Annotated in this window: 54 protein-coding genes and 1 other RNA gene (2 of these 55 only partly in view); 33 read left to right on the plus strand and 22 right to left on the minus strand. The window is 69.9% G+C overall.

Features of this window, described 5'->3' with window-relative positions; all coding sequences use genetic code 11:
- Window positions 1-27, minus strand: partial view of a hypothetical protein gene (locus tag ABJD39_RS08420; protein ID WP_348607051.1) — the start only. 285 nt of this gene lie to the left of the window's left edge; 27 of the gene's 312 nt are visible here — the first part of the coding sequence; it begins with the start codon at window positions 25-27; its stop codon lies off the left edge, out of view.
- A 169-nt stretch (window positions 28-196) separates the two neighbouring features.
- The gene (locus ABJD39_RS08425; protein WP_348607054.1) at window positions 197-1,573 is read right to left on the minus strand and encodes an MFS transporter; all 1,377 of its coding nucleotides are present in this window, start codon (window positions 1,571-1,573) and stop codon (window positions 197-199) included.
- A gap of 94 nt (window positions 1,574-1,667) precedes the next feature.
- Between ABJD39_RS08425 and ABJD39_RS08430 the strand changes: the two genes are divergently transcribed.
- Entirely contained in the window at window positions 1,668-2,420 is a 753-nt protein-coding gene (locus ABJD39_RS08430; protein WP_348607056.1) for a hypothetical protein, read from the plus strand.
- A 43-nt stretch (window positions 2,421-2,463) separates the two neighbouring features.
- Here the strand turns inward: ABJD39_RS08430 and ABJD39_RS08435 are convergent, their stop codons facing one another.
- The gene (locus tag ABJD39_RS08435) at window positions 2,464-3,051 is read right to left on the minus strand and encodes a DUF7474 family protein (protein ID WP_348607059.1); all 588 of its coding nucleotides are present in this window, start codon (window positions 3,049-3,051) and stop codon (window positions 2,464-2,466) included.
- A gap of 83 nt (window positions 3,052-3,134) precedes the next feature.
- On the minus strand, window positions 3,135-5,918 hold the full coding sequence (locus ABJD39_RS08440) for a hybrid sensor histidine kinase/response regulator (RefSeq protein ID WP_348607062.1): 2,784 nt from the start codon (window positions 5,916-5,918) through the stop codon (window positions 3,135-3,137).
- Window positions 5,919-6,167: 249 nt separating this feature from the next.
- On the opposite strand from ABJD39_RS08440, the gene ABJD39_RS08445 reads away from it, so the two are divergent.
- The 3 genes from ABJD39_RS08445 (at window position 6,168) to ABJD39_RS08455 (ending at window position 9,126) form a co-directional block, all read left to right on the plus strand.
- On the plus strand, window positions 6,168-6,632 hold the full coding sequence (locus tag ABJD39_RS08445; protein ID WP_348607064.1) for a universal stress protein: 465 nt from the start codon (window positions 6,168-6,170) through the stop codon (window positions 6,630-6,632).
- 111 nt (window positions 6,633-6,743) lie between these two features.
- Window positions 6,744-7,958, plus strand: coding sequence for a DHH family phosphoesterase (locus ABJD39_RS08450; RefSeq protein WP_348607067.1), 1,215 nt, complete (start codon window positions 6,744-6,746; stop codon window positions 7,956-7,958).
- Between the two features lie 166 nt (window positions 7,959-8,124).
- Window positions 8,125-9,126 (plus strand): alcohol dehydrogenase, encoded by a 1,002-nt coding sequence (locus ABJD39_RS08455; protein WP_348607070.1) that lies wholly within the window; start codon window positions 8,125-8,127, stop codon window positions 9,124-9,126.
- Between the two features lie 202 nt (window positions 9,127-9,328).
- Here the strand turns inward: ABJD39_RS08455 and ABJD39_RS08460 are convergent, their stop codons facing one another.
- On the minus strand, window positions 9,329-9,835 hold the full coding sequence (locus tag ABJD39_RS08460; RefSeq protein ID WP_348607073.1) for a DUF5807 family protein: 507 nt from the start codon (window positions 9,833-9,835) through the stop codon (window positions 9,329-9,331).
- Window positions 9,836-9,983: 148 nt separating this feature from the next.
- On the opposite strand from ABJD39_RS08460, the gene ABJD39_RS08465 reads away from it, so the two are divergent.
- A complete protein-coding gene (locus tag ABJD39_RS08465) occupies window positions 9,984-11,405 on the plus strand; it encodes an ATP-binding response regulator (protein ID WP_348607076.1) in 1,422 nt (473 codons plus the stop codon).
- A 34-nt stretch (window positions 11,406-11,439) separates the two neighbouring features.
- Here the strand turns inward: ABJD39_RS08465 and ABJD39_RS08470 are convergent, their stop codons facing one another.
- The 4 genes from ABJD39_RS08470 to ABJD39_RS08485 form a co-directional block, all read right to left on the minus strand.
- Window positions 11,440-11,883, minus strand: a complete 444-nt coding sequence (locus ABJD39_RS08470) for a DUF7112 family protein (RefSeq protein WP_348607079.1) — start codon at window positions 11,881-11,883, stop codon at window positions 11,440-11,442.
- Between the two features lie 21 nt (window positions 11,884-11,904).
- Window positions 11,905-12,336 (minus strand): 30S ribosomal protein S6e, encoded by a 432-nt coding sequence (locus tag ABJD39_RS08475; protein ID WP_348607082.1) that lies wholly within the window; start codon window positions 12,334-12,336, stop codon window positions 11,905-11,907.
- 299 nt (window positions 12,337-12,635) lie between these two features.
- Window positions 12,636-13,490, minus strand: a complete 855-nt coding sequence (locus ABJD39_RS08480; protein WP_348607085.1) for a hypothetical protein — start codon at window positions 13,488-13,490, stop codon at window positions 12,636-12,638.
- Window positions 13,491-13,561: 71 nt separating this feature from the next.
- On the minus strand, window positions 13,562-14,482 hold the full coding sequence (locus tag ABJD39_RS08485; protein WP_348607088.1) for a hypothetical protein: 921 nt from the start codon (window positions 14,480-14,482) through the stop codon (window positions 13,562-13,564).
- A 208-nt stretch (window positions 14,483-14,690) separates the two neighbouring features.
- Here ABJD39_RS08485 and ABJD39_RS08490 point away from each other — a divergent pair, with 208 nt between their 5' ends.
- The 3 genes from ABJD39_RS08490 (at window position 14,691) to ABJD39_RS08500 (ending at window position 17,281) form a co-directional block, all read left to right on the plus strand.
- A complete protein-coding gene (locus tag ABJD39_RS08490) occupies window positions 14,691-15,338 on the plus strand; it encodes a lipoate--protein ligase family protein (RefSeq protein WP_348613618.1) in 648 nt (215 codons plus the stop codon).
- A gap of 39 nt (window positions 15,339-15,377) precedes the next feature.
- On the plus strand, window positions 15,378-16,676 hold the full coding sequence (locus ABJD39_RS08495) for a dihydroorotase (RefSeq protein ID WP_348607091.1): 1,299 nt from the start codon (window positions 15,378-15,380) through the stop codon (window positions 16,674-16,676).
- 80 nt (window positions 16,677-16,756) lie between these two features.
- Window positions 16,757-17,281, plus strand: coding sequence for a DUF7529 family protein (locus ABJD39_RS08500; RefSeq protein ID WP_348607093.1), 525 nt, complete (start codon window positions 16,757-16,759; stop codon window positions 17,279-17,281).
- Window positions 17,282-17,320: 39 nt separating this feature from the next.
- Here ABJD39_RS08500 and ABJD39_RS08505 read toward each other — a convergent pair whose 3' ends face one another.
- Window positions 17,321-17,908 carry a cysteine hydrolase family protein gene (locus ABJD39_RS08505; RefSeq protein ID WP_348607095.1) on the minus strand — a complete coding sequence of 196 codons (588 nt, stop codon included), beginning with the start codon at window positions 17,906-17,908 and terminating at the stop codon, window positions 17,321-17,323.
- A gap of 198 nt (window positions 17,909-18,106) precedes the next feature.
- Between ABJD39_RS08505 and ABJD39_RS08510 the strand changes: the two genes are divergently transcribed.
- Together ABJD39_RS08510 and ABJD39_RS08515 are read left to right on the plus strand one after the other, a co-directional pair.
- Window positions 18,107-19,822 (plus strand): Hvo_1808 family surface protein, encoded by a 1,716-nt coding sequence (locus tag ABJD39_RS08510; protein ID WP_348607098.1) that lies wholly within the window; start codon window positions 18,107-18,109, stop codon window positions 19,820-19,822.
- A gap of 71 nt (window positions 19,823-19,893) precedes the next feature.
- The gene (locus ABJD39_RS08515) at window positions 19,894-21,057 is read left to right on the plus strand and encodes a nicotinate phosphoribosyltransferase (RefSeq protein ID WP_348607101.1); all 1,164 of its coding nucleotides are present in this window, start codon (window positions 19,894-19,896) and stop codon (window positions 21,055-21,057) included.
- A gap of 82 nt (window positions 21,058-21,139) precedes the next feature.
- Here ABJD39_RS08515 and ABJD39_RS08520 read toward each other — a convergent pair whose 3' ends face one another.
- Window positions 21,140-21,742, minus strand: a complete 603-nt coding sequence (locus ABJD39_RS08520) for a TIGR00296 family protein (protein ID WP_348607104.1) — start codon at window positions 21,740-21,742, stop codon at window positions 21,140-21,142.
- A 161-nt stretch (window positions 21,743-21,903) separates the two neighbouring features.
- Between ABJD39_RS08520 and rnpB the strand changes: the two genes are divergently transcribed.
- The 9 genes from rnpB to ABJD39_RS08565 all read left to right on the plus strand — a co-directional run bounded on the left by rnpB (window position 21,904) and on the right by ABJD39_RS08565 (window position 33,810).
- Window positions 21,904-22,370, plus strand: an RNA gene (gene rnpB / locus ABJD39_RS08525) — RNase P RNA component.
- Window positions 22,371-22,507: 137 nt separating this feature from the next.
- Window positions 22,508-22,801, plus strand: a complete 294-nt coding sequence (locus ABJD39_RS08530; protein WP_348607107.1) for a hypothetical protein — start codon at window positions 22,508-22,510, stop codon at window positions 22,799-22,801.
- A 261-nt stretch (window positions 22,802-23,062) separates the two neighbouring features.
- The gene (locus ABJD39_RS08535; RefSeq protein ID WP_431357839.1) at window positions 23,063-23,995 is read left to right on the plus strand and encodes an MBL fold metallo-hydrolase; all 933 of its coding nucleotides are present in this window, start codon (window positions 23,063-23,065) and stop codon (window positions 23,993-23,995) included.
- 164 nt (window positions 23,996-24,159) lie between these two features.
- Window positions 24,160-26,091 (plus strand): AMP-dependent synthetase/ligase, encoded by a 1,932-nt coding sequence (locus ABJD39_RS08540; RefSeq protein ID WP_348607110.1) that lies wholly within the window; start codon window positions 24,160-24,162, stop codon window positions 26,089-26,091.
- Between the two features lie 150 nt (window positions 26,092-26,241).
- On the plus strand, window positions 26,242-28,107 hold the full coding sequence (locus tag ABJD39_RS08545) for a cation:proton antiporter (RefSeq protein ID WP_348607113.1): 1,866 nt from the start codon (window positions 26,242-26,244) through the stop codon (window positions 28,105-28,107).
- A gap of 53 nt (window positions 28,108-28,160) precedes the next feature.
- Complete coding sequence (gene lpdA / locus ABJD39_RS08550; protein ID WP_348607115.1) at window positions 28,161-29,588, plus strand: dihydrolipoyl dehydrogenase; 1,428 nt, start codon at window positions 28,161-28,163, stop codon at window positions 29,586-29,588.
- 108 nt (window positions 29,589-29,696) lie between these two features.
- Window positions 29,697-30,035 (plus strand): hypothetical protein, encoded by a 339-nt coding sequence (locus ABJD39_RS08555; protein WP_348607118.1) that lies wholly within the window; start codon window positions 29,697-29,699, stop codon window positions 30,033-30,035.
- Between the two features lie 87 nt (window positions 30,036-30,122).
- A complete protein-coding gene (locus tag ABJD39_RS08560; RefSeq protein ID WP_348607120.1) occupies window positions 30,123-32,135 on the plus strand; it encodes an ABC transporter ATP-binding protein in 2,013 nt (670 codons plus the stop codon).
- 322 nt (window positions 32,136-32,457) lie between these two features.
- Complete coding sequence (locus ABJD39_RS08565; RefSeq protein WP_348607123.1) at window positions 32,458-33,810, plus strand: cytochrome P450; 1,353 nt, start codon at window positions 32,458-32,460, stop codon at window positions 33,808-33,810.
- A gap of 30 nt (window positions 33,811-33,840) precedes the next feature.
- On the opposite strand, the gene ABJD39_RS08570 is transcribed toward ABJD39_RS08565, so the two are convergent.
- Together ABJD39_RS08570 and ABJD39_RS08575 are read right to left on the minus strand one after the other, a co-directional pair.
- Complete coding sequence (locus ABJD39_RS08570; RefSeq protein WP_348613620.1) at window positions 33,841-34,443, minus strand: 2'-5' RNA ligase family protein; 603 nt, start codon at window positions 34,441-34,443, stop codon at window positions 33,841-33,843.
- Between the two features lie 5 nt (window positions 34,444-34,448).
- Window positions 34,449-34,631 carry a DUF7554 family protein gene (locus ABJD39_RS08575; RefSeq protein WP_348607126.1) on the minus strand — a complete coding sequence of 61 codons (183 nt, stop codon included), beginning with the start codon at window positions 34,629-34,631 and terminating at the stop codon, window positions 34,449-34,451.
- A gap of 61 nt (window positions 34,632-34,692) precedes the next feature.
- On the opposite strand from ABJD39_RS08575, the gene ABJD39_RS08580 reads away from it, so the two are divergent.
- The 4 genes from ABJD39_RS08580 (at window position 34,693) to ABJD39_RS08595 (ending at window position 39,825) form a co-directional block, all read left to right on the plus strand.
- The gene (locus ABJD39_RS08580; protein ID WP_348607128.1) at window positions 34,693-36,018 is read left to right on the plus strand and encodes a helix-turn-helix transcriptional regulator; all 1,326 of its coding nucleotides are present in this window, start codon (window positions 34,693-34,695) and stop codon (window positions 36,016-36,018) included.
- A gap of 118 nt (window positions 36,019-36,136) precedes the next feature.
- A complete protein-coding gene (locus tag ABJD39_RS08585; RefSeq protein ID WP_348607131.1) occupies window positions 36,137-37,294 on the plus strand; it encodes a hypothetical protein in 1,158 nt (385 codons plus the stop codon).
- A gap of 194 nt (window positions 37,295-37,488) precedes the next feature.
- Window positions 37,489-38,598, plus strand: coding sequence for an SPFH domain-containing protein (locus tag ABJD39_RS08590; protein WP_431357876.1), 1,110 nt, complete (start codon window positions 37,489-37,491; stop codon window positions 38,596-38,598).
- Window positions 38,599-38,694: 96 nt separating this feature from the next.
- Complete coding sequence (locus tag ABJD39_RS08595; protein ID WP_348607134.1) at window positions 38,695-39,825, plus strand: 60S ribosomal export protein NMD3; 1,131 nt, start codon at window positions 38,695-38,697, stop codon at window positions 39,823-39,825.
- Between the two features lie 12 nt (window positions 39,826-39,837).
- Here the strand turns inward: ABJD39_RS08595 and ABJD39_RS08600 are convergent, their stop codons facing one another.
- From ABJD39_RS08600 to ABJD39_RS08610, 3 genes are all read right to left on the minus strand, one after another.
- Window positions 39,838-40,023, minus strand: a complete 186-nt coding sequence (locus ABJD39_RS08600; RefSeq protein WP_348607136.1) for a hypothetical protein — start codon at window positions 40,021-40,023, stop codon at window positions 39,838-39,840.
- A 132-nt stretch (window positions 40,024-40,155) separates the two neighbouring features.
- Window positions 40,156-42,081 carry an ATP-dependent DNA helicase gene (locus tag ABJD39_RS08605; RefSeq protein WP_348607139.1) on the minus strand — a complete coding sequence of 642 codons (1,926 nt, stop codon included), beginning with the start codon at window positions 42,079-42,081 and terminating at the stop codon, window positions 40,156-40,158.
- A 105-nt stretch (window positions 42,082-42,186) separates the two neighbouring features.
- A complete protein-coding gene (locus tag ABJD39_RS08610; RefSeq protein ID WP_348607142.1) occupies window positions 42,187-42,408 on the minus strand; it encodes a DUF7561 family protein in 222 nt (73 codons plus the stop codon).
- Between the two features lie 144 nt (window positions 42,409-42,552).
- Here ABJD39_RS08610 and ABJD39_RS08615 point away from each other — a divergent pair, with 144 nt between their 5' ends.
- Entirely contained in the window at window positions 42,553-43,431 is an 879-nt protein-coding gene (locus ABJD39_RS08615) for a YkgJ family cysteine cluster protein (RefSeq protein WP_348607145.1), read from the plus strand.
- 84 nt (window positions 43,432-43,515) lie between these two features.
- Here ABJD39_RS08615 and ABJD39_RS08620 read toward each other — a convergent pair whose 3' ends face one another.
- The gene (locus ABJD39_RS08620) at window positions 43,516-43,686 is read right to left on the minus strand and encodes a DUF5786 family protein (RefSeq protein ID WP_348607147.1); all 171 of its coding nucleotides are present in this window, start codon (window positions 43,684-43,686) and stop codon (window positions 43,516-43,518) included.
- Between the two features lie 125 nt (window positions 43,687-43,811).
- Between ABJD39_RS08620 and ABJD39_RS08625 the strand changes: the two genes are divergently transcribed.
- Entirely contained in the window at window positions 43,812-44,852 is a 1,041-nt protein-coding gene (locus ABJD39_RS08625; protein ID WP_348607149.1) for a DUF5784 family protein, read from the plus strand.
- Window positions 44,853-44,967: 115 nt separating this feature from the next.
- Here ABJD39_RS08625 and ABJD39_RS08630 read toward each other — a convergent pair whose 3' ends face one another.
- Complete coding sequence (locus ABJD39_RS08630) at window positions 44,968-45,252, minus strand: DUF5789 family protein (RefSeq protein WP_348607152.1); 285 nt, start codon at window positions 45,250-45,252, stop codon at window positions 44,968-44,970.
- A gap of 204 nt (window positions 45,253-45,456) precedes the next feature.
- Between ABJD39_RS08630 and ABJD39_RS08635 the strand changes: the two genes are divergently transcribed.
- Window positions 45,457-46,263 carry a PHP domain-containing protein gene (locus ABJD39_RS08635; RefSeq protein WP_431357840.1) on the plus strand — a complete coding sequence of 269 codons (807 nt, stop codon included), beginning with the start codon at window positions 45,457-45,459 and terminating at the stop codon, window positions 46,261-46,263.
- Window positions 46,264-46,288: 25 nt separating this feature from the next.
- Window positions 46,289-46,462 (plus strand): DUF6757 family protein, encoded by a 174-nt coding sequence (locus tag ABJD39_RS08640; protein ID WP_348607154.1) that lies wholly within the window; start codon window positions 46,289-46,291, stop codon window positions 46,460-46,462.
- A 38-nt stretch (window positions 46,463-46,500) separates the two neighbouring features.
- Here ABJD39_RS08640 and ABJD39_RS08645 read toward each other — a convergent pair whose 3' ends face one another.
- Complete coding sequence (locus ABJD39_RS08645; RefSeq protein ID WP_431357877.1) at window positions 46,501-46,998, minus strand: DedA family protein; 498 nt, start codon at window positions 46,996-46,998, stop codon at window positions 46,501-46,503.
- Between the two features lie 174 nt (window positions 46,999-47,172).
- Between ABJD39_RS08645 and hemB the strand changes: the two genes are divergently transcribed.
- From hemB to ABJD39_RS08660, 3 genes are all read left to right on the plus strand, one after another.
- Window positions 47,173-48,153: a porphobilinogen synthase gene (gene hemB / locus ABJD39_RS08650; RefSeq protein ID WP_348607160.1), complete on the plus strand. Its 981-nt coding sequence runs from the start codon at window positions 47,173-47,175 to the stop codon at window positions 48,151-48,153.
- Window positions 48,154-48,518: 365 nt separating this feature from the next.
- Window positions 48,519-49,580: a hypothetical protein gene (locus ABJD39_RS08655; RefSeq protein ID WP_348607162.1), complete on the plus strand. Its 1,062-nt coding sequence runs from the start codon at window positions 48,519-48,521 to the stop codon at window positions 49,578-49,580.
- Window positions 49,581-49,607: 27 nt separating this feature from the next.
- A complete protein-coding gene (locus tag ABJD39_RS08660; protein ID WP_348607165.1) occupies window positions 49,608-49,973 on the plus strand; it encodes a DUF5518 domain-containing protein in 366 nt (121 codons plus the stop codon).
- Window positions 49,974-49,982: 9 nt separating this feature from the next.
- On the opposite strand, the gene ABJD39_RS08665 is transcribed toward ABJD39_RS08660, so the two are convergent.
- Window positions 49,983-50,483 (minus strand): DUF367 family protein, encoded by a 501-nt coding sequence (locus ABJD39_RS08665; RefSeq protein ID WP_348607167.1) that lies wholly within the window; start codon window positions 50,481-50,483, stop codon window positions 49,983-49,985.
- A 133-nt stretch (window positions 50,484-50,616) separates the two neighbouring features.
- Between ABJD39_RS08665 and ABJD39_RS08670 the strand changes: the two genes are divergently transcribed.
- A complete protein-coding gene (locus tag ABJD39_RS08670) occupies window positions 50,617-51,045 on the plus strand; it encodes a nuclear transport factor 2 family protein (protein ID WP_348607170.1) in 429 nt (142 codons plus the stop codon).
- Window positions 51,046-51,102: 57 nt separating this feature from the next.
- On the opposite strand, the gene serS is transcribed toward ABJD39_RS08670, so the two are convergent.
- Together serS and ABJD39_RS08680 are read right to left on the minus strand one after the other, a co-directional pair.
- The gene (gene serS / locus ABJD39_RS08675; RefSeq protein ID WP_348607172.1) at window positions 51,103-52,482 is read right to left on the minus strand and encodes a serine--tRNA ligase; all 1,380 of its coding nucleotides are present in this window, start codon (window positions 52,480-52,482) and stop codon (window positions 51,103-51,105) included.
- Between the two features lie 397 nt (window positions 52,483-52,879).
- A complete protein-coding gene (locus ABJD39_RS08680; protein ID WP_348607175.1) occupies window positions 52,880-54,013 on the minus strand; it encodes a thiolase family protein in 1,134 nt (377 codons plus the stop codon).
- A 147-nt stretch (window positions 54,014-54,160) separates the two neighbouring features.
- On the opposite strand from ABJD39_RS08680, the gene ABJD39_RS08685 reads away from it, so the two are divergent.
- Together ABJD39_RS08685 and ABJD39_RS08690 are read left to right on the plus strand one after the other, a co-directional pair.
- Complete coding sequence (locus tag ABJD39_RS08685; protein WP_348607178.1) at window positions 54,161-55,540, plus strand: ATP-binding protein; 1,380 nt, start codon at window positions 54,161-54,163, stop codon at window positions 55,538-55,540.
- Window positions 55,541-55,712: 172 nt separating this feature from the next.
- Window positions 55,713-56,489, plus strand: partial view of an MBL fold metallo-hydrolase gene (locus ABJD39_RS08690; protein ID WP_348607181.1) — the 5' portion only. It continues 48 nt past the right edge of the window; the window shows 777 of its 825 coding nt (coding positions 1-777); it begins with the start codon at window positions 55,713-55,715; its stop codon lies beyond the right edge, outside the window.

Below are 56,489 nucleotides of genomic sequence, written 5' to 3' on the forward strand. Positions count from 1 at the left end.
CGCGGCCGCCGTCGCGAGTGTGCTCAACAATCGACTCGCCGCCCGCTGCGGGGTGGAGGGTCGCCCCGGATGCATACCGGACGGTCGCCGCCCGACGGGTAATATCCCCGGGCACGTTCCAGCCCGGCTGTCGAGCGAGCCGGATGGGCCTCGCGCCCGGTCGTTCGCGGTCTCGGCGGGGTCGATCTACGGGCGCTCACCACGCGCCCGCCGACTCGGTCGCCGCGCCGCGACTCAGCACCCACACCACCGGAACCAACAGCACCGCGCCGGCGACGAACGGCGACCAGTACGCGAGCACGTACGCCGCGGCGGCGACGGGCGGGCCGACGGTCCGCCCCAGGCTCCCGGCGCCCTGGGTGACGCCGAACGCCGCCCCCTGGGTCTCGTCGCTGGCGCGTTCGGACACCAGCGTCGACAGCGAGACGTTCAGCGAGCCGTTGCCGAACGACAGCAGCGCGCCCACCGCGAACAGCGCGACGGTCGGTCCGGTGAGGATCGCTCCGTTCAACAGGCCGTCGCCGGTCCCGCCGGGCAGCGGGAGCAGGCCGCCGAGTTCCGGCGTGAACGGGAGCAGCGCGAGCGCCGCCGCCAGCGCGGTGCCGCCGATCACGGCCAGCCGGACCGCGCCGAGGCGACGCTCCAGCGGACCGACGAGCGCGCCCTGGTTGATCGTGCCGAGCACGCCGATGTACGTGAGGAAGACGGCCGCCGCGGTCGCGTCGTAGCCGTAGAAGTCGGCGGCGAACGGAATGAACATCACCTGGATGCCGGCGAACGCGACCGAGGTGACGAAGTAGGAGGCGACCAGCGGCCGGAGCGCGTCGTCCGCGAGCGCCGAGCGGAACTGCCCGATCAGCGACCGTCGGCCGGCGCCGCTCGGGCGCGTACGCTCCGGCTCCCGCAGGACGGCCACGGCGGCGCCGGCCGCGAGAAACGACAGTCCGGCGGCGAGGAAACTCGGGAGCGTGAACCGCGTCGTCGGAACGATCTCCGGGAGCAGCGCGTCGGCGGCGGCGACGACCTGGTCGCTCGCGGCGACGCCCCCCAGCGCGGGGCCGAACACGAACCCCAGCGAGAAGGCGGCGCCGACGAGCCCGAGCGCGCCCGCCCGCTTCTCCCGCGGGGTCACGTCGGCGATGTACGCCTGTGCGGCGGAGATGTTGCCGCCGGCGGCGCCCGCGAGCGTTCGCGAGAGCAGCAGGGTCGCGACGGCGGCCGCGGAACCGGCGACGGCGCCGATCTCCGTCGCGAAGCCGAACACCAGCCACGCGACCCCGGCCATCGCGACCGAGAAGGCGATCACCGGTCGTCGGCCTCGCTCGTCGGAGATCCGGCCGAGGGTCGGCGCCGCGAGGAACTGCGCCAGCGAGTAGGCGGCGGCGATGAGCCCGATGAACACGTCGCTCACGCCGAACGAGCGGACGTAAAAGGGGAGGATCGGGATGACGACGCCGAAGCCGAGCAGGTCGAGGAAGACGACGGCGATCACGACCGCGACCGCGCGACGGGAGCCGCCGGCGCCGATGTCGTCGTCGCCGCCGGCCGAGGATCGATCGGGAGACGCGGGCACACCGGACCGACGGCCGGCGAGGACTTATCGGTCGTGGTGCGTTCTCACGACAAGACACTTACCGGCCCTGTGTCCACTCCCCGGTGTCCCCTCCATGCCCTCCGACCGCACCGCGCTCGTGCTCGTCCTCGTCGGGCTCCTCCTCGTCCCCGGCCCCGCGTACGCGTTCGCGCTCGACGATCTCGGCGGGGAGGAACGCCACCGGAACTCGACGGGCTACTCCGCGGCCGAGATCGATGTCTCGAACGACACGGTGCTTGCGGACCGCTACGTCGACCGCCTCTCCTTCCGGCCGTCGAGTCTCGAGTACCGCCACGTTCGCGAGGAGTTCCGCGCGCCGAACGAGACCCGCGAGGCGCTCGAAACCACGATGATCGACGGGGCCGCGTCGGTTGACTCCGACGCCGTCGCTGCCGACCTCCGACAGCTCCAACGGAACTACACGTATCTGACAGCAGAGTACGACATGTACTACGCGTTCTCGCTCGCGGACGACGAACTCACCACGACCGTCGTGAACGACTCCGAGATCGCGTCCGTCGTCCGCGAGCGGTTGATCGCGAACTACAGTTCGCTTTCGGCCGCCGAGCAGCGGACGTTCCGGAAGATCCGCAACGCGACCGTCTCGGAGGAGGCGTACGACTACCGCCCGTGGAGTGACGAGCCCCTGCCGCATGCCCCGATCGTCGAGCGCGAGGGGACGTACTACGCCGTCGAGGTCACGTCACATACGGACGACTTCAACTTCCCCGACGGGCTGTTGCTCGGGCTCGTCGCCGCGGGGGTCGGCGTCGTCACCGTGCTCGTCGGTATCACCACACTCGGGTACAATCGCTGGCGGTCGTAGCGGTGTCCCGCCGGGCTCTTGGCCCGGAGCGACCAGTCCGAACTCAGCCGTGGCGCTCGATCACGCGCTTTGCCGCCTGCGCCTTCTCCTTCCACCCGTAGCCGGCCTCGTACACGTGGCGCTTGCTGTCGACGAGCTGTTCGGGACTCGATTCCTCGAAGCCGCCGCGCTCCCACGTCCCCGACCGGTGGAGCCACTCGATGACGTTCCCCCGGGTCTCCTCCCACGAGAGGCCGACCATCTCGTACCAGGCCACCAAGCTGAATATCGCGTTATCGTGGCAGCCCGGATAGCTCCCCTCGCGGTAGATGGTCGCCATCGGCTCGCGGGTCGGCTCGGACACCTCCTCACGGTAGCGCTCGGCGGTGAGCAGCTCCAGCGCGTCGCCGTTCTCCTCGACGCGCCCCTCGCGCCGGAGCAGCTCCAGCGCGGCGCGGTGGAGCCCGGACCACTCGTCGTGGACGGCGTGTTGCAGCGCCGACTCGCTGACCGCGCCGTCGACGAGGACCGTCAGGACGTCCGTGTACGCCTGCTCGACGTGGTGCCACTCGGTCCCCTCGAAGTCGCAGTCGGCGTCGTGTAGGCTGTTCGTGGTGCGACAGCCGGGACAGGGGTACGCGAACCGGGGCACGAGTATCGTGTGTTGTGTGGGTCGACGGCTTAGGTGTCGTGGTTCCGTTCGACCCGTCGGCAGACCCCGGGAGCCGCCGACCGCTACTCGTCGACCGAGGCCACGCCGGTCACCTCGAACCGGGCGCCGCCGTCGGGCCCCTCGGTCGCACGGATCTCCCAGCCGTGGGCGGCGGCCACCTGCTTGACGATCCGGAGGCCGAACCCCGTTCCCTCGTCGCTCGTCGAGTAGCCCGCCTCGAACACCGAGTCGCGCTGACCGGCGGGGATCCCGACGCCGTCGTCCTCGAGGAAGAAGCCGTCGTCCAGGCCGCCCACAGTGACGGTGACGCCGTCGCCGCCGTGTTCGACCGCGTTGCGGACGAGGTTCTCGAACAGCTGTCTGAGGCGCCGCTCGTCGGCCAGGATCGGCCGGTCGGCCTCGACGACGAGCTCCGCATCGCCCGTCTCGACGTTCGCCCAGCACTCACGGACCGTCGACGCGGGGTCGATCGGCGCGAGGTCGGTCGCCGTGTCGTCCTCGCGGGCCAGCGCGAGGAGGTCCTCGATCAGCGCCTCCATCCGGTCGTGTGCGCGCTCGACGGCGTCGAAGTGCTCGCTGTCGCAGTCGTCGCGGGCGAGGTCCAACCGACCGGTCGCGACGTTCAGCGGGTTCCGGAGGTCGTGGCTGACGACCGAGACGAACTCCTCGAGCCGCTCGTTCTGTCGCCGGAGTTCGTCGCGGCTCTCGCGAAGACGACGCTCGCGCTCGTGCTCGTCGAGCGCCGTCTCCGCGGCCGTCGTCAGGATCCGCGCGAGGAACTCGTCGGTCGAATCGAACGCGTCGGGGGCGGTCTCGCCGACCGAGACCGTCCCGTGCGTGCCCAGGGGAAGCAGCATGAGGCTCCGGAGGCCGCTCCCGGCGTCGACCGCCCCGGTGTCGGCCTCGATGTCGTCGTACACCCGGACCTCGTCGGCCTCGAAACTGGCCCAGTTGAGGCTGCCGGAGTCGGCGGTGAACGGCCGGCGCTCGGGGATCACGTCCGCGACTGCGTCGGACTCGGCGACCGGAACCAACTCGCCCGCGTCGGGGTCGAAGAACCGAACGACGGTGACACTGAAGCCGAGGACTTCCTCCGCCGCCTCGACGATCTGGTCGGCGATCGCCCGCCGTGAGTCCGCCCGAATGAGCTCCTGGGTTGCATCGTGCAGCAGTTCGAGCCGGCGTTGGCGGTCCCTGAGCGTCTCCTCGCGGACCACCCGATCGAAGGCGGCCTCGAGGTAGTTCGCGAGGATCTCGACGAGGAGGATGTCGGTCTCGGTGAACGCGTCAGCGTTCGTCGATGAGATGATGAACAGGCCGTGATCGCCGACCGGGTGAAACAGGACGCTCTCGGCCGGGGTCTCTTCTGTTATCTCCTCTGTACCGGAGGTCGATCGAACGTGTGTCGGCTCGTCCGCCCGAAACGCCTCCCACGCGAAGTGCGCCCGGGTGCCCGGTGGCGCCGATCGATCGTACGCGGGGGATCCGTCGAACACCGCCTCGACGGAGTCGGCCATCGAAACCGGCTCCAGTCTATCGCCGGTGTCGTTCACGAGGTGGATGGAGCTCAACTCGGCCCCGATGATCTCGGCGGCGGCGTCCGTCGCCAACTGCGCCGTTTCGGCGACGGTTCGGGTGTAGTTGAGCGCGCGCGAACGCTCCCGTAGCTGTTCGAGCTTGCGGTCCCGCCGTTCTCGGTCGGACACGTCGCGACTGCTTACGAGGAACCGGTCGTCGCCGGCGAGGTCGAGCCGTCTGATGTGGACGGTGACGGGGAACGTAGACCCGTCGCGCCGGGTGTACTCGCCGTCGAGTTCCTGCCGGTCGCCGACCGCCATGTCTCTCCAGACTTCACGGATGGTGGTCGGATCCTGTGTCTGGTCGATGTCCCAGACTTTCATCGACGTGACTTCTTCCTCCGTGTATCCCGTCTCCGCGAAGAACTGGGGGTTCGCGTCGAGGATGTTCCCCTCGGCGTCGTGGATATCGATCATGTCCGGCGACTCCTCGAACAGCGCCTCGAGGCGGGCGGTCGTCTGCGTCAACTGGTCTTCGCGCTCCTTTCGCTCGGTGACATCGGTGATGAATCCTTCGAGCGCCTCCACGGTCCCGTCGTCCGCGTACACGCCGCGTCCCCGTTCCCACACCCATTTCGTGTCTCCATCGCGCGTTCGGAGCCGATAGGTGACCTCGAACGTGCCCTCCGCCGCGAGCCCCTCCTGCACGGCGTCCCACATGGCCTCGCGGTCGTCGGGGTGAATGACCTCGGGCCCCCACTCGACGCGATCGGACTCCAGCTCCGCCGCGGTGTACCCCGTCAGCGCCTCGACTTCGCCGTCGACCGTCTCCATCGGCCAGGTCGGCTCGTTGCGGCAGCGGTAGACGATGCCCGGGAGGTTCCCGATGAGCGTTTCCAACCGGCGCGTCCGCTCGGTCAACATTCGTCGCGACTGGCTCGCCTCGACGGCGTTCACGATCCGATTGGCAAGCAGCGTGTACTGGTCGGTGCCGCCTCCCTTCTGGATGTAGTCGGTGACGCCCGCCGAGATCGCGTCGCTCGCGACCTCCTCGCTTCCCTTCCCGGTGAACAGCAGAAACGGGAGATCCGGATACTCATCGCGGACTGTCCGGAGGAACTCGATCCCGTCCTTGCCCGGCATGTCGTGGTCGGACACGACGCAGTCCACATCGTGGTCAGCCAGCGCGTCTAGCCCCGCCTCGGCGTCGGTCACGCCACGGACCTCGATCCGGTCGTGTTCGCGCTCGAGGAACGTCGCGACCAGCTCGCCGAACTCCGGCTCGTCGTCGACGTGGAGCACTCGTATCGGGTCGTGAGTGTCGGCCATGGGAACCTGCTTCTGTCGCCAGAGACGCCGAGGGGACTTAAGCGATGGTCGTCGGCGTACCGAGGCTGAGAATCGGCGTGCTCGGTCCGTGCTCGCGGACGAGTGCCGGCCCTCACCGATGTCACCATACCGGCACTGATGTCACTGTCGCCGTCACCGCCACACAGTCCCGACTGTCCGGGGCGCAAGCGCCGTGTGGGCGACGGGGAGCGCCGAGTTTTAAGCACGCGCCCGGAGAACGCCGGTGTAATGCCCGAGTTCGACACCATCGTCGTCGCCACCGACGGCTCCGACAGCGTCTCGCGTGCCGTCGAGGTCGCGCTCGACCTGGCCGACCGGTTCGACGCCGCGGTGCACGCGCTGTACGTCGTCGACAGCGGCGAGGTCGACTCCTCGCCGGAGGAAGTCCGCGATCAGATGCGCAACGCCCTTCAGGAGCGCGGCGGCGAGGCCATCGTCGACGTGCAAAAACGCGCGGGCCTCGACGTGACCGCCGTCGTTCGTGAGGGACGTCCCGCCAACGAGATCGCCGACTACGCCCGCGAGATCGACGCCGACCTGGTCGCCACCGGCACCCGTGGACGACACGGCGAGAATCGGTTCCTCATCGGTTCGGTCGCCGAACGCGTCGTCCGCACGTGCCCCGTCCCGGTGTTGACGGTTCGGCAGCTCGCTGGCGAGGACGACGACGGCTACGGCGGCGCACCGGTCTGAGCTGATCCGTCGGCGTCCGCCGTCTCCGATTCGCTCGCCGCATCCGATTCGACAGGCCCACTCGCCGCGTACACCACCGCTGTTTTTCACCGCGCGTCGCGACCTCCGGATATGGACGACGAACTCATCGAGAGCCACACCCTCCCGCTGGACCGCAAGTCGCGGCTCCCCGGGACGGGCTTTTTCTATCCGGACTCGCTGGACGAGGATCGATCCGAGGAGCGCGCGAAGGAGGCCGTCGAGGGCGCCGAGGCGGTCGTGATCACCGACTCCGATGCCGACGGCCTCGGCTGTATCGCGCTGATCCGCGAGGCGTACGACGCCGCCCTCGACCCGACGCCGTTCGAGGAGCGCCGCCGCGCGAAGCTCGACGGCACCTACGAAGAGGAGTTCGGCGAGGAGGCGGACGGCGAGGGGGACGACCGCGCGGAGTCGTCGGTCGCGCTGTTTCCCTCGGGCCCCCACTCCTTCGAGGAGGACCTCGGCTACGCCGCCGAGTTTCTGGAGGAGGGGACCGACGTGTTCGTCTGCGACATCTGTCCCGACGCGTTCGAGTACATCGCCGATGACCTCCGCGCGGTCGTCGACCGCGCGGACGCAGTCCGCTGGTTCGACCACCACCAGTGGGACGAGGAGCTGGCCGCGTCGGTTCGCGATCTGGGGATCGATCTGGTCGTCGGCGAGAGCGACGAGGAGTGCTCGACGGACGTGACGCTGCGGTCGCTCGACTACGAGTTCGACGAGCGCTTCACCGAACTGGCGCTCGTCACCCGCGATCACGACCTCTGGCTGAAGGAGGACGAGCGCTCCGACGACCTCGCCGACTTCGCCTACTGGACAGGGGGCGAGGAGTACGCGGCGATCGTCGGCGCCTACGGCGTCGACCTGCCGCCGGTCGCGATGGAGTACGTCGAGGACCGTCGCGTCGAGAAGCGCCTGCTGATCGAGAAGGCCGTCGACCGCGCGGTCGAACACGAGATCGGTGACTGGTCGGTCGGCGTCACCTACGGCCGGTGTTCGCAAAACGAGGTCGCCGACACGCTTCGCGAGCAGGGGATGGACGCCGCGGTGATCGTCAAGCCCTCGGGCTCGGCGTCGATCCGTGGGTCCGACGACTTCGAGCGCTGTCACGAGGTGGCCGGCCAGGTGAACGGCGGCGGCCACCCGAAGGCCGCCGGCTGTAAGCCGGACATCTACGACGACATGCTCGACTACGGCCACCACTGGAGCACCGAGGGCGCGACGGCCAAGCGCGTCATCATCCGGGCGTTCGAGTCGCTCGCGGAAGAAGCCGCGGCGGAGAACGCGGCCGACGCCGCCGAGTAGGTCGGCGCTCGGGGCGGACTCGATCAGGTCGGTGCTCCCCGCTGGGGCGACGAACGATCGAGATGCGTGTGGCGATTCCAACGGTTCTCCGATCGGCCGCAGGGGTTTCCGTCCCGCGGCCGTCGGATCGTCCGCACATGAACCGAACAGCGTGCGGTGGGTCGCGATGAGGGCGGCACGGGTTCCCGAGGCGGGCGCGGACTTCGAGGTCCTCGACGTCGAGACGCCGGAGCCGGACCCCGGCGAGGTACGGATCGACGTCGACGCCTGCGGGATCTGTCACAGCGACGCGTTCGTGAAGGAGGGCGCGTACCCGATCGACTACCCCCGCGTCCCGGGCCACGAGGTCGCGGGCCGGGTCGACGCCGTCGGCGACGACGTGACCGCCTGGAGCGAGGGGGACCGCGTCGGCGTCGGCTGGCACGGCGGCCACTGTTTCGAATGCGCGGCGTGTCGCCGCGGCGACTTCCAGCAGTGCGAGAACGCCCGGATCACCGGGATCGCGTACGACGGCGGCTACGCCGAGTACATGACCGCGCCGGCGGAGGCGCTGGCGACGATCCCCGACGACCTGGACGCCGTCGACGCCGCCCCGCTGCTGTGTGCGGGCGTGACGACGTTCAACGCGCTGCGTAACACTGACGCGCAGCCGGGCGATCTGGTCGCCGTGCAGGGCGTCGGCGGCCTCGGCCACCTCGGGATCCAGTACGCCCACGCGTCGGGCTTCGAGACGGTCGCGCTCTCGCGGTCACCCGACAAGGAGGAGTTGGCGTCCGATCTCGGTGCGGACCACTTCGTGAACACGGCCGAGGAGGACGCCGCGACCGCGCTGCAGGATCTGGGCGGCGCCGACGTGGTGCTCGCGACCGCGCCGTCGGCGCCCGCGATCGAGTCGGTGATCGACGGGCTCGGTACGGACGGCCGCGTGGTCGTCGTCGGCGTTCCCGGCGAGGAGGTGTCGGTCGACGCCCAGTCGCTCGTCGGCGTCCGCGGCGGCGTCGACGCCTGGGCCTCCGGCAACGCCCGCGACTCTCAGGACGCGCTGGAGTTCAGCGACCTCCGCGAGATAACTCCGGAAATCGAGACGTACGACCTCGACGACGTGGAGGAGGCGTACGACCGGATGATCGACAACGAGGCGCGCTTCCGCGTCGTTCTCGAACCGTAGCCGACGGCTCGACCGGAGCCCCTTTGTACGCGCGGCCGCTTCGATGGGATGACGGCACGGTCAGGCGGCACCTTTCACCCAGGTGGATCACTCCGCCGCGGGTACCGTCGACTGACCTACTCCGTCGCTCTACACTCCTGAGCGACGGCTTCGACTGCCCGGCGCAGGTCTCCCCGGTGACGATTCCTCCCACGCCTCGATCTCACTCCTCGACTGCCGGGTCCTCGGCGTACTCGCCCATGATCCACTTGTGGGAGTAGTCGGTGCCGCACGAGCAGTGGGCGTACGCGTGCATCACGTCGCCATCGGCGTACAGGCCGCCGACGCCCTCGTTTTGCTCCTCGGCGAACGCGAAGACGAACTCCGCGCGGTGGTCCGCCTCGGGATCCTCGGCGGCGTCGGGGCACTCGCCGCCGCCCAGGTCGGGGTAGATGACGCCGTCGCGGTCCATCGCGCCCTGCGCGAACTGCATCGGGTCCATGCCGGTGCCGGCGGCGAACGCCGTGCGTCCGTCCTCGCCGGGGAGCACGAGGACGACGCCCTCGTCGACGGCCTGGCCCATGTTGGCGATCTTCCCCTGTTCGTCGAGGTGGTCGTGCGTGAGATAGATCGCCACGTCCTCGAGGCGCTCGCCCGCGAGGAACTCCGCGAGTTTCCCGTCGTCGGCGTCGATACCTCCCTCGGCGTCGTCGGCGGCGTCGTCGGTCATACCCCGGAATCGGCGCGCGAGTCGTATAAGGTCGTTCGTCGCGGGTCGCAACCGGCCTGGCCGCGCCGCTCGACCGGCCGATCCTCACGTACCATCGGTGATATTCGCGGGTGAACGGTTTTACGCGTCCGCCCAGACCGGTCGGGCAATGAACGAGGGGAACGACGATATCACCGTTCTCTACGTCGACGACGAGCCCGACCTGCTGGAGCTGCTCGTCATCGGACTCGAGCGCGAGTCGGACCGAATGACGGTGTTGACGGAGACCTCGGCTGCCGACGGACTCGATCGCTTCCGCGACGCCGACGTGGACTGCGTCCTCAGCGACTACGCGATGCCGGACGGGACGGGGGTGGAGTTCCTCCGCTCGGTCCGCGAGATCGACCCGGACGTCCCGTTCGTCATGTTCGCCGAGACGGGGGACGAGCGCGTCGCGAGCGAGGCCATCTCCGCGGGCGTCACCGACTACGTCATCGAGGAGGCCATCGGGGGTCAACACGAACTGTTGGCGCGGAAGATCGCCACCTACGTCGACCGTCGCCGGGCCGAGCGGCGTGCCCAACGCACCAACGAGCGGCTCCGCGAGCTCGCCGGGGTCGCGAACGACGCCCTCTGGATGTTCTCCGGCGACTGGGAGGAACTGCTGTTCATCAACGAGGCCCACGAGCGGCTGTTCGGACAGCCCATCGAGGAACTGCACACCGCGCCCGACTCGTTCCTCGACCGGGTCCATCCCGACGATGTCGACCGTGTGCGGCAGGCGATGGAACGCGCCTCCGCCGGGGACTCCCAGAGCGTCGAATATCGGGTCCGGAAGTCCGACTCGGTGGTGGTGTGGCTGGAGTCACAATGCGTCCCCATCAGGGACGACGAGGGAACGATCCGGCGGTTGACGGGGTTCACGCGGGACATCACCGACCGCAAGCGCCACGAACAGGAACTCGCGAACAGGAACGAGCAGCTCGACGGCTTCGCCTCGACGGTCGCACACGACCTCCGGAACCCGATCAACATCGCCGACGGTCACCTCGCCTTGGCTCGCGAGGAGTTCGACAACGAGCACCTCGGAGCCAGCGCGCGGGCGGTCGCCCGGATGGAGGAACTGCTCGAGGACCTCCTCTCGCTGGCACGCACCGGCGACGAGATCGGCGACACCAGGCCGGTCGATCTCGCGGAAGTCGTTCGGGCCGCCAAGGACAACGTCGCGATGGCCGAGGCGACGCTCGCGATCGAGGACACGACGACGATCGAGTGCGACCCGACCCGGCTCAAGGAGGCCGCCGAGAACCTGCTTCGAAACGCGATCGAACACAACGAGACAAGCGTCGAGGTGACGGTCGGAACGCTGTCCGACGAGGGGTTCTTTTTCGAGGACGACGGCGTCGGGATCCCGGTTACGGAACGGGAGGCCGTCTTCGAGAACGGCTACTCCACGATCGAGAAGGGAACCGGGTTCGGGCTCTCGATCGTCGATCAGATCGTCACCGCGCACGGATGGGACGTCGCGGCGACGGCCAGCGACGCCGACGGAGCCCGGTTCGAGGTGACCGGCGCCGCGGTCGACCAGTGACGACGCCGGCGGCCGTCGGGTCCGGTCTCCCGGCCTACTCGTCGTACAGCGAGTCGGCGATGTCCTGCAACCCCCTGTCGGGGCGCTTCGTCACCGTGTAGACGGCGCGCTCGCCGGGAACGCGCAGGCCGTAGAGGTAGCCGGGGTCGATCTCGTCGAGATCGACCGGGTCGCCAGGTTCGCGGTCGTGCTCGCGCGCCCACTCGACGAGGCGGTTCTCGGCGTCGCCGCCGGCCCCGCCCCCCTCGCGCATGCGCTTGCGGTCGTCGTAGGCGCCGCGCACGAGCAGTCCCTTCGAGTCGCTCGTCACCGTCGCGTGGCGCTGGTCGCCGTCGAGGACGAGTCGGATCTCCTCGCCCGCCGAGAGAGCGGCTTCCTCGGGAATCCGCAGGCACGGGAGCCTGGTGCCGCCCGACCGCGCGAGACGCGCTCGGTGGCTGGTGACGTCGTCGGCGTCGCTGGCGAGTCTGTCGCTCATGAGCGGTGGAACGGGGTCGCGTTACTCCTCGTCGTCGTCCGCGTCGGCCTCGGCCTCGGCCTCCTCGTCCGCCTCGGCTTCCTCGTCTTCTTCTTCGCCGAGCGCCTCGGCGATGGAGCCACCGATGCGGGCGTTGATCTGGACGGTCTCCTCGGAGATCTGGCGGCCGCGGACGGTGACGCGCTTGCGCTCGCCGTCGCGCGAGGGCTTGTAGCCGACGCCGCCCTCGAGCAGGAGCTCCTTCAGTTCGCTGCCGGGGACCTCCTCGCGCATCGGACGGCCGGCCTTGTCGGAGCCGCCGGTCAGCGTGAGGTCAGTGTCGACGCCGACGGCCGCGCCGTCGACCTCGTCGCCGATCTCGCGACCGAGGAATCGGTTGGCGTCCTGTCCGTCCACGTCGAACTGCCGCGTGTCGCCGGCGTCGTCGCCCACGACGATCTTGAATTCAGCCATTACGGGGTAGTGCTCGGCGATGAGAGAAAAGACCGTCGAAAGCGTAGCCGAGAACCGAAGGTTCGAGGCTACGACCGTGTGCGGCGAGGTCCGTGGGCCGAGCCGCAGAGGAACGAAAGCGTGGTCCGAGGCCGTAAGGCCGAGGACCACGATGTCCGGCGGCGCGCTTGCGGGCGCGCCGCCCACAGAGAACGCGTAGCCGAGAACCGATGGTTCGAGGCTACGGCCGCGAGGCCCGAGCCGCAGAGAAGTGAACGCGTGGTCCGAGGCCGTGAGACGGAGCCCCGTCGTCTGACCTGCTATCGGGCAACCGCAACCGCGCCGGCGTCGACGACCGCGCTCGGCGCGCCGCGGTACGTGCCCTCGCCGACGGCCTCGGTGGCCGGAACCGCCACCCATCCGGGTCCGTCGCCGGTCACGTTCGTCCGGGTTGACTGGCGGAAGCTGTTCCCGGTCCACCCGCCGGCGAACCAGTCGTTTCGCGCCTCGTAGCTGACGGAGACCTCGACTGTCGCGTCCGCGGGCGCGTCATACGAGAGGAACATGCGGGTCCCGAACTCGCGACAGACGGTCGACTCGGGCGCCGGGAACGGGCATTCCGCGTCGGTCGCGTCGAACCGCGGCCGCAACACCGGCTCCGACCCCACCGGCGAGCGCGTGTCGATCGGCTCCTCGAACGCGAGTTCGACGCGCACGAGGTGGTCGTCGAGCGTCCGGATCGGCGTCTCCTGGGGGTCCGGGGTCGGCGTCGCCGCGCCCGGCGTCGCAGTTTCCCCGTCGGGGTCGATCGGCCGCGGCGGCGGGCGCTCGCGGTAGGCCGGCTCCAGCGTCGGCAGCGACACCGCGAGCATCGGGCCGTACTCGGTTTCGGCGATCTCGAACGACCAGTTCGCCGGCGCGTCGACGACGCCCGGCGACCCGGCGACGAGCGCGTCACCGACGGAACTCGTCCCGTTCTCCGCGGGTAGCGGGAGATACAGCGTGACGTTCGTCAGCGTCGCGTCCGGCTGGATCGACGCCCGATACTCCGCGGTGTGGCTGTACGACTCGGGAGCCGGACGCGTGAACTGCCAGACCCCGGCGGCGAGGACGCCCGCGGCGAGGAGGATGACGACGGCGACGACGACGAGTACGACCCGGAGGCGACGGTTCATCGTCCAATATATTGTCTTATGAATACAAAGTCCCGTCGCCGTCAGTCCGTCCCGTGGTATCGCGCCGCGCGTCACCCGAGCCGCACGGGATCGTCGCTGGGGACGATCGACACGGTCACCTCGTCGCCGACGGCGAACGCCGGATCGCCGGCCTCGGGGCGGGTGACCAGCTTCACGCCGGCACGGGCGTCCGCGCCGGCGACGAACAGCGACAGCCCCGTGATCCGCTCGCCGTTCGCGAGCACGTCCACGTCCGCCCAGTCGACGTGGCGGCCGACCCGGGTGCCGACGGTCGTTCCCAGGAGCGAAACCGTCGGGGGCGCGTCGCGCCGGGAGGTCCGTATCCCCGGTACGCCGCCGCCCGAGTAATGGGTGAGGCCGCCGTCGAGCGGGCGACCGTCGTCGGCCGCGATCGCGGTGAACCCCGCCGCATCGGCGTCGATCGTCCCGTCCCCGTTCTCGGGTCGTGTCGGCGTGTCCAGCACCGCGTGGCTCGGGCCCGTCTCGAGGACGGTCCCGGTGCCGTCCCACGCGAGCGGCGTCACCGCGGCGTCGACGACGAGCGGGATCGACCCGGACGCCCGATAGGGGTTCCTCCCGTGCTCGCGGAACTCCAGGTGGACATGGTTGTCGACCCAGCGGCCGAAGAATCCCGATCGAACCAGCTCGCCGAGGGCGTCGCCGACGGCGACCTCGTCGCCGGCCTCGACCGCGGGGTCGACGTGAAGCACGCGGACGAGATGGTCCCCGGTGTCGATCACGATCAGGTGATCGTGGTCGACGGCGTACTCGCGGGCGGGACAGCCCACGGTTCGGGTGTCGAGCACCTCGCCCGCGACGGGCGAGACGCCGGCGTTCGACTCCGGATACAGGTCCACCGCGCACGCGCGGTCGTGGGCCGGGTACGGCGAGTTGTACAGCGAGAACTTCCGGTAGCGCGCGAGCAGCGACTCGGGGACTACGACCGGATCCGTCTCCCCGGACTCCTCCATACCCGCCGCAGGCGACGCAAGCGCTTAGGCGACCCGACTCCGAGCGACGGGCGTGACGAACAGCGACGGATCGGGGCGCGTTCGTGTGTACCGCGGACGCCGATCCGAGCGCGAGGTCGAGGGGAACGAGACCTCGGATGGCGAGCGGGGAGGAACGACCCGTGAGTCCCGCGAGTCCCGCGAGGCCGACCGCGCCGCCACCGCCGCGATGCTCGCGGAGGCCGGAGAGTCGGGTGTCCCGGCGCTCCGGGTGTGGGCACCGGGTCGCTCGCTCGCGTTCGGCCGCCGCGACGCACACGCGGACGGCTACGCCCGAGCGACCGCGGCGGCCCGCGAGCACGGCTTCCCGCCGGTCGAGCGCTCCGTCGGCGGCCGGGCGGTCGCGTACGCCGAGTCGACGCTGGCGTTCGCGCACGCCGTCCCGCGCGCGGACGCCCGCTCCGGGTTGAACGACCGCTACGAGGACGCGGTCTCGACGCTCGTCGCCGCCCTCCGCGACGCCGGCGCCGACGTGGAGCGGGGGGAGCCGCCGGCCTCGTACTGCCCGGGCGATTACTCCGTCCGCGTCGCCGGCGGCGGGAAGATCGCGGGTATCGCCCAGCGCGTCCGCCAGGACGCGGCGCTCGTCTCCGGATGCGTGACCGTCGCCGAGCGCGGGCCGATCCGCGCGGTGCTCGCTCCCGTCTACGACGCGCTCGACGTGCCGTTCGATCCGGAGTCGGTCGGCTCCGTGGCGCAGGCGGGCGGCCCAACCGACCCGAACGCGGTACGGGAGGCGCTCGAATCCGGGTTCGTCGGCGATCGCGAGGCCGAGATGCGTGACGTGGCCGACCTGCCGACGGACGGCGACGACTGATCCGCCGAACTTACGCCCGGTGCCCGCACACCTCCGCCAATGAGTACGCTGTTCACCAACGCCACGCTCGCGGACGGCCGCGTCCGTGACGTGCTGGTCGAGGGCGAGACGATCGCGCGGGTGACGGAGGCGGGAACGCTAGCTCCCGCCGACGGCGCCGATGTGATCGACTGCGACGAGAAGTACCTCCTCCCGGGCGCCATCGACGCACACGTCCACTTCCGTGAGCCCGGATTCGCGCACAAGGAGGACTGGCACACCGGGTCGCGCTCGGCCGCCGCCGGCGGCGTCACCACCGTCGTCGACCAGCCGAATACCGACCCACCAACCGTCACGGGCGCGGCGGTCGACGAGAAGGCCGATCTCGCGGCGAAGTCGCTCGTCGACTTCGGGATCAACGGGGGCGTCACCGCCGACTGGGACCCCGACTCGCTGTTCGAGCGCCCGCTGTTCGCGCTCGGTGAGGTGTTCCTCGCCGACTCCACCGGCGACATGGGGATCGAGGCGGACCTGTTCGCCGATGCCGTCGCCCGCGCGGCCACCGAGGACACGGTCGTCACCGTCCACGCGGAGGACGCCGACCTGTTCGATCAGTCCGCCACGGAACGCGCCGGCGACGACGCTGACGCCTGGAGCGCCTACCGCACCGCCGAGGCCGAGGCTGCCGCCGTCGAGCGCGCGCTCGACGTCGGCGCCGACTCCGACGCCGACATCCACATCGCCCACACCTCGACGCCCGAGGGCGTCGACGCCGCGAGCGACGCCGGCGCGACCTGCGAGGTGACGCCGCACCACCTGTTCCTGTCGCGCGAGGACATCGGGGAACTGGGTACGTTCGGCCGGATGAACCCCCCGCTGCGCAGCGAGGAACGACGGAACGCGGTGTTCGAGCGCGTCGCAGACGGCACCGTCGACATCGTCGCCACCGACCACGCGCCCCACACCCGCGCGGAGAAGGACGCGAGCGTCTGGGAGGCCCCCTCGGGCGTGCCCGGCGTCGAGACGATGCTCCCGCTGCTCCTGCAGGAGGTTCGGGAGGGCGCCCTCGATCTGGAGCGCGTGCGCGACCTCGTCGCCGCGAACCCGGCGGCGATCTTCGACGTGCCGGGGAAGGGGCGGGTCGCGGAGGGCGCCGACGCCGACCTCGTGCTCGTCGACTTCGACTCGACCCGCGAGATCCGCGGCGCAGACCTCCACTCGAAGTGCGGGTGGACGCCGTTCGAAGGTCGTGAAGCCGTCTTCCCGGAGTTGACGCTCGTGCGCGGGCACGTCGCCTACGACGCCCGCGCCGACGACGAGGCGTTCGGGGACGCCGTCGGCGAGAACGTCCGAAGGTAGTCGACGGGACTGTCCCGATTCTCCGCCTCTCTCGAGCCGACACGACAACGGTTTTCCCCCCGCGCCGCAGCCAATGGTGTATGGCCGGCAGCCACCCGCTCGCTGGATACACCGAGTTCTGGGACGACGTGATGGCCGACATGGAGGCCACTGCCGAGGAGTACCGCGAGGCGGGCTGGGACGTGCTCGAACTCCATCCGGGCGACGTGACTCCCCTCCCGAACGTCTCCACCGACGGCACCGAGATCGAGGTGGATCGAACCGGGTTCGACGTGCTCCTCCCGGGCGACGAGTTCGCCGCCGCACAGGACCTCCTCGAGGGGACCGAGGCGGCGTTCGACGAGTACGACGCCTACCGGGCCCAACAGTCGGAGGTGGTGTTCCTCGTCGTCGTGATGAAAGCCGAGGCCGCCGGCGAGGCGGTCGCGTTCCCGCTGTACTACGCCGAACGGCAGGCCGAGCCGATGCTGGAGCGCGCCGACGCCGCGGGCGAGTTGCGCGCGTACCTCCGCCCGCTCGACGACTCCGAGCGCGTCGTGTTTTCGCTCTCGGACCCCGGGACGCTGTATCCCGAGGATTGGGGCGAATCGACAGACGAGGAGTAACGCACAAAGCGGGTCGTCGTCGCCGGGCGGTCGCCGACGCTACATGAACGTCACGTCCGCCAGCGTCGCGGTCTCGCCGAACAGCCAGCCGGCGTGGTCGACGGCGTACTCGCGGTGGTCCTCGGTGATGTACCCGAGCGCGTCTTCGACGACGACCGGCCGGTAATCGCGCAGCCCTGCCGAGCCGGCGGTGTGGAGGACGCAGACGTTCGCGAGGGTCCCGCAGATCAGCAGGTCGTCGACGCCGCGGGCGTCGAGCCATCCCTCCAACTCGGTGTCGTGGAACGCGTCGTAGGTGTGTTTCTCGACGACGTGATCCGCGTCCTCCGTCGGGAGGTCCTCGACGAGTTCCGCGTCCCAGCTCCCCTCCACAACGTGTTCGCCCCATCGGTCGAACTCGTCGTAGTAATGGGCGTCCTCGAACTGTTCGGGCGGGTGGACGTCCCGGGTGTAGACGACGCGCGCGCCGGCGTCGCTCGCGCGCTCGACGAGCGTCCGGACGGGATCGATCGCCGCCGCGCTGGGCTCGGCATAGAGGCTCCCGTCGGGGTGACAGAAGCCGTTCTGCATGTCGACGACGACGACGGCGGTTCGGGAGGGATCGAACGCGTCCTGATCTGAGACCATGGTCGACGCTTCGGGCCGGGATCACAAAACCGATCGGCGGGCGGCCCCGTCGCGCTCGGCGTGGCTGCGTGCGCTCCGGCGCCGTGGTCGATGGGCGTTGCGGTACGGGCACCCTACCCGTAGCGGCGCGGACAAACGGGTACCGTGCGCGTCGAGGGTGCGGACAAGGTACTTCTACCCCCGGGCCTATGCGGAGATATGCGACGATCGGCCCCGCACCCGCTCTCGCGACTCGGCGCCCTCGTGCTCGCGCTCGCGCTCGTGTGTACCGCCGCGGCGGCACCGCTCGCGGCGGCGACGCCCCCCGCAGCGGACGCGGAGACCGACCGGCTCGTGAACGGGAGTGCGACCGCAGCCCAACAGGAAGCCCCGCCGGACCCCGATTCCGACGTGATCGGGTGGGAGGGCGGCTACTGGCACAACGAGAGCATCGACGTCGACCAGTCCGACGGGCTGAGCGACGAGGAGCTCGACGCGTACGTGGCTCGTGCGATGGCCCGCGTCGAGTACCTCCGCGAGGCGGAGTTCGACTCCGAGGTTCCGGTGTCGATCATCACCCGTGAAGAGTACCGCAACCGGAGCGCCGGCGGCGCAGACGCGAACCGGACCGAGTACAACCGGTGGAACGACCAGGTGTGGGAGGGCCTGTTCATCGTCGGCGAGTCGACCGGCTCCGGCGACGCGATCGGCCAGACCACCGGGTCGTCGGTGCTCGGCTTCTACTCGCCGACGCGCGACGAGATCACGATCGTCACCGACTCGCCGGATTCGCCGACGATCAACAACGCGACGCTGGTCCACGAGCTGGTCCACGCCCTGCAGGACCAGCGCTACGACCTGACGAACGAGACCTACCGCGCCTCCACTCAGGACGGTGACCTCGCGGTCGACGGCGTCGTCGAGGGCGAGGCGAACTACATCGAGACGAACTACGCCCGGCGCTGCGGCGTCGAGTGGGAGTGCGTCGACACGCCGCAGGCGAGCGGTGGCGGCGGTGGCGGCGGCGGGGGGCCCAACCTCGGCGTCCTGTTGACGCTGCTCAACCCCTACTCGGACGGGCCGGTGTACGTGAACGAGATCGTCGAGGAGGGCGGCTGGGACGCCTTCGAGGAGCGCTTCCGGAATCCCCCAGTCTCCTCCAAGCAGGTGATCCACCGGACCGACGAGACGCCGCGACCCATCGAGTTCACCGACGAGGGGACGAACGGCTGGAGCACGTTCCCGCGCGACAACCCGCAGCTCGGGCAGAACGGCTCCGACACCGTGGGCGAGGCGTCGATCTACGCGATGTTCTGGTACCAGGCGCGCGAGTACCAAGCCGACACGATCAACCCGAACGGCCTGTTCCAGACGAACAGCCCGTACGACACGTACAACTACGACGCCGAGCCCTCGAACGGGTGGGCCAACGACCGACTGTTCCCGTACCGTACCGGCGAGGGCGACGACGCCGAGTACGGCTACGTGTGGATCACCGAGTGGGACACCGAGGCCGACGCGCGGGAGTTCCACGACACGTACCTCCGGATGCTCGAAGCCCACGACGTTCGCGAGACCGACGAGGGATACTACGTCGTCCCCGACGGCCCCTTCGCCGACGCGTTCCTCGTCCGCCTCGACGGCGAGCGGGTCACGATCGTGAACGGCCCCACCGTCGACGACGTGCGGGACATCCGCCCGACGATGGACCCCGCCGAGACGAGTACGGATGAGGACGGCGGCGGAACGGACGCGACGGCGACGGCCACCGACGCCGGTGACGCCGGCGACAACACCGGCGACGACGCCGGCGACAACGCCGCCGCCGGCGACGCCACGTCCGGCACGACCGAGGTCGACGGTGCCGGGTTCGGCTTCGGGGTCGCGGCCGTCGCGGTGGCGATCGCGGGACTGTTGGCTCGGCGGCGCCGCTGACCGCGACGGTTCCGACGGGGTCGATCCGCGGATGGCGTGACTTTTTGCGTCGTCCCGGCGAATCCGGTGACATGACCTCCCCGCCCCCCGCGTTCGACATCGTCGGGGCCGACGCCGTCCGCGACGGGTCGGCGACGGACGCGTACTTCGACCGGACCGTCGAGACGCTGCGCCACGCCGACCGGAACCCGACGGTCGTCGCCGAGGTGACCGCGGACCAGTTCCCCGACGGCGACTTCGAGCTGCTCGCGGGCGTGAAGGACGCGGCCGCGCTGTTGGCCGGCCACGCGGTCGACGTGGACGCGATCCCCGAGGGAACGCTGTTCGACGGCGGTCCGGTGCTGCGAATCGAGGGGACGTACCTGGAGTTCGCGGCGCTGGAGACCTCGCTGCTGGGCTTCCTCTCGCACGCCTCCGGCGTCGCCACGGCGGCGCTGGAGTGTCGCCGCGCGGCCCCCGAGTCGAACCTGCTCTCGTTCGGCGCGCGCCACGTCCACCCCTCGATCGCCGCGATGGTCGAGCGCAGCGCGCTCGTCGGCGGCTTCGACGGCTTCTCGCACGTCGCCGCCGGCGAGGTGCTCGGGCGGGAGCCGTCGGGGACGATGCCCCACGCGCTGCTCATCTGCTTCGGCCGCGGCAACCAGGAGGACGCCTGGCGCGCCTTCGACGAGGCCGTCCCCGAGTCGGTCCCGCGGATCGCGTTATGTGACACCTACTCCGACGAGAAGGAGGAGGTGATCCGGGCGGTCGAGACGCTCGGTGACCGCCTCGACGGCGTCCGCCTCGACACCACCGGCTCCCGCCGCGGCGACTTCCGCCACATCGTCCGCGAGGTGCAGTGGGAGCTCGACGCCCGCGGCTACGGCGACGTCGACGTGTTCCTCTCCGGCGGCCTCGGTCCCGCGGAGCTTCGTCGCCTCCGGGACGTCGCCGACGGCTTCGGCGTCGGCGGCCACGTCTCCAACGCCGACCCGGTCGACTTCGCGCTCGACATCGTCGAGGTCGACGGCGAGCCCGCGGCCAAGCGCGGGAAGCTCTCCGGGGTGAAGGAGGTGTACCGCACGCCCGACGGGGGCCACCACGTCGGCCTGCGCGGCCGCGACGGTCCCGAGGGCGGCGAGTCGCTCATGGAGCCGTTGATCCGCGACGGCGAGGTCGTCCGGGAGTTCGAGATCGACGACGCCGCGGAGCGGGCGGTGGCGGACGCGGCGACGGTCGGATTTGGCGGGGACTAACCCGACCGGCGGCGTCCCGACACGGTCGCACGGCTCGCCGAGTTGGTGGACAGTACTCAGATAGCGTCTCGGTGGATCGCCGCTACAGCTGTTCGACGGAGCCGCCGTCGCGGCGCTCGCGGAACACCTGGCCGTCGATGAGCGTCACCATCGTGTCGTCGTCCTGCCAGGCCATCGGCGAGAGGCCGGCCTTGCGGCAGACGCGCGAGAGGAACCGTTCCTTGCTCCAGTCGTTCTCGACCGGGATCGTCGGATACAGCCAGCCGTGCTTGCCGTTGTGGTCGATGGCGACGCCGTGGCGGCCGAGTTCGAGGTCCTCGACGGGGTCGTTCGTGAGCGTGACGCCGGAGACGACGCACGCGGAGACGACCACGGAGTCGAGTTCCTTCGGCTCCAACTCGGAGCCGCCGGAGTCCTCGGAGGCGGCCTTGATCGCCGCGTCGACGATCGCGTGACCGAGTTGGTCTTTCCCTCGATACGATCCGGCACACCCTCGCATCCGCCCGCGGCCGCGGGTGGACTGGAGTCGGACGAACGCGCCCGTTCGGGCGTAGAAGGCATCGCGCATACTCCCCGGCTGTTCGCGCTGGCCCTGGAGTACGAACGCCTCGACCGACTCCCGAGCGAGTTCGACCGCGCGTGCACCGTCCTCGTAGGTGAGCCGCACGGCCTTCGCTTCGGACATACCACTGCTGGGAGCCGTGCTAACTTGAAGCCTTCCCTCCTCATGCGAGTTACTCACACCCTATCCTCGGAGGGTCGGTGAGCCGACCGATCGCGGCCACCTCACGCTTGCCGGATCTGTCCCCCGAACGCTTTATCCGAGGGAGCGGCCTACCTCGAACCGGCAGAGGGAGCCCGACCCCCGTGTGCCCGACCCTCGCGGCGACGGCGCATGAGGAAAGTCCCCCCACCCCCGGACGGGCGACCGGGCGCAAGCCCGGAGTCGGAGACGACTGGCTCTGGAACAGCAACGAGACCCCCCGCCCCGACCGATGAGGTGCGCGCGGCGACCGAGCGGTCGCCGCCGGCGTCCGTGGCCTCGCCACGGACGCGCGAACCGACCCGAGAGGGAAGGGAGTGAACCCACCGAGGGCCGCGGCCTCGCCGCGAGACGGGCGGGAACGGATGGAACGGCGAATCCTCGCCGGTGCAAGCCCGCGTCGACGGGCGGCCGCCACGTGGCGGCCGCCCCGATGGTAGTCCGGGTGCTCGCGCGTCCCGCGCGAGCGACCGGGGCACACGCCCCGTGACTGACGCGGACGCTCAGCCGAATGTCGGGCCGAACAGAAGGGGGCTTACTCCCCTCAGCCGCTCTCGTGCGTACCAGCGACGGCGCCGGGGATCCGTCGAACTCGGTGGTAGTCGGCCGATTACCGTCCGACGGCGGTCGTGCGAACGTCTGACACGCATCCGACTAACTAAAACCGATGGACCCCCAACCGACGGTGTGGACAGCAGAGAACTCACGGCGGCCCTCGAGCGCGAGTTCGAGGGGACCGAGGCGGCCCGTCGGACCGTCACTCGCCAGGCGCGGGACCTAGCCGACTCCAGCGTGATCGAGGCGGACCGCGGCCACGAGCTCACCGTGGCTGATGTCATCGAGAACCTGGCGGACGCCCCCGACGACCACGACCTGGTCGAACGATGGAACTGGTGGCTCGGATCGCTGGAGACCGCCTACGGCGGCTACGAGCGCTTCACAGTCCGATTCGTCGACGACGGCCCGGACGTGAACGCCTAAACAGCGCCGCTCGACCAAACAGCGCCAGCGCCGGTCGACCCCGCCGCCGGCACCGGCACTGCCTCCGTCGAACCGCCTCCGCCACACCGCCCCCGATCGATCCCCCGGCCGCTCTCCGCCCCGCCCTCCGCGTGGCTCGGTCCGAGCCGCGGGCTCGCGAACCGACGCGGCCCGCGGCGCCCGACACGGCCCGCGGCGCCCGACACGGCCCGCAGTGACACCTCCCGAATCCTTTTGGTACCGACTGACGCGGGTTCGAGTATGGCTACGGACATCGAGCCCGGCGAGTACGCGCCGGTTCCCGAGTGTACGGACCTGTACTACCTCGACACCGACATGTACGACACCGCCAACTACGGGTCGGTGTACCTCCTCGACGCCGAGCGCCCCGCGGTGATCGACACCGGGCTCGGCAACAACCGCGAGTACCTCTTCGGCGCACTGGACGAGCTCGGGATGACGCCCGAGTTCATCCTCCCCACGCACGTCCACCTCGACCACGCCGGCGGCGCGGGGTTCCTCGCGGAGCGTTACCCCGACGCGACGGTGATGATCCACGAGTCCGCCGTCGAGCACCTCGTCGATCCGAGCCGGCTCGTCGCGGGGACCAAGGCCGCCGTCGGCGATCAGTGGCAGTTCTACGTCGATCCGGAGCCGATCCCCGAAGGACGGATCGAGTCGCTCTCGGGCGGCGAGACGATCGATCTCGGCGACCGCGATCTCGACGTACACTACGCGCCGGGACACGCTCCGCATCAGGTCGTCTTCCACGACCGCGGCGACGACGTGGTGTTCACCGCCGACGCCGCCGGCATCTACGTTCCGCAACTGGACACCATCGAGCAGACCTCGCCCCCGTCGCAGTTCGACCTCCACGGCTGTCAGGACGACGCCGACATGCTCCGCGACATCGACCCCCGGTACCTCTGTTTCGGCCACTTCGGGCCTCGCGAATTCGACGACGACATGCTCGCGGGCTACAAGCGCACGCTGGCCGAGTGGGTTGAGGCGGTGCGTCAGCGACGCGAGACGCTGGATGACGATGAGGCCGTCCTCGATCACTTCGCCGAACACGCGCCACAGGACCTCATCGACGTGTGGGGCGAGCGGAAGGCCAGGGAGGAACAGCGGATGAACACTCGCGGCGTGCTCGGCTACCTCGATTACATGGAGACACAGGACGAGACGATCTGAGGGCCGTATCCGGGTACGCCGATCACGCGGACGGGAGACCGGCGCGAACGACGGCTGCCCCGGCAGTACGGACGAACGGCCGCCGAGACAGCGACGAAAACAACGCCGAACAACGGGCGCCGCGAGGGAACCGACTTATTACGGGTGGCGCGCCAGAGTGTAGCATGGATTGGCGCCAGGCGGAACGCGAGTACGACCCGGGGGTCACCCGGGACTCGCTGGCGGCGACGTTCGACGCGAGCGCCCGCGAGCACGCCGACCGGGTGGCACAGCGATACAAGGGCGGGGTGTACGATCGGACGCTCGTCCGCGCGGGCGTCGTCGACGCCGCCCCCGACGGCGAGTACGCCGATCTCACGTACGCCGAGATGCGCGACCTCGTGCGCCGGCTCTCGGCCGGCTTCCGCGAACTCGGCGTCGCCGCCGGCGACCGCGTCGGGATCTTCTCGAACACGCGCATGGAGTGGGCACACACCGACTTTGCCCTGCTCGGTGCGGGGGCGGTCGTCACGACGGTGTACGAGTCGTCGTCGACCGATCAGGTTCGACACCTCCTCGACGACCCCGGCGCCTCCGGCGTCGTCGTCGAGAACCGCGACCTGCTGGGGCGCGTGCTCGCCGTCGAGGACGACCTCGATCTGGAGTTCGTCGTCCTCGTCGACGGCGAGGCGCACGAGCGCGACGACGTGTACACGCTCGGGGAGGTCCACGACCTCGGCGCCGCGGTCGACCCCGGCGACGGCTGGGTGATCGACCGCGACCTCGACGACCTCGCGAGTCTCATCTACACCTCGGGCACCACCGGCACCCCCAAGGGCGCAGAACTCACCCACCGGAACTTCCTCGCCAACGTCGACCAGTGCATGCGCCGGTTCGGCCCACGGCCGGACAAACCCGACGACGTGCCCGTCGTCGACGCGGAGAGCGTCACCCTGTCGTTTCTCCCCCTCGCGCACGTGTTCGAGCGCCTCGCCGGACACTTCATGATGTACGCCGCGGGGGCGACCGTGGCGTACGCCGAGTCGCCCGACACGCTCCGGGAGGACTTCGGGCTCGTCCGCCCGTCGACGGCGACGAGCGTCCCCCGCGTCTACGAGAAGCTGTACGCCGCGATCCGCGAGCAGGCGTCCGAGTCGAGCGTGAAGGAACGGATCTTCAACTGGGCGACCGGCGTCGGCCGCGAGCACCACCGCGCCGATGACCCCGGCGTCGCCCTGCGGACCCGCTACGCGGTGGCCGACCGCCTCGTCTTCTCGAACGTGAAGGAGGCGCTCGGCGGCAACGTCGACTTCTTCATCTCCGGCGGCGGGTCGCTGTCGGCGGAGCTCTGCGAACTGTACCACGGGATGGGCGTCCCCATCCTGGAGGGGTACGGGCTCACCGAGACGGCCCCGGTCGTCGCCGTGAACCCCCCCGAGGCGCCGAAAGTCGGCACCATCGGACCGCCCGTCTACGACGTTGACGTCCGCGTCGACGACGAGGTCGGTGCGATCGACGGCGACGACGGCGAGGTGGGCGAGCTGCTCGTTCGCGGACCGAACGTCTTCCGCGGCTACCGGAACCTCCCGGATGCGACCGCTGAGGCGTTCGTCGAGATCGACGGCGAGCAGTGGTTCCGCACGGGCGACGTGGTCGAGATTCGCGAGGACGAGTACATCTCCTTCCGCGAGCGCGCCAAGCAGCTCATGAAGCTCTCGACGGGCAAGTACGTCCCGCCAGGTGCCATCGAGGACTCGTTCGCCGCCTCCGAGTACGTCGAGCAGGCGATGGTGGTCGGCGACTCGAAGAAGTTCGTCTCCGCGATCATCGTCGTGAACACCCCCGCCGTGCGCGAGTGGGGCGACGCGCAGGGGCACGATCTCCCGGCCGATGACGACGCGCTGTGCCGCGACGATCGGGTGCGAGAGCTCGTCCAGGTGGAAGTCGACCGCGTCAACGAGGACTTCGAAGCCCACGAGACGATCAAACAGTTCCGGGTCGTCGCCGAGGAGTTCTCCGAGGAGAACGACCTGCTCACCCCCACGATGAAGAAGAAGCGACGCAACATCCTCGAGCGGTACGCGGATGACATCGGGAGCATGTACGCGGAATCGTGAGCGCTGCGGGCGTCAGCACGCGGCGATCGGATCGTACTGCCCGCATCGGAACGATAGCCGCCACCTTCGTGCGATCGAGCCCACCCACCTCGCCGCAGTAGCCGCCTTTTTATCGTCGCCCCCCCGACCACTGACCATGGAGGTGAGGGGATGTCGGCAGGCGCCGGACAACTGATCGCGATCGTCGCGGTCATCATCGCGACGGGTGTCGCCGCTCAGATCCTCGCCGACCGCTTCCAGCTTCCCAGCATCATCTTCCTCATCGCCGCCGGGATCGCACTCGGTCCCGAGGGACTCGGGATCGTCACCCGGGAGACGTTCGGACTGGCGGGGCTGTCGACCATCGTCGGCCTGTCCGTCGCGATCATCGTGTTCGAGGGGGCGTTCCACCTCAAGATCGACGAGCTCCGCCAGGCGCCGGCATCGTCGGTGCGGCTCGTCACGATCGGCGCCGCGATCGCGTTCGTCGCGACGACCGGGGTCGTGCGGGTCGCGCTGGGCGTGGAGTGGCTCGTCGCCGCGCTCATCGGCGCCCTGCTCGTGGCGACCGGCCCGACGGTGATCGCGCCCATTCTGGAGGTCGTTCCGGTTCGTGACAAGGTCGCCACCGCGCTCGACACCGAGGGGATCGTCAACGACGTGACCGCCGCGATCCTCGCGGTCGTCATCTTCGAGGCGATCGTCTCCGACACGACGGAGCCCCTCGAACTGGTCGCGCTGTTCGCCGAACGACTCGGCGTCGGGGTCGTCGTCGGCGTCATCGTCGCCGCGGTCGTCTACTACGCGCTCCGGTATGTCGACCTCTCGCCGGGCAACGCCCCGCAGAACGCGCGCTTGCTCGTGCTGGCGGGTGCGCTCGTCGCGTACGGCGAGGCGAACCTCGTGCGGACCGAGGCGGGGATCGCGGCGGTCGCGGTGGCCGGTATCCTGCTCGGCAACGCGGACCTCCCCTACGAGGAACAGATCACGGACTTCAAGGGCGACATCACGCTGCTCGTCCTCTCGTTCGTGTTCATCTCGCTTGCGGCGCTGTTGGAGTTCGACAACCTGATCCAGCTGGGGCTCGGGGGGCTCGTCGTCGTCGTCGCAGTGATGTTCGTTATCCGGCCGGCGCTCGTCATGCTGTCGACGGTCGGGGGCAGCTTCCAGCGCAACGAGCGCGTGTTCATGTCGCTGGTCGGCCCGCGCGGCATCATCCCGGCCTCGGTCGCCACCCTGTTCGCCGTCGAGTTGGCGAACAACGGCATGACGACCGCGGCCAACGCGCTCGTCGGCACCGTCTTCCTCGTCATCATGGCGACGGTGGTGCTGGAGGGCGGGTTCGCCAGACAGATCGCGGAGAAGCTCGACGTCATACCAATGCGAGTACTCATCATCGGAGGTGGGAAGGTGGGCCGGACGCTCGCCGACCGCCTCGAGGACCGCGGCGAGAACGTGGTCGTCATCGAGAACGACGAGGAGGTCGTACAGGTCGCACGAAACGAGGGCCACGCGGTCCACATCGGCGACGGCACCGACACGGACGTGCTCCAGTCTGCCGGCGCCGAGAACGCACGGATCGTCGTCGCCGCCACCGGCGACGACGACGCGAACCTGCTCGTGGCACAGTTAGCGGAGTCGAAGTTCAGTCCCGAGACGATCCTCGCCCGGGCGAACAACCCGAACAACGTCGAGGCGTTCGAGGAACTGGGTGTCACCACCGTCTCGTCGGTGCTGGCGACCGCGCAGGCCATCGACAACTACATCGAGCGCCCGGCGCTCGCCAACTGGATGGGCGAGATCGGGGACTCGGGCGACGTGATCGAAACCGAGATCACCAGCGAGGAGATGGTGGGGGTTACGATCCGGGATCTCGGGCCGAAACTCCCCGGCGGTAGCCTGATCGCGCTCGTCGATCGCGACGGTGAGACGCAGGTGCCGGACGCCGACTTCACGCTTCAGCTCGGCGACCGCGTTACCCTCATCGGCGACCGCGAGGGCGTTCAGGAGGCGCGTCGTCAGTTCAACCCCGAGTAGTCGCGGCCGCAATTCCTGCCAGTTTATCATCCGGGGTTCGCAAGACCCGCGTAATGGTCGTCGGAGACATCTCGACCGGAACGGACGTCGCCGTCATCGGGGCCGGTCCCGGGGGCTACGTCGCCGCCATCCGCGCGGCACAGCTGGGGCTCGACACCACCCTCATCGAGCGGGACGCCTACGGGGGCGTCTGCCTCAACCACGGCTGCATCCCCTCGAAGGCGTTCATCCACGGCGCGGACGTCGCCCACGAGGCGGGCAACGCCGAGGAACTGGGGATCTACGCCGATCCCGCCGTCGACGTGGAGCGCATGCAGCGCTGGAAGAGCGGCGTCGTCGACCGCCTCACCGGCGGCGTCGAGAAGCTCTGTAAGGCCAACGGCGTCAATCTCGTCGAGGGGACCGCCACGTTCGCCAATGAGCACAAGGTCCGCGTCGCCCACGAGGGCGCCGGACAGGGCAGCGAGTCCATCGAGTTCGAGCACGCCATCGTCGCAACGGGGTCGCGGCCGATCCAGATCCCCGGCTTCGAGTTCGACGGCGAGCGCGTGCTCTCCTCGCGCGACGTGCTGGGGATGGAGTCGCTCCCGGACGGCCTCGTCGTCGTCGGCGCCGGCTACATCGGGATGGAGCTGTCGACGATGCTCGCGAAGCTCGGCGTCGACGTGACGGTCGTCGAGATGCTCGACGACGTCCTCCCCGGCTACGAGGAGGATATCCAGCGGATCGTCCGCAACCGCGCCGAGGAGCTGGGCGTCGAGTTCCACTTCGGCGAGGGCGCCAGCGGCTGGGAGGAGACCGCCGAGGGCGGCGTCGCCGTCACGACCGAGACCGAGGAGGGCGAGGAGGCCGAGTACCTCGCCGATCAGGTGCTCGTCGCGGTCGGGCGCTCGCCCGTCACCGACACGCTGGAGCTGGAGAGCGCCGGCCTCGAACCGAACGAAAATGGCTTCATCGAGACGGACCACGAGGCGCGGACCGACGTGGACTCGATCTTCGCCGTCGGCGACGTGGCCGGCGAGCCGATGCTCGCGCACAAAGCCAGCACGGAGGGGATCGTCGCCGCGGAGGTCGCGGCCGGTGAGCCCGCCGCGCTCGACCACCAGGCCGTGCCCGCCGCCGTCTTCACCGAGCCGGAGATCGCGACGGTCGGACTCACCGAGGCGGAGGCCGCCGAGGAGGGATTCGAGCCCGTCGTCGGCCAGATGCCGTTCAACGCCTCCGGGCGCGCGCTCACTACCGGCCACACCGAGGGCTTCGTCCGGATCGTCGCCGACGAGGAGACGGGCTTCGTGCTCGGCGGGCAGATCGTCGGCCCCGAGGCGTCCGAGCTGATCGCCGAACTCGCGCTCGCCGTCGAGATGGGCGCGACGCTTGAGGACGTGGCCGCGACGATCCACACCCACCCCACGCTCGCGGAGGCGACGATGGAGGCCGCCGAGAACGCGATGGGGCAGGCGATCCACACGCTGAACCGGTAGGCAACGGCCCGACCGATCCCTCTCCGACACTCGCGGAGGCGTCGCTGCGACGACCGCCCCCGCGACCTTCGCAGCACACTTTTCACACGACCGTGAGTCCCCGGACCCATGGGTCTGTTCGACCGCGACACCGACATGAGCGACGACGACAGCGACGCCGATGCCGACGCGGCCGACGCCGCCGAGGCCCCGACGTTCGAGCCGGTCCCCGGAACCGCGGAGGGCGACGACGCGAGCGAGGGCGAGGAGGACGGGAACGGCGACGAGGACCCGCTCTCGAAGCTCGTCGGCGCGCACTTCCGCGACGACGACTTCAGCGGGACGCTCAAGCGTGCCGTCGACGTTGAGGCGGGCGTCGTGCTGTACGCCTACTCCAACAACAGCACGAACGCGGGCGGACTCACGGCGGTTCCCATCGACCAGACGCGCCTGCTCGACGACGGCTGAGACGGATCGCGGGCCGGCCTCCCGGCTTCCCCGCCGGACGTTCCGAGTCCCGTGGGCCTTTGTATCGGCGGCGTGTTTCGAAACGTAATGAGCGACGCGGAGGACGAACACGGTGACTTCGCGGAGATCCGCGAGTCCGTGGACGGCAACCCGATGTCCGGGTTGCTTCGGTACTGCGTGCCGTACTGGCCTCGACTGTCGGCGGGGCTGGTGGCGGCGATCATCACCCGGCTCGCCCGGCTGCTCCCCTCGCTTTTGGTCGCGGCGGCCATCGACCGCGTCATCCTCGGGAGCGGCGAGCCGGGACTGCTCGCACAGGCCGGGCTACTGCCCGGCGGCACCATCGCGGGCGACGCTGCACGGTTAGCGTTCCTTCAGCGGCTCGTCGTCATCGCGGCGCTGGCGTACCTGATCCGCTCGGTGACGCGGTTCGCCTCGCGGTACCTGTTCCAGTCGACCGCCCAGAAAGTCCAGCGCGACCTCCGAAACGACACGTACGACCACATGCAGCACCTCTCGCTGGGCTTCTTCGCGGACCACCAGACCGGCGCGATGATGTCTGTGCTGAACCAGGACGTGAACCGCTTGGAGCAGTTCCTCAACACGGAGATCCGACAGGGGATCCGCGTCGTCGCGACCGTCGGCGGCATCGCGGCGATCATGTACACCTACTCGCCGAAACTCGCGCTCGTGGCGCTCGCGCCCGTCCCGATCATCGGGCTCGCCTCCGGTCGCTTCCTCACGTGGATCGAGCCGAAGTACCGCGGCATCCGCGAGACCGTCTCGCGGCTCAACTCCCGGCTGGAGAACAACATCGGCGGCGCCCGCGTCATCAAGGCGTTCAACCGCCACGACTTCGAGTTTGACCGCGTCGCCGCCCAAAGCGAGCGCTACCACGACGAGAAGGTGGAGGCGATCCGCGCTCGCCGGGCGTTCTTCTCCGGCCTCCGACTGCTCACGGGCGTCGTCTTCGTCGCCATCCTCTGGATCGCCGGCAGCGACATCATCCGCCACGGCCTCGGCAACACCGACCCCGCGACGCTCACCGCCGGGTCGGTCGCGCTGTTCTTCCTCCTGCTGCGGCGGCTCTACTCGCCGATGCGCCGCGTCGGCAAGACGGCGAACAAGTACCAACTCGCCAAATCCAGTGCCGAGCGCGTGTTCGGGTTGCTCGGGTACGATCCCGAAGTGACCTCCCCGGAGGACCCCTACGTCCCCGAGTCGGTGGCGGGGCGGGTCACCTTCGACGAGGTGCGCTTCGGCTACACCGACGACGAGGAGGTCATCTCCGGGATCGATCTGGACGTGGATCCGGGAGAGACGGTCGGCCTCGCGGGCACCACCGGTGCCGGGAAGTCGACCCTCCTCAAGCTCATCCCCCGGTTCTATGACGTGGATTCGGGTGCCGTCGAGGTCGACGGCGTCGACGTGCGCGAGTACGACCTCACCGAACTCCGCGACCACGTCGGCATCGTCGAGCAGAACCCCTACATGTTCTCGGGCACCGCCGCCGAGAACATCGGCTACGGCGACCTCTCGGCGCTGAATCGCGGGGCCGTCGCCGGCGACGGTGACGCGGTCGACGCTGACGCGGACGACGAACCCGCCGTCGCCGACGCGGACGCCACCGACGCAGCCGGCGACGACGACCCGAGCGAGCGCATCGTCGAGGCCGCGAAAGCCGCGGAGGCCCATCAGTTCATCACGGACCTCCCGGACGGCTACGACACCCAGATCGGCGAGCGCGGCGTGAAGCTCTCTGGCGGCCAGCGCCAGCGTATCGCCATCGCGCGCGCCCTCCTGAACGACCCGGAGATCATCGTCCTCGACGAGGCGACCTCGGATGTCGACACGGAGACGGAGGAACTGATCCAGCGCAGCCTCCGTCGCCTCATCGCCGACCGGACGGCGTTCGTCATCGCCCACCGGCTGTCGACGATTCGCGACGCCGACCGCGTCGTCGTCATGGAGGACGGCCGCGTCGCCGAGCAGGGCACCCACGACGACCTCGTCGCCGCCGACGGCGACTACGCGGCCCTGTGGGCGCGGCAGGCCGGCGAGGACGAGGAGACGGAGGCGTTGGCGGCGGCCGACGACTGAGGCGAGGCGCGAGCGGAGCGAGCGCCTCGGACTACGGCGTTCACAAATCGCTGCGCGATTTGTGCGCTCACGAGACCGCAGGTCTCGTGAACGGCGAGCTTGTGGGCGAGCCGCCCACGAAGCGTGCGATCGACCGACGGGAGACCTCACAGGAGCGGCGTTCACAGATCGCGCGGCGACGCGTGAGCTCACGGGACCTCCGGTCTCGTGAACGGCGAGCTTGCGGGCGAGCCGCCCACGCGACGGCACCGTCGACCAGCGCCTCGCACGCGCGCCCGCGCTCGCCCGAGCCTATTTCCGGCTCGCTCCCCTGTTTGTGTCCATGAGTACACGACCCCCGGGCCCCCGCGGCGAGCCGCTGCTCGGCAACGGCCGGCGGTACGCCCGCGATCCGTTCGCGTTCATGACCGCCGTCGCCGACGCGTACGGCGACGTCATCCGCCTCGACTTGGGTCCGCGGGAGACGTACATGCTCACGAACCCCCGCGATATCGAGCGCGTGCTCGTCTCCGACTGGACGGCCTTCGGCAAGCCGGCCCTCGACGACGCCATCGACGACCTGCTCGGGGACGGCCTCCTCATGAGCGAGGGCGACCGGTGGCAACGCCAGCGCGACCTCGCCAACCCCGCCTTCCACGCGCGCCGCATCGCCGGCCTCGACGACGCCATCGTCTCGCACACGAACGACGCGCTCGTTGGCTGGGAGGACGGCGAACGGATCGACGTGCAGCTCGAACTCGCACGCCTCACCGTCCGTATCATCGTCACCGCGATGTTCGGGACGGACATCACCGACGAGCGAGTGAAGACGGTGCAAGAGCACCTCGAGCCGCTCGGGCAGCGGTTCGAGCCGAATCCGATGCGCGCGGTGATCCCCAACTGGGCACCCACCCGGGAGAACCGCGAGTTCCACGACGCCGTCGCGACGCTGGAGGGCGTCATCGACGACCTCGTCGCGCGCCGCCGCGGCACCGAGGAGACCGCGCCCGACCCCGCCGGCGACGCCGTCGACTCCCCGATGCCGATGGACCTCCTGTCGATCCTGCTTCGCGCGCACAACCGGGGCGAGCAGACCGAGCAGGACCTGCGCGACGAGCTGATGACGATGCTCTTGGCGGGCCACGACACGACCGCGCTCGCGCTCACGTACACCTTCTACCTCCTCTCGCAACACCCCGAGGCGAAGGCACGCTTCCAGCGCGAGGTCGACGCCCTCGACGGCGCCCCGACGGCCGAGGACGTGCGCGCCCTCGAGTTCACCGACCGTGTGCTCTCGGAGGCGATGCGGCTGTACCCGCCCGTCTACACGCTGTTCCGGGAGTCGAAGGTCGACACCCGGATCGCGGGCTACCGGATCCCCGAGGGGTCGCTGATCATGCTCCCGCAGTGGGTGATCCACCGCTCCGACCGGTGGTACGACGACCCGCTCGCGTTCGATCCCGACCGCTGGGCGGCCGAGCGCGCTCGCGAGCGCCCGCGGTTCGCCTACTACCCGTTCGGCGCCGGCCCGCGCCACTGCATCGGCAAGCAGTTCTCGCTGTTGGAGGCGAAGCTCATCCTCGCGACGGTCGGGCGCGCGTTCGACTTCGAGTACGAGGGCCCCGAGCTGGACCTGCGCGGGTCGCTGACGATGCATCCCGGGCACCCGATGCCGCTGCGGCTCTCCACGCGCTGAGGGAGAACCAGGCCTCGGACCGACGCTCGCTCACCCCCGAAGCGGCACCCGCGCGGCGATCTCTTTGTACTCGCGCGTCCAGACTCCCAGCTCGTCGACCGTCCAGTGCACGTCATCGAACCCGCGCTCGCGCAGGCGTGCGACCGCGTCGGCCGGGTCGCCTACTCCGTCCCACCCGCGCGCGAGCGTGACGTGCGGCACGTAGTCCGCCTCCTCCAGCCCCTCCACCGCGCCGAACTCGCGGACGAGCCGGTCGTGGATCGCCCGCAGCGGGTCCGTCCCGCCGTCGCTGCCGCCGCCGTTCCCGGTCCCGCCGCCGCGGCTCCCGTCGCCGGCCTCGCCCGCGTTCGCGGGCACCGCCTCGACAGCGAGGTAGACGACCGGCGCGTCCCCCAACGGGGGAGTCTCGAACGCATCGACGCCGGCCACGCGAACCTCGAACGGCGCGACGCCCCGGAGCGCCGGTCGCAGCCGCTCGCGGATCCGGTGGAGGTCGTCGAGATCGCGGCCGTCGAGGCGCTTGACCACGAGCGTGTGCCGGTCCCGGAGCGACGCGAACTCAGTGAGGTCGGGTTCCAGGGACGCGGCGAGCCGTTGGACCGCCCAGGGGACGGGGACGTTGACGCTGTACACGTCGATCAGAGGTTGTCGGTCAGCCACAGGACGATGAGCACGACGATGACGAGCCCGATGATCCCCTTCAGCGGCCCGGCGACCAGCCCGATCGCGAACCCGAGCACTCCGGTGACGATCTCGACGACGAGCCAGACGATCACGAGCAGCAACACGATCTTCAACAGATCCTCCACATCAAGTCCCATACTCCCGGTAGGCTCGCCGCCGACGAAAACCGTTTTGGGCGCCCCGGCGGTGTGGGTGGATATGCGACGCCCCGCCGCGGCCATCGCGCTCGCGTTTCTCCTCGCCCTCGCCGGGACCGCCCCGGCGCTCGCGGCCGCGACGGCGTCCGACGCCGGTTCGGCTTCGGCCGCTGCTGTCCCGTCCGCCGCTACCGGTCCTTCCGCCGCGCTCGACTCGCCCGACGCGTCCCCGACCGACCTCGGCGCCGGGTTCGCCCAGACCGGCGATATCGCCGCCGACACCGTCGTCCTCCGGGCGGAGGTCGCCCCCGACGGGGACGCCCAGTGGCGCATCGCGTACCGCATCGAGTTGAGCGACGAGAACACGACCGCGGCGTTCGAGAGCCTCCAGGCGGACATTCGTGAGAACACGTCCGCGTACGTCACCCGCTTCGAGGGGCGGATGGGGACGACCGTCGCGGCCGCCGAGAACGCCACCGGACGGGAGATGACCGCCTCGAACTTCTCGGTGACCGCCCAACGCAACCCCTTCCCGACCAGCACCGAGTACGGCGTCGTCGCCTACACGTTCACGTGGGAGGGGTTCGCCGCGACGCAGGGACAGCGCGTCGTCGCCGGCGACGCGTTAGCCGGCTTATATCTCGACTCGGGGACCGTCCTCACGATCGCGTGGCCCGAGGAGTACGACGTCCGCTCGGTGTCGCCGGCGGCCGACCAACGCTCTGAGACGGCCGTGACGTGGCGCGGGGAGCGAAACTTCGGCCCGGACCAGCCCGGCGTGGTGCTCGCCCCGGCGTCGGCGCTGCCGATCCGCCCCCTCTACCTCGCGGCCGCCGCAGTCGTGCTGTTGGGTATCGCCGGCGCCGTGATCCTTCGTCGACGCGGCGACTTCCCGATCGATGCCGGTGACGACCTCGGGCCGCTCGTGGGCGACGAGGGCGCCGTGGCGGCGACGGGCAGCGCCGCGGTAGACGACCGGGACGAGGGCGGCTCGACCCGAGACGCGGACGACTCGGCGTCCGTCGAACGGGATGCCGCCGGCGACGCTGAGGGAGTTGCCGCCGCCGACGCTGAGGGGGTCGCCGCCAACGAAACCGCTGCGGGAGCCGCCGCAGACGCCACGACTCCACCGGACGAACTCCTCAGCCCCCACGAACGGGTGCTCCGCCTCGTGACGGACAACGGCGGACGAATGAAGCAGGCGGACGTGACCGACGCCCTCGACTGGAGCGCCGCTCGGACCAGCCAGGTCGTCGGCGACCTGCGCGACGAGGGCGACATCGAGAGCTTCCGGCTCGGGCGCGAGAACGTCCTCCGCATCCCGGAAGCCGACGACGAACCCCACCCCGGCGACACCGCCCGCGGCGGCGACGAGTCGGGCGAGTGATGGCTCGCCCGGTCTCGCGAAGAACTGCCGGACAGCGGCGACTTAACGTCGCTTAACCGGGGTGAATCCGAGACGAGCGAGTGGACGGTATTAGTGGGTGGGCCTCGTTGCTGGAGATATGAATCGGACGACCGTGCTCCTGATGGTCGCGATGCTCGTCGCCGCGGGGGTTCCCGCGACGGCCGCGTTCGCGCAGGAGTCGTCGGGGGAGCAGCCGGGAGCGACGTTCGCCGGCGTCGTGGGGGTGCAGGGAGCGGAGGTCGAGGGCGAGGTCGCCCAGCGATCGCTCGACCGGCGCCTCGCGGGCGCGGAGTCGAACGCCTCGAAGGCCTCCGTCGTCGCCGGAGAGACTGAGGACGTCCGCCAACAGCTCTCGGAGCTTCGCGAGCGCCGCGAGACGCTGGACCGGCGGTACGAGTCCGGCGAGATCACCCGCGGCGAGTACCGCTCCAAGCTCGCGCGGATCGGCGCACAGATCCGTACGCTCGAACGTCGCCTGAATACCACTGCCGCGGTCGCGGAGGGGATCCCCGAGGAGACGCTGCGTGAGCGCGGCGTGAACGCCTCCGCGATCGCCGAACTGCGCCGGAACGCCTCGGAGATGGGTGGCGGCGAGGTCGCCGAGGCCGCGCGTGGGATCGGCGGCGCCGACACCGGGAAGGGACTCGCCGGCGATCCGGGCCCGCCCGAGGACGCTGGGCCGCCGGGGGATACCGGTCCGCCTGAGGACGCTGGGCCGCCCGGGAACGACGATACCGGTCCGCCCGGGAACGACGACCTATCCGAGGGAAACGGACCGCCCGGTGACCGCACAAACGCCACGGGTTCCGACGGTGATGGCGAGGCGGACAACCAGGGGAGGGCGCACGCCCGGAACGACAGCACCGACCGGGGTGCCGCCGGAACGTCGGGTCCTCCCGGTGACGAGGCCACCGGGGCGGGCGACGCTCGTGGGAACGCCACGGACGATGCGAACGGCGAAACGGACGAACCCGGTTCCGGCGCCTCGGACCGGGGCGACGACGCCCCCGGTAACTCTGACGGTACCGACGGCGACCGTGGCTCCGACGCCGGTTCGGACGACGCCCGCGGCAACTCGGACGACACCCGCGGCAACTCGGACGACGCTCGCGGCAACTCGGACGACGCTCGCGGGAACGCTGGCGGCACAAGCGACGACCAGTCGGACGACGGCACCGTGGCCCCGACTGAGATCGCCGAGGACGACAGCGACGACCGACACGTCGACGACGGGCGGTACCTCACACCCCGCTGAGGTCGCGTACCTCGCCTCGACTCCTTCCCCGATCGCCGGTATTGATCCATTTCCTGACCGCCGGTATCGGTCCCTTCTCCGACCGACGGCGTCGACCCGCACCCGTTCGATCCCGCGAAACCTGTAAGTAGCGTGTCGTCCAAACCGAAGCCATGAACGACGCCGGCGGTCGGTTCTTTCGGACGCTGGGTCGCATGAGCGCCGGCGAGGCCGGCCTCCCGGACCTGCTCCCCGACGACGGCCGGTTCCAGATCGGCCTCGGCGTCGTGCTCGCCCTCCTCGCGTGGATCCTCCTCCCGATGATGTACGCCCTCGGGGGGATGGTGCTCGTTCTCGCGCTGGTCACGCTGCTCTCGACTGTCGAGATCGTGCAGGCCTACGAGCAGCGCGCGCTCACCGTGTTCGGCTCCTACCGCGGGCTCCTCGATCCCGGGATCCACCTGATCCCCCCGTTCGTCTCCCGGACCTACCGGTTCGACAGGCGCGTCCAGACGATCGACGTGCCGACCCAGGAGGCGATCACCCGCGACAACTCGCCGGTCACCGCCGACGCGGTCGTGTACGTGCGCGTCGTCGACGCCGAGCGGTCGTTCCTCAACGTCGAAGACTACCGCCGGGCGACCGCGTTGCTCGCGCAGACCTCTCTCCGGGCGGTCATCGGAGACATGGAACTCGACGAGACGCTCTCGCGGCGCGACGAGATCAACCGCCGCATCCGGAAGAGCCTGCAGGGGCCGACCGACGAGTGGGGCGTCGACGTCGAGATGGTCGAGGTGAAGGAGGTGTTGCCCACGCGGGGCGTCCTCGACGCCATGGAGGAGCAGACCTCCGCCGAGCGCCGCCGCCGCGCCATGATCCTGGAGGCGCAGGGCGAGCGCCGCGCCGCCGTCGAGTCCGCCGAGGGCGAGCGGACGGCGAACGTCCTCTCCGCGCAGGGCGAGAAGGTCGCATCAGTGCTGGAGGCACAGGGGGACGCCATCTCCACCGTCCTGCGTGCCCGGGCCGCGGAGTCGATGGGCGAGCGCGCCATCGTCGACAAGGGGATGGAGACGCTGGCGTCCGTCGGGCAGGGCGAGTCCACCACCTTCGTCATCCCACAGGAGCTGACGAGCCTGCTCGGTCGCTACGGCGAACAGCTCTCGGGATCGGACGTACAGGACTCGGCGGCGCTCGACTCTCTGGAGTTCGACGACGACGAACGGGAGCTGCTCGGGCTGGACTCCGTCGCCGATATGCTCGAACCGGAGGCCGAGAACGGCGCGGAGGCGAAGCCGGAGTGGGAGTCGACCTACGAGGCGGAGTGACTCGGTCGGGAGGTCGCCCGGACGTGTCGCGCCCGCGACGGCGACCCGGTCCGCCAGTCGCGCCGCTTAACCGGCTCTGTCGACAACTGGGGGGTAATGAGTGAGACACGCGACACGCGGGACTTCTGCCCGCGCTGCGGCGACTCGGTGCTGGAGCGCGAGGAGCCGCTCCCGGGCGAGCCGCGCGAACGCGACCGCGTGCTCTGTGACGCCTGCTACTTCGAGGACTTCGAGTTGGTCGACGCGCCCGACCGCGTCGAGGTGACCGTCTGCTCACACTGCGGCGCGGTCCACCGCGGTAACCGCTGGGTCGACGTCGGCGCGCGCGACTACACCGACGTCGCCGTCGACGAGGTGTCGGAGGCGCTGGCGGTCCACCTGAACGCCGAGCAGATCCAGTGGGGCGTCGACCCCGAGCAGGTCGATCGGAACACGATCCGGATGCACTGCACGTTCGCGGGGGTCGTCCGCGGAACCCACGTCGAGGAGGAGGTCGTCGTCCCGGTGAAGATCAGCCGCGGCACCTGCGACCGCTGCGGACGCATCTCCGGGGGCAGCTACGCCGCGGAGGTACAGATCCGCGGTCGGGACCGCGTTCCGGACCCCGAAGAGCAGTCGACGGCCGTCGAGATCGCCGAGTCGCTCGTCGCCGAGCGCGAGGCCGACGGCGACCGCGACTCGTTCGTCACTGAGGTGATCGATCAGTCCGAGGGCAAGGACGTGAAGCTCTCGACGAACAAGCTCGGGAAGGCCGTCGCGACCCAGATCACCGAGGAGTTGGGCGGGAGCTACTCGGAGGCGCCGACGCTCGTTACCGAGGACGGCGACGGCAACGAGGTGTACCGCGTCACCTTCGCGGTCCGCCTCCCGAAGTTCCGCCCCGGCGACGTGATCGATCTCGACGACGGCGAGGGACCGGTGCTCGTGCGCTCGGTCCAGGGGAACCTCAAGGGCGTGCGCATGGCGACGGGCGAGCCGTACGAGGCTCGCTTCGAGGAGGGCGAGACTCCCGACGCCGAGAAGATCGGCGAGGCGGACGACGCCGTCGAGGCGACCGTCGTCACCGTCGAGGACGACAACGCGGTACAGGTGCTCGACCCGGAGACGTACGAGGCGGTGACGGTCGCGCGTCCATCGAGCGTCGACGAGGACGCCGCGACCATCGAGGCGGTGAAAACCGACGCTGGGCTGTTCGTGGTTCCGTCGGAGTCGAACGCGGCGAAATAGCGAATCGAGTTCTCAGTCGGCGTTGACGTGGGAGGGACCGCCCGGACCGGCGACCGGGCCGCCCGTCGGGATGCCGCGTTTCGCACACAGATCGTCGAAGCGGTCGAGGTCGACGCCCGCCTTGCGGGCGGCCTGCGTTCTGGTGAGCGTTCCGGCCTTGAACAGCGTCAGGGCGGTGTCGACACCGTGGATCGTCATGGAACCTGCTACTCCAAGGGAATACATAATCCTTCGTGAGATAATATATCATAATATCCTTTGCGACGTGCGGCTTTCCGACTACGTAGTATAAGGACGTACTCAGAATCCGCCGGTTCTCGAATGGGGGGACTACTCTCCCCACACGTCCGACAGCGGGTGGTCCGCCATCGGGTCGTCCTCGTCACCCTCGTCGGCGTCGCCCCCCGTAGTTCCCGATGATCGCGTCGAGCCGGATCTCGACGAGGACCCACGCGATCCGCCGGATCCACCGGACCCACCGCTGAATCCCTTCGACGTGCTCGATCCGCCGCCGGTTCGGTTCGACCCGCCGGCCGCGCTCGATCGGCCGCGACCGACGCCGTGACCGGCGCCCGAACTCGGGCCGGGGTCGGCGTCCATCCCGGCCATCGCGGCGTCTGGGTCGAATTCGGGCAGATCGGGGGTCGACATCCGGTCGATCTGGTCGCGAAACCACGGCGGCGTGTCGGCCTCGGCGCGCTCGAAGAGATCCAGCAGGCTCGAGTCCGCGAGGTACGTCGCCCCGTGATCGTCGGGCGCGCGGACGACTCGACCGCACGCCTGGATGACGGTGCGGAGCGCGGCGCGGTGGTACCACGGCCACTGGCCGTCCTCCAGTCTTGCGGCGACGCGTGAGTCGCCGGTGTTGAGGTACGGCGCCTTGCACAGCACCTGCCAGCGACAGAGGTCGCCGTGGAGGTCCAGCGCCTCCTCCATCTTCACGGAGACGAACACCTCGGGGTCGTCGCTGGCTTTCCACGCCTCCAGTTGCGCGTCGCGGTCGTCGCTGTCGTGGCGGCGGACGCGCGCGGCGACGCCGAACTGGTCGAACCGTTCGGCGAGTTGCCGCGCGATGGCGTAGCTGTGGGCGTGGATCAACCCCTTCTCCTCGGGGTGGCGCACCATCAGGCGCAGACACAGCCGCGCGACCTTCGGGAGCGTCTCGTCGCGGTGTTCGTACGTCATCTTCCCCTGCGTCACGTCGTACAGGGGGCGATTCTCGACGGGGAAGGTGTGCTCCACGTCGACGAGCGCGACCTCGTCGGGGTCGAGGCCGACGCCTCGGCAGAACGACTCCTTGCTGAGGATGGTCGCCGAGAGCAGGGCGAAGCGGTTGCCGCGGTCCCAGACGGTGTGTTTGAGGTACTTCTCGGGGTCCAGCGGCTTGATCGTCAACGCGCCGCCCTCGCCGTCGGGCTGGTCGACGACCCACGTCGTCGCCGACTGCGTGTCGCGGTAGTCCTCGAGGAACCACTTCAACTCCGAGATCAGCTCCTGGAGGCGGTCGCGCCGCGCGGCCTCCTCGGGGCTCAGGTCGCCCTGCCGGAGTAGTTCGTCCTTCTCGTCCGAGCAGACGCCGAGCAGGGCCTTCGCGAACCGTGCGGTGCGTTCGAGCGGCCCGACCTCGTCGTTGTGGACATCCGGCACGCCCACCTCGTCCCAGACGGGGACGGTCCCCGGCGACAGCTCGATGGTCGCGTACATCTCCGCCCACTCCGCGAGGCCGTGCGCCTCGTCGACGACGACCACGTCGCGCTTCCGAAAGACGTCCGAGCCGGCGGTCTGCATGAAGTACGCCAGCGTCATCGCGGCGATGGGGCGGTTCGAGGCGATCGCGCGGTCGGAGTAGTACGGGCAGCGGTGCTGCACCGAGCAGTCGTAGCCGCGCTGGCGGGCACACGGGGCGCGGTTGACCGGCGTGTCCTCCTCGCCGGGGAGGATACAGGTGTAGTTGGACTTCCCCCGGATCACGTTCAGGTCGTCGAGGAGATCGTCCTCCGCCACGTCGTCCAGCTGGGACACCTGCGGCGTCGTGTAGTACGCGCCCGTCGCCTCCGAGGGACTCGCCTCCTCGACGCTCCGCGCGGCGCCCGCGATGGACCGCGCGAGCAACGACTTCCCGCTGCCGGTCGGGGCGCGCACGAGAACGACACGGTTGCCGGCGGCGAACGCGTCCGTGATGTCCGACAGCGCCCGCTCTTGGGCGCCGCGGAAGGAGGGCGCGGGGAACTCGGAGGCGATCCTATCGGGGTCCACGGTCTCGTCAGACCGAATCGGCGGCCGGCGGGTAAGCGTATCGGATGGTGGTATCGTGGCGATCCGGTGCCGGTCGCGACCCGGGTGACCCGCGGGCGCGGACGGTCACTCGTCGTCGTCCTTCGGAAGTGCCTCGACGTGCGCGCGAGTTACCTCCTCGTCGTCCGGCAGCGCCTCGATACAGTCGTAACACAGGAAGTACTCGGAGCCGTCCGCCAACTCCAGCGTCAGGCCGTCGGTGCTCCCGGTCTCGAACGACCAGAGGTCCCCGATCCCCCCGCCGAGACGGACGCGCCGGTCGCAGCCGTCACAGCGCTGTTTGCTCATATCCTCCGCTCGGAGGGCCGCGACGATAAGCCCCCGGCTCCGGCGTCGTTCCCCCAGATCCTTGCGACCCGTCCGCGGCCACGTCGCCGGCGTGACCGGCCGGGGACAGCTTCTTGCTCGGAGGCGCCGTCGCCTAGCGTTGACATGGAGGTGAACTGCGAGGGCTGCGCCGGCTGCTGTCTCGACTGGCGGCCGCTCGGCGCGCCCGACGACCGCGAGCGCGAGGGCCGCTACCGCGCGCTCGACGAGACGTACCACCTCGTTCCGCTCTCGCGCGACGAGATCCGAGAGTTCGTCGATTCGGGGCTCGGCGACGCGCTCGTCCCGCGGCTGTTCGCGGCCGAGGGCGACCGGACGGCGACGATCGACGGACACGAGGTCGCCGCGATCGGCGGTCGCCCCGCCTTCCTCGTCGGCATCCGTAAAGTCCCGAAACCCGTCGCCCCGTTCGACGGCGATCGCGTCTGGCTCGACACGTGCGCCTTTCTCGATCCGGACTCCCTGAAGTGTCGGATCCACGGCACCGACCGCTATCCCGACCGCTGTCGAACGTACCCCGGGCACAACCTCGAACTCGACGCCGAGACGGAGTGCGAGCGCGTCGAACGGGTCCACGGCGACGCGGGCGAGCGCCTCGTCGACGACGTGGTTCCCGAGGACCTCCCGCCGCCGCCGCTGGGCCGGGGAGCCCTCGGCTCGACGGTGTTCCTCCACCACGACCCCGACACGCTCGCCGACTCGGGGGCGGTCGATCGGCTCGTCGGCGGCGCGGCGACGCCCGCCGACCGCGCGACGTTCGTCGCCGCCGCCGCGGCGTCGGCGCCGGGGACGGCCGCGGTGAACGCCGACCGCTACGAGCGGGCCCGTGAGGGGGTGCTCGCGGCTGACTCGTGGGTCGGCGCGGCCGCGGCCGACTGGGGTGCCGCCGCCGGCGACCCCGGCGACGCCGTCGCCGACGCCCCCGATCCGACCCGGGTGGAGGTCGACCGCGGCGCACCCGAGACGACCGACTGGAACGAGTGAGCGCCAGCGTCGCCGGCGACGCTGACCGTCGCTGGCGGTCGGATCGCGCGGAGAAGTCGGTGCGGCAGACGGCCGCCGGAAGCGTTAGTCGTCTTTGATCGTCTTGAACTGATCGAGGAGTGCCTCCGCCGACTCGCCGGAGTCGTAAGTGACTCTGCCGCGGTACTCGCTTCGCTCCTCGGCGAAGTCACCGTCGACACGCGTCTTCGCTTCGCGGCGTTCGTGTTCGTCCTCGTCATAGGCACCCATTGACATGGTACGACATCACATAGCAAATTCTCTGTAATATATGTATCGGTTGTACACGAGTTGCGGCACTCCGATCGGGTGGGCGTCCTCGCGAGCGGTGGGTTCAAACCGGCCGGCGGTCGATATCGGGTGTGGCACGTCCCTTACGGTTCAGATACGCGCCCGGTTCGTGGTCGGCGTCCCGGGTCCGCGACGACCTCTACCGACCGCTCGACTCCAACCTCGGGGCGACCGAGCGCGACCCGTGGTTCGCGCCGCCGGCCGGCTACGAGGGCCGGCGCTTCGACATGGACGACGGGAGCCTCGCGCTGTTCTGCTGGACGGACGACGGCGAGGGACCGGCGGGCGTCGGCGGCGGTCCCGGCGCCTACTGGCTGGGGAACACGGAGACACCGTCGTCGCTGTGGCGCACCGAGAAGTACGCGCTCGCGGACGTGCCGTTTCCTGTAACCCGGTGGGCCGAACGCGAGCTGACGGCCGTCCTCTACGAGGAGGAGCCGTGGCTCGAGGACTTCCCGCACCTCGCGTGGTACTTCCTCCCGGTGTTGTGTTCGAAAGACGGCGCGGAGACGACGCGGGAGTTCTTCCGCGAGCACGCGGCGGGGTTTCCGGACGCCGACCGGTTCGACGCGCTCGGCTTCTACGAGCAGTTCCTCGCGACGGGCGTGCTCGACGACGACCGCGAGGAGATGGCGAGCAAGCTCGGCACCAGCGAGTACATGGACCTCACCCGGATGATCGCGACGATGGGCGAGTTCGACGTGGCGCGCCTGCTGGTGAACGCCGGCTACGACATCCAGCCGGAGATCGAGGTGTCGACCGACCACGTCATCGACTTCCGCGCGACCCGCGGGGACGGTCGCCCGACGCTCGTGGAGGTAACCCGACCGGTCGCGCCGAACAAGCGCTCGGCGGGAACGCCCTCCGCGGCCGTGCGCGACACCGTCCAGACGAAGACGAGCGGGCAGCTGGAAGCACACGGCGGCGGCGTCACGCTGTTCGTCGACTGCTCGACGTTCCCCGACGACGACTGGTTCGCCGTGCGCGGGGAACGGCCCGAGGTGGGCCACCGTCCAGCGGTCGTGTTCCGCTCGCGCCCGGACGGGTCGACGGAGGCGTACAGCAAGGGGCGCGTCCCGTTGGAACTGGACGCGGCGCTGGAGTGGGTCTGACGCGACGTTCTCGCAGAAGGTGTGGCCCCGGAGTACGGGTGACTGAGCCGGCCCGGAGCCGGCGGCATGGCAGCGATCAGCGTCGCGGCGGTGGCGGGCCGCCGCGGGGATCCGATCAGAACGAGATCTGGTCCGGTCCGTCCTCGCCGACCGCCGGCGCGTCGCGGTCGCTGTAGAAGCGCCGGCCGACGGCCTCGTGCCCGACGCCGCCGCGGAGGGTCATCCACACGTCGTCGGCGGAGTGGAACGTCTCCGAGCCCAGACGGCCGAGTACCGCGCCGATCGTCTCGCTCCCGTCCTGCAGTTCGATACGGGTGTCGCCGTACGCGTCGATGAGTTCGCCGCTCGTCGCGGGGTACTCGTGGGCGGATAGCTCGTCTTCCGTGCCGTTCAGGCGCATCAACTGGTCGGACGCGAGCCGAGTATGTAACGATTGTCCATGTACGACCTTCGTGAGAACGGTAGAGTATAACGTATTATAATGTCCTTTCATTGCGCGGTCGCCGCCGTCAACGGAGCCGTCGCCGCCGGCGTCGCCGCGGCCACTGTCACGATGCGTGGCCGACCGGAACGGCCTTGCGCGCCGCCCACCTGCGATCCGGCAATGGTAGTCGCGGACCTCCACGCGCACACGACCGTCTCCGACGGGACGTTCACGCTCGACACGCTGATCTCGACGGCGCGAACGGCCGGACTCGACGCGGTCGCCGTCACCGATCACGACCGGATCCATCCGGAACTCGACGCGCCCGTCGTCGACCGCGACGGCCTGACGGTCGTCCGTGGCATCGAACTGCGGGTCGACACCGGCTCCGAGGGCGAGCGCGTCGACCTGCTCGGATACGGCGTCGGCGACGATCCGGACCTGCGCGCCGAATGCGACCGCCTGCAGGCGGATCGTCGCGAGCGCGGTCGGCGGATCGTCGAGCGCGTCGAGGAGCGCATCGGCGTCGACCTGGGCGTCGAGCCACGCGCCGGTCTCGGGCGGCCGCACATCGCCCGCGCGATCGACGAGAGTGAGTCCGACTACGACTACGAGGGCGCCTTCAGAGACCTCATCGGCAACGACGGCCCCTGTTACGTTCCCCGGGCGGTCACGCCGGTCGAGCGCGGCGTCGACCTCCTCCGGGACGCCTGCGCCGTCGTCGGGCTGGCGCATCCGTTCCGCTACGACGATCCGGCGGCAGCGTTCGACCACTGCGTCGAGCACGATCTCGACGCGGTCGAACGGTTCTACCCGTACGCCGACGCGGTCGACGACGACCCGGAGGCGGTCGAGGCGCTGGCGCGCGAGCACGACCTGCTGTTGACGGGCGGGACGGACGCCCACGGCGAGGAGCTCGCGGTCGACGGGCTCGACGCCGCCCACTGGACCGCGGTGCGCGAGCGCCTGCCGGAGGCGCGGGGTTAAGTACGAGCGAGCCCCTCGATCGGGTATGCAGTGTCACTACTGCGATCGGAATGCGGCGTACGGCGCCGAGCGCGGCGGCGTCACGGTCGGCCTGTGCGAGTCGCACTTCCGCGACCGCGTCGAGGAACTCACCGAGAGCGAGGGCCTCGAGGCCCTCCGAGAGCAGGTCGACGTGACACAGACCGACCGGGAGTCCTGAGACGAAACGGCGGTCGATCCCCGCGACTCGTTCCTTCCTTACCACAGTAGGTCGACGCCGAACACGTACAGCCCGGCCAGCGCGGACTCGAAGATTAGGGTGCCGAGCGCCGACAGCACGACGAACCGCCGACGGTCCATCTCCGCCAACCCCGCGGGGACGGTGAGCATTCCGCGGGTGAACAACAGCGCGTTCGAGACGGGCACGACGACCGGACCCCAGCGATCGAACCAGCCGTCGAAGCGGTCGAGGCTGTCCTCGCTCACGCGGAACCACCGCTTCTGGAGGAGCCACTCGCGCCCGCCACGCTGGGCGAGCGTGAACAGCGCGACCTGCCCGACGGTCGCGCCCAGTACGGCGATCCCGATCACCGCGACGACGGTCTCCGGGGAGTGGCCGAAGAGGATGAGCGAGCCGGGGACGATCAGCTCGCTCGGCATGAAGTACATCAGCATCGCGCCCTCCAGCACGAAGACGGCGAACAGCGCGAGGTAGGCGTACTCCGAGGCCAGCATCGACTCCAACCACGGGGGCATCGCGCCGACCTGGAGGGGCGAGAGCGTCACGAACCTCGCTTGCCCGGCTCCCGATATAGGGCTTGTGTGATTCGGCGATCGCCGAGAATCTCTCACGGCGCTCGACACCGGCTCCTCGCCGCGTCGACGGCCGCGAGCGTCGGCTTTACCTCCCACGCGGGCCGACGCTCACGTATGTTCCCAACCGACCGTCCGCGGCGACTGCGAACGGACGGCGTCCGACCGCTCGTCTCCGAGACGGACCTCTCGGCGTCCGATCTCATCGCGCCGGTGTTCGTCGACGCGACGACCGACGAGCGCGTCGCCATCGAGTCGATGCCCGGCCACGACCGTGTGCCCGTGAGCGAGGCGGTCGACCGCGTCGAGGAGGTGCTGGCGACGGGCGTGGAGGCGGTGATGGTGTTCGGCATCCCCGAGTCGAAGGACGACACGGGATCGCGGGCGTACGCCGAGGACGGCGTCGTCCAGCGCGCCGTCCGCGATATCGCCGCGGAGACGGACGCATACGTGATCACCGACGTGTGCCTCTGTGAGTACACCGAGCACGGCCACTGCGGCGTGCTGGAGGCGAACGCGGCAGACGATCCGACGCTCACCGTCCGCAACGACGAGACGCTCGACCTGCTCGAGAGGACGGCCGTCTCGCACGCCGAGGCCGGCGCCGACATGGTCGCGCCGTCCTCGATGACCGACGGGATGGTCGGCGCCATCCGCGAGGCGCTCGACGACGCGGGCTTCACCGAGGTGCCGATCATGAGCTACGCGGTCAAATACGAGTCGGCCTTTTACGGGCCGTTCCGCGACGCCGCCGACGGCGCGCCCGCCTTCGGCGACCGGCGGCACTACCAGATGGACCCCGCCAATCGCCGCGAGGCGCTCCGGGAGGCCCGCCTCGACGTGGAGGAGGGCGCGGACGTGCTGATGGTGAAACCCGGCCTGCCGTACCTCGACATCGTTCGCGACGTGCGAGAGAACGTCGACCTCCCGGTCGCCGCATACAACGTCTCCGGCGAGTACGCGATGTTGCACGCCGCCGCCGACCGTGGGTGGCTCGATCTGGAGGAGACGGCCCACGAGTCCCTCCTCTCGATGAAGCGCGCCGGCGCGGACCTGATCCTCACCTACTTCGCGGAGGACGTGGCCGAGTCGCTCTGAGTCGGGAACCGAACCGTTTCGACGATCCTCGACACCCCGCCGCGGCACGGGGGGTGTCCGTGACGCGATGGACTTGAAGAACCGCCGCGGCGACGACGCTCGACAGGGGATCGGGTGGGACTGAAAGAGGCCGTCCGCTCGCGGGAGACTCCGACGCAAGCACCGCACGGTGAGCGACCGGAGGGAGCGAACCGAGGAGCACAGCGAGGGCTCGACCGCGAGCGGACGGGGGCTTTCGCGGTCGTCAACATCGTCGTCTCCGAGGTGCTGTTTCCGATGCTGTTCCGACCGTTGGTCACGACCCCGAATCGAACCGATCGCGAGAACACGAACCCTTAACCCGGAAACCGACGCATCCACCCACAATGCACCGCCCGGCGGTTCCCGACGCCTACATCGAGGAGGTCGCCGAGCGCACCGACTTCGCCGTCGACGACGTGCGGATCGGTCTGCGCGTCCTTCACGACGCGATCCAAGACCGCGTCGTCGAGCAGTACCGCCGCGCCCGCGACGACTCGACGCCGAACCACCTGCTGATCGACGACGCCGACGCCGCGTGGTTCGCGTTCGCCTTCGCCGACCTCCGGTCGGAACTCGAGGCCGCCGGCTACGAGATGGACGCGGACCTGCTCGCGGCGGTCGCCGCCGTCAACATGACCGTCTTCCAGGAGGTCCACGACCGGACCGTCTCGTTCCCCCGCGATCTGGCGGACGCCGGCGACACGCCGTTCTTCTACCCCGTCTACGTCGAGAAGCCCGATTGGTGGCGCGAGGCCGAGACGCGCACGCTGCGCTCGCTGATCGGCCTGCTGGAGTCCGGGTCGTCGCCGGCGGCCGCCCTGGACGCGTGGGCCGTCGACGCCGCTGGCGTCGACCCCGACGACTGGGCGGCGGTTCGCGGCGTCGACCCCGATCGCGTCCGGGCGAACGCCGCCGCCGCGCCCGATCCGGCGCCGGAGGCGGCAGACGGGCTCCGGGCGGAGGCGCGCGAGGGCGTTCCCGACGGGCCGTACGATCCCGGGACGGACCGCCTGTTCGTGCCGACGACCGACCAACTGGCGGCCGCGCGGGAGGCGAGCGACGGCGACGAGGGCCGGACGGACGACGCGGAAGCGGTCGAACCGTCCGGCGAGACCGACGGCGACGCGGCCGGAGACGACACCGACGACTCGGATCCCGGCGGCGACACCGCTACCTCGGACCCGGACCGGCTCGCGGAGATCGACCCCGACGATCTGCTCTCGGGCGACATCGAGGCCGCCGACCTCCCGGAGTACGCCGTTCAGGGCACCGACGATACGGATCCCGACGTGGACGACGACGGTCGGTTCATCGACGGCGCGGACGCCTTCGACCGCGGCGCCGACCGCATCGGCGGGGATCGCAACGACGACCGCGACCGGGCGACCGATGCCGACGACAGGTAGATATCGTCGTCGCGCGTACGTCGGGACATGACAGACTGGCGTGCGGTCGCGTGGGGGGCGGCGGTGTTCCTCGTGATCGCGGCGTTCGGCACGGCCATCCCGATCGTCGGCCAACTCGGCGCCGGGCTCGTCGGCGGCGCCGTCGCGGGATACCTCGCCGGCGGCGGCCTCGGCAGCGGTGCGTACCACGGCCTGCTCGCGGGGTCGGCGACGGGGATCGCCTACACGCTGTTGTTCGCGCTGCTCGGGGGCGTGCTCGGACTCGCGGGGGGCGGTCCGTTCGGCGGGCTCGTCGGCGGCGTGGGGATACTCGTCCTCGGGGTCGTGATCACCGTCGTGTTCGCGCTCGAATCCGCCGTCGCAGGCGCTATCGGGGCCGTGCTGGCCGAGTAGTTTCCGGCCTCACCGATCGAGATACTCCTGCTGAATCGCGACGACCTCCGCCGAGTCGTCGCACTCGCTGTACCGGCGGAGCGGCTCCTCGTTGAGTTCGAGGAACGTCTCTCCCCAGGTGAACTTCGCGAGCACCTGGTTCGCCTGCTCCACTTCGCCGAGGATGTGGAGAGCGGCCGCGAACGCCTCGACGGTGGTGAGTTGCATCGGTCGGCCGAAGTTCACCGGGTTGGCGGCGACCAAGTACGGGAGCGCGCGGTGCTCGCCCGGCAGCGAGAACATCGCCTCCCCGGCGGACTCCCACGAGCAGTCGAGCGCGACGAGCGTCTCCCCGTCCCCCACCTCCCGGTCGGCGGGCGAGAGCGCGCGCTCGGCGTGCGGGTTGAGCACGATCCCGTACGGCGTCGCCGCGTCCGAGCGGTGCAGCTCCGCGAGGTCGAAGCGCGCGAGCTTCCGCGCCGTGCACTTGTCGGGGTCGTCGTCGCCCTCGTACCGGACGTGCAGGTCCACACCGTATCGGAGTCCGCGCGACCGAATAAGCGCCCCGGAGCGGCGGCGATAGTGTGACCCGCCGCGCCGACGGGTCGACGCTGGGACCCCGCCGGCCGACCGATTCAAGCCCGTCGGCGCCCGCCTGTGAGGCGTGTCACACGAGGCGACCGCCCGGGCGTACTACAGCGCCATCGACGCGGCGGACTACGACGCGCTCGCGGACCTGCTCGCGCCCAAGTTCGTCCACGAACGCCCCGACCGGACGCTGTCGGGACGGGAGGCGTTCGTCCGATTCATGCGCGAGGAGCGCCCGCGGACGGACACGGAACACCGGATCGGCGCGGTGTACGCCGAGTCCGGTGCGGGCGACGACATCCCGGGGGAGGGCTTGGACGACGCAGGCGGCGGCGATCCTGACGGCGACGCGGCTGGGGATGCGGTCGTCGACGAGGTCGCGGTCCGCGGGCGACTCCTCGGCGACGACGGGGAGGAACTGTTCGGCTTCGTCGACGTGTTTCGGTTCGCGAGCGACGGCAATGCGGACGCGGCTATCGATCACCTCACGACGTACACAAACTGAGAAGCGGGGTCGCGGACGACGATCCGGCGGCTCCGGTGCCGGTCGGCGGCCGGCCGACTACTCCTTCTCGCCGGCGCCGACGGCACTCTCGCCGACCTTCTCGCTGCCCTCGATGACCTCCCTGCCGCCCATGTACGGCTGGAGCGGTTCGGGCACGTCGACGGTGCCGTCGTCGTTCTGGTAGTACTCCAGGATCGCGACGACGACGCGCGGGACGGCGACGCCCGAGCCGTTGAGCGTGTGGAGGTACTCCGCGCTCTCGTGGCGCTCGGGGCGGAACCGCAGGCCGGCGCGCCGCGCTTGGAAGTCGCGGAAGTTCGACACCGACGAGACCTCCAGCCAGCGGCCGCCCTGCTCGGGGCCGTCGTCCATGTCGTCGCCGGGCGCCCACACCTCGATGTCGTACTTCTTGGCCTGCGTGAACCCCAGATCGCCGGTGCACATCTCCAGAATGCGGTACGGGAGCCCCAGACGCTTGAGCACCTCCTCGGCCTCCTCGACGAGGCGCTCGAAGCGCTCCTCGCTCTCCTCGGGGCGCACGAAGTTCACCATCTCCACCTTGTTGAACTGGTGGACGCGGACGATCCCGCGCGTCTCGGTGCCGTGTTCGCCCGCTTCCCGGCGGAAGTTCGGCGAGTACGCCTGGTGTTTGATCGGGAGGTCGTCGTCCAGCAGGATCTCGTCGCGGTACATGTTCGTCACCGGAACCTCCGCCGTCGGCAGGAGCCAGAGGTCGTCGTCCTCGATCTCGTCGGCGTTCTCGTCGCCGACGCGGTAGGCGTCCTCGACGAACTTCGGGAACTGGCCGGTTCCCTCCATCGACTTCGAGTTCACGGGGATGGGCGGGAACACGTCGGTGTACCCCTGCTCGCGGTGGACCTCGAGGAAGAACTGGATCAGCGCGTGCTCCAGCATCGCGCCCTCGCCCTTCGCGAAGTAGAAGCCGCCGCCCGACACCTTCGCCCCGCGGTCGAAGTCGAGGATGTCCAGGTCCTCGCCCAGATCGTAGTGGGGGATCACCTCCTCGGGGAGGTCGCGGAGGTCGCCGAATCCCTCACGCCGGCGCTCGACGTTCTCAGACTCCTCGGCGCCGACGGGCACGTCGTCGTCGGGCATCTGCGGCACGTGGAGCATCGCCTCGTGCAGTTCTTCCTCCAACTCGTCGGCGCGCTCCTCGATCTCCTGGAGTTCGGCCTTGAGGTCCTGGCTCCTGTCGATCGCGCCCTGGGCCTCCTCGTCGTTGCCCTCCTGTTTGAGTCGGCCGATCTTCGACGAGACCTCGTTGCGCTCGTGGCGCAGCGTGTCGCCGCGTCCCTTCAGGTCGCGCCACTCCTCGTCGAGTTCGAGAATTCGGTCGAGGTCGACGTCGACCCCCTTGTTCTCGATCCCCTCGCGAACCTCCTCGGGGTGCTCGCGGAGGTACTGCCTCGAGATCATTGTCTGTCGGTTCCGGTGGTTCCGCCTAAACCGTGTCGGGTCCGTGTGAGGACATCTCGGTGTCGGGCCGCAGTGAGACGATCCGGTACTGAAAAGCGGACAACCGAAAAACAGCGTTATCGACCGCCGGCGCCGGAGACCCGCCTACGACGCGGCACGGCGGGCACGCTTGGCTCGATTGACCGACGACTCGTGGTTCATCTCCGCGCGGTGTTCGTTCCACGACCGATACGGGACGGGCGTTGCGCCGACCGGGATCCTCGGGTTCTCGATCACGACTGGTTCCTCACGGGTCCGAACGCGCGCCGAGGAGATATCGATTGGTATCAAATGACATATCAATGCAGCCGGTTGCGACGGGCGCTGTCGTTCGTCGGCCGCGGCGTCGCGAGCCGGCTTATCGACTGAACTCGATCGCCGCGCCCTGTCCGAAGCCGACACACAGCGACGCCAGCCCGCGGTCCACATCGCGCTTGATCATCTCGTGGATCAGCGTCACCGGCAGGCGCGCGCCCGAGGCTCCCAGCGGGTGCCCCAGCGCGATCGCGCCGCCGTTCACGTTGTAGATGTCCTCGTCGATACCGAGTTCGCGCCGGGCGTACTCACACTGGGAGGCGAACGCCTCGTTCACCTCGACCAGCCCGTAGTCGTCGATGTCGGAACCGGCGCGCTCCAGCAGGCCCCGCGTGGCCGGGACCGGGCCGATACCCATGACGGTCGGGTCGACACCCGCGACGTTGTTCGTACCGACCTCCGCGAGCACGTCTAACCCGTGTTCGTCGGCGAACTCCTTCGAGCAAACCAGCGTCGCCGCCGCGCCGTCGGTGAGCTGCGAGGAGTTGCCCGCGGTGACGCTACCGTCGCCGGTAAACGCCGGCGGCAACTCCGCGAGGGTTTCCGCGTCCGTGTCCGGCCGGATCCCCTCGTCCTCCGCCACTACGCCGTCGTCGGTCTCGACGGGAACGATCTCGTCATCGAAGCGACCGGTCTCGGTCGCTTCCGCGGCGCGGTGGTGCGAGCGCGCGGCGAACTCGTCTTGCGCCTCGCGGGACACCTCGTACTCCTCGGCGACCTTCTCGGCGGTCATCCCCATCTGGAGCTGGAAGATGTTATACTGCTCCGAGAGTTCGGGATGGAGGTGCTGGTAGGAGTCGCCGTCCATCGGCACCCGGCTCATGTTCTCGACGCCGCCGGCGATGATGCACTCGCGGTTGCCCGCGGCGACGGCGTCCGACGCGGAGATGATCGCCTGCATCGAAGAGGCGCACCAGCGGTTGATGCTCGTCGCGGGTGTCCCCTCACCGAGTTCCGAGAGGAGTGCGATGACGCGGGCGACGTTGTTGTCCTGCTCGCCGCGCTGCTGGGCGACCCCCCACATGAGGTCGTCCACGTCGTCGGCCCCGAGCCCGTGTTCCTCGAGGATGTGGTCGATGAGCGTGACGGAGAGGTCCTCGGTGCGCGTGTCCGCGAAGACGCCGTCCTGCTTCCCGAACGGGGTCCGGTACGCGGCCGCGATGACAGGTGTTGCCATGGGACTGTCTCGGCGGTCCTGCCTGATAAATCCGGGAGAACTGACGGGACGTGGTCGGCGGTTGTTCCCGTCTCGTGTGTGCGTCTCTCATGCAGCGTGTCCGGCTCTTCGACGCGCTTAACAGCCTCCGCGGGCAAGCCATTGGGGATGAGTGACCCGGCAGAGGACGTGGTCGAGCTTCTCGTGACCGTCCACCGGTACAACGAGGACCGCGACCTCGACGCCGACGACCTACCGCCGCGGTACCGCCGCGTCTTCTGGAGCGAATCCCCGGAGGACGAGGAGGGGCCGGGCGGCGTGGAGCGCCCGCTCCACGTGACTGAATCGACCGCAAAGACTGCTACCGGAGTCGAGCGCCCGTGGGAGGCGATCTCGGACCTGCTGTTCACCCAGCGCAAGGAGTTCTCGGGGGAGGTGTCGCTCTCGCAGCCCGAGATGGCCGTCGACTGGCTCCTCGACCGGATCGACGACGAAAACCTCCGCGATAACCCCGTGCTCGCGGCGATCGTCGGCGACCCCGACGTCGACCACGACGCCGAGTTCTCGGTGACCCACGAGGAGGCCCGCGATGAGAACCGCCCCGTCCGCGCCGACCGCGTGTGGATCGACGCCCTCCTCGGCGAGTACTTCGACGAGGAGGAGGACGCCGAGATGCTCGATCTCGTCACGGTGAAAGCGCCCGAGGAGATCGAGATGACGCTGCAGGACCTCGTGCTCACGACCGACCAGGAAGGCGAGATCCACAAGCTGATGAAGGCCATCGAGCACCGCCAGTACCTCGCCGACATCGGCCTGCGCGAGATCGGCAAGCTCCTGTTCGTCGGCCCGCCGGGAACGGGGAAGACGACCGCCGCTCGTGCGCTCGCACACGAGTTGGGCCTCCCGTTCGTCGAGGTGAAGCTGTCGATGGTGACGAGCCAGTACCTCGGCGAGACCGCCAAGAACGTCGAGAAGACGTTCGAGGTCGCCAAGCGACTCGCGCCGTGTATCCTCTTCATCGACGAGTTCGACTCCGTCGCCAAGACGCGCAAGTCCGACGAGCACGCCGCGCTCAAGCGCGCCGTCAACACGCTGCTCAAGAGCATCGACGACATCTCGCTGGTGCGCGACGAGGTGCTGCTCATCTCGGCGACGAACCACCCCGATCAGCTCGATGCCGCCGCCTGGCGCCGCTTCGACGAGATCGTCAACTTCCCCAAGCCCGACCGCCAGATGCGCTCGGACATCCTCCGGATCATCACCCGGCGGATGGAGATCGCGAGCTTCGACCCCGACGAGGTCGCCGACCGGACCGAGGGGCTCACCGGGAGCGACCTCCGACTCGTGCTCCGGGAAGCAGTGCTCGAGGCGCTCACCGACGACCGCATGGAGATCACCCAGGAGGACATCATGGACGCAGTCCAGGACTTCGAGGAGCGTGACAACCTCAAGAACATGGACATGATCGACGGCGAGGGCGCCGAGGTCGTCGGCGACGGCGGCGCCGGCCACGACCACTCCGACCACGACCACGATCACGACCACTGACGGCGCTCACGAGCCGCTTCGTTCTCCGTTCGCCGTTCGCATCGAGGCCTCGCTGCCGCTCGGCCTCGCACCTACTCACGGGTCGCTGCGCTCCCCGTTCGCTTGCGCGGTCGAGCGGAGCGAGACCGCGCACCCGACACCGCTTAGTCTCCCCTCCACGATCCTCCGATAGATGCGCGTCACCCTCCTCGGCACGGGCGACACCACCGGCACGCCCACCGTCGGCTGCGACTGCGACACCTGTGAGGAGGCCCGCGATCGCGGGGTCGAGCGCTCGCGCTTCTCGGTCCACGTCGAGAACGAACGCACCGGCGAGTCGCTGCTGATCGACTGCTCGCCGGACTTCCGCCAGCAGTTTCTCACCCACAACGTGGCGCTGCCGGACGCCGCGATCGTCTCGCACATCCACTTCGACCACCTCGACGGGCTCGGCAACGCCTACCGGCTGTTCGACGACCTCCCGGTGTACGCCGCCGACGAGGTCGACCCCGTCACCGGCGAGTCGGTCGCCGACACGATCCGCTCGAAGTACGACTACCTCGACCGCGTCACCGTCGAGGACGTGACGCCGTTCGATTCGGTCCGCGTGTGCGGCCTCGACGTGACGCTGGTTCCCGTCGATCATCCGCCGCTCGTCTGCTACGGGCTGTGCGTCGAGGACCCCGAGACGGGCGCGAAGCTGTCGCTGTCGGGCGACACGAGCTACGACGTGCCCGCCGACTCGCGGGCGGCGCTTTCGGACCCGGACCTCCTGCTCGCGGACGGCATCGTCCCGGCGGCGTTCTGCGAGTACCACCCGATGGGCGGGAAGGACGAGGGCCCCGACGGCACGCCGTACACCTTCGGCACGAAGCACATGACCCGTGAGGGGGCGCTGGCGCTGGCGGACGATCTCGACGCGGCGGAGACGCGGCTGGTCCACCTCGCGCACTACTACCCGCCCGAGGAG

This window comes from Halobaculum rarum (assembly GCF_040025155.1).
Lineage (GTDB): Archaea > Halobacteriota > Halobacteria > Halobacteriales > Haloferacaceae > Halobaculum > Halobaculum rarum.

Coding starts and splice junctions, on each gene's coding strand:
- ABJD39_RS08620 (WP_348607147.1), bottom strand. CDS start 43,686: ATGTCAATGGGTGCCTATGACGAGGACGAACACGAACGCCGCGAAGCG.
- ABJD39_RS08635 (WP_431357840.1), top strand. CDS start 45,457: ATGGTAGTCGCGGACCTCCACGCGCACACGACCGTCTCCGACGGGACG.
- serS (WP_348607172.1), bottom strand. CDS start 52,482: ATGATCTCGAGGCAGTACCTCCGCGAGCACCCCGAGGAGGTTCGCGAG.
- ABJD39_RS08680 (WP_348607175.1), bottom strand. CDS start 54,013: ATGGCAACACCTGTCATCGCGGCCGCGTACCGGACCCCGTTCGGGAAG.
- ABJD39_RS08520 (WP_348607104.1), bottom strand. CDS start 21,742: ATGTCCGAAGCGAAGGCCGTGCGGCTCACCTACGAGGACGGTGCACGC.
- ABJD39_RS08545 (WP_348607113.1), top strand. CDS start 26,242: ATGTCGGCAGGCGCCGGACAACTGATCGCGATCGTCGCGGTCATCATC.
- ABJD39_RS08460 (WP_348607073.1), bottom strand. CDS start 9,835: ATGACCGACGACGCCGCCGACGACGCCGAGGGAGGTATCGACGCCGAC.
- ABJD39_RS08445 (WP_348607064.1), top strand. CDS start 6,168: ATGCCCGAGTTCGACACCATCGTCGTCGCCACCGACGGCTCCGACAGC.
- ABJD39_RS08590 (WP_431357876.1), top strand. CDS start 37,489: ATGAGCGCCGGCGAGGCCGGCCTCCCGGACCTGCTCCCCGACGACGGC.
- ABJD39_RS08565 (WP_348607123.1), top strand. CDS start 32,458: ATGAGTACACGACCCCCGGGCCCCCGCGGCGAGCCGCTGCTCGGCAAC.
- ABJD39_RS08495 (WP_348607091.1), top strand. CDS start 15,378: ATGAGTACGCTGTTCACCAACGCCACGCTCGCGGACGGCCGCGTCCGT.
- ABJD39_RS08490 (WP_348613618.1), top strand. CDS start 14,691: ATGCTCGCGGAGGCCGGAGAGTCGGGTGTCCCGGCGCTCCGGGTGTGG.
- ABJD39_RS08615 (WP_348607145.1), top strand. CDS start 42,553: ATGGAGGTGAACTGCGAGGGCTGCGCCGGCTGCTGTCTCGACTGGCGG.
- ABJD39_RS08575 (WP_348607126.1), bottom strand. CDS start 34,631: ATGGGACTTGATGTGGAGGATCTGTTGAAGATCGTGTTGCTGCTCGTG.
- lpdA (WP_348607115.1), top strand. CDS start 28,161: ATGGTCGTCGGAGACATCTCGACCGGAACGGACGTCGCCGTCATCGGG.
- ABJD39_RS08600 (WP_348607136.1), bottom strand. CDS start 40,023: ATGACGATCCACGGTGTCGACACCGCCCTGACGCTGTTCAAGGCCGGA.
- ABJD39_RS08515 (WP_348607101.1), top strand. CDS start 19,894: ATGACCTCCCCGCCCCCCGCGTTCGACATCGTCGGGGCCGACGCCGTC.
- ABJD39_RS08470 (WP_348607079.1), bottom strand. CDS start 11,883: ATGAGCGACAGACTCGCCAGCGACGCCGACGACGTCACCAGCCACCGA.
- ABJD39_RS08480 (WP_348607085.1), bottom strand. CDS start 13,490: ATGAACCGTCGCCTCCGGGTCGTACTCGTCGTCGTCGCCGTCGTCATC.
- ABJD39_RS08465 (WP_348607076.1), top strand. CDS start 9,984: ATGAACGAGGGGAACGACGATATCACCGTTCTCTACGTCGACGACGAG.
- ABJD39_RS08475 (WP_348607082.1), bottom strand. CDS start 12,336: ATGGCTGAATTCAAGATCGTCGTGGGCGACGACGCCGGCGACACGCGG.
- hemB (WP_348607160.1), top strand. CDS start 47,173: ATGTTCCCAACCGACCGTCCGCGGCGACTGCGAACGGACGGCGTCCGA.
- ABJD39_RS08500 (WP_348607093.1), top strand. CDS start 16,757: ATGGCCGGCAGCCACCCGCTCGCTGGATACACCGAGTTCTGGGACGAC.
- ABJD39_RS08645 (WP_431357877.1), bottom strand. CDS start 46,998: ATGCCCCCGTGGTTGGAGTCGATGCTGGCCTCGGAGTACGCCTACCTC.
- ABJD39_RS08540 (WP_348607110.1), top strand. CDS start 24,160: ATGGATTGGCGCCAGGCGGAACGCGAGTACGACCCGGGGGTCACCCGG.
- ABJD39_RS08510 (WP_348607098.1), top strand. CDS start 18,107: ATGCGACGATCGGCCCCGCACCCGCTCTCGCGACTCGGCGCCCTCGTG.
- ABJD39_RS08685 (WP_348607178.1), top strand. CDS start 54,161: ATGAGTGACCCGGCAGAGGACGTGGTCGAGCTTCTCGTGACCGTCCAC.
- ABJD39_RS08585 (WP_348607131.1), top strand. CDS start 36,137: ATGAATCGGACGACCGTGCTCCTGATGGTCGCGATGCTCGTCGCCGCG.
- ABJD39_RS08430 (WP_348607056.1), top strand. CDS start 1,668: ATGCCCTCCGACCGCACCGCGCTCGTGCTCGTCCTCGTCGGGCTCCTC.
- ABJD39_RS08595 (WP_348607134.1), top strand. CDS start 38,695: ATGAGTGAGACACGCGACACGCGGGACTTCTGCCCGCGCTGCGGCGAC.
- ABJD39_RS08580 (WP_348607128.1), top strand. CDS start 34,693: ATGCGACGCCCCGCCGCGGCCATCGCGCTCGCGTTTCTCCTCGCCCTC.
- ABJD39_RS08610 (WP_348607142.1), bottom strand. CDS start 42,408: ATGAGCAAACAGCGCTGTGACGGCTGCGACCGGCGCGTCCGTCTCGGC.
- ABJD39_RS08660 (WP_348607165.1), top strand. CDS start 49,608: ATGACAGACTGGCGTGCGGTCGCGTGGGGGGCGGCGGTGTTCCTCGTG.
- ABJD39_RS08555 (WP_348607118.1), top strand. CDS start 29,697: ATGGGTCTGTTCGACCGCGACACCGACATGAGCGACGACGACAGCGAC.
- ABJD39_RS08560 (WP_348607120.1), top strand. CDS start 30,123: ATGAGCGACGCGGAGGACGAACACGGTGACTTCGCGGAGATCCGCGAG.
- ABJD39_RS08450 (WP_348607067.1), top strand. CDS start 6,744: ATGGACGACGAACTCATCGAGAGCCACACCCTCCCGCTGGACCGCAAG.
- ABJD39_RS08440 (WP_348607062.1), bottom strand. CDS start 5,918: ATGGCCGACACTCACGACCCGATACGAGTGCTCCACGTCGACGACGAG.
- ABJD39_RS08535 (WP_431357839.1), top strand. CDS start 23,063: ATGGCTACGGACATCGAGCCCGGCGAGTACGCGCCGGTTCCCGAGTGT.
- ABJD39_RS08630 (WP_348607152.1), bottom strand. CDS start 45,252: ATGCGCCTGAACGGCACGGAAGACGAGCTATCCGCCCACGAGTACCCC.
- ABJD39_RS08455 (WP_348607070.1), top strand. CDS start 8,125: ATGAGGGCGGCACGGGTTCCCGAGGCGGGCGCGGACTTCGAGGTCCTC.
- ABJD39_RS08485 (WP_348607088.1), bottom strand. CDS start 14,482: ATGGAGGAGTCCGGGGAGACGGATCCGGTCGTAGTCCCCGAGTCGCTG.
- ABJD39_RS08655 (WP_348607162.1), top strand. CDS start 48,519: ATGCACCGCCCGGCGGTTCCCGACGCCTACATCGAGGAGGTCGCCGAG.
- ABJD39_RS08640 (WP_348607154.1), top strand. CDS start 46,289: ATGCAGTGTCACTACTGCGATCGGAATGCGGCGTACGGCGCCGAGCGC.
- ABJD39_RS08505 (WP_348607095.1), bottom strand. CDS start 17,908: ATGGTCTCAGATCAGGACGCGTTCGATCCCTCCCGAACCGCCGTCGTC.